General features: G+C 60.5%; 47 protein-coding genes, 1 pseudogene and 1 riboswitch (1 of these 49 running past the window's edge). Of the genes and pseudogenes, 12 read left to right on the top strand and 36 right to left on the bottom strand.

Annotated elements, in window-relative coordinates; all coding sequences use genetic code 11:
* A protein-coding gene (locus tag FFV09_RS14410) for a DUF47 domain-containing protein (RefSeq protein ID WP_141448465.1) crosses the window boundary here: on the bottom strand, nucleotides 1-603 show its 5' portion. It extends 12 nt beyond the left edge of the window; 603 of the gene's 615 nt are visible here — the first part of the coding sequence; the start codon lies at nucleotides 601-603; its stop codon lies off the left edge, out of view.
* Here FFV09_RS14410 and FFV09_RS14405 point away from each other — a divergent pair.
* Nucleotides 571-822 (top strand): hypothetical protein, encoded by a 252-nt coding sequence (locus tag FFV09_RS14405; protein WP_170314878.1) that lies wholly within the window; start codon nucleotides 571-573, stop codon nucleotides 820-822. The genes FFV09_RS14410 and FFV09_RS14405 overlap by 33 nt on opposite strands.
* A gap of 1,488 nt (nucleotides 823-2,310) precedes the next feature.
* Here FFV09_RS14405 and FFV09_RS14400 read toward each other — a convergent pair.
* Nucleotides 2,311-3,126: an alpha/beta hydrolase gene (locus FFV09_RS14400; RefSeq protein ID WP_141448463.1), complete on the bottom strand. Its 816-nt coding sequence runs from the start codon at nucleotides 3,124-3,126 to the stop codon at nucleotides 2,311-2,313.
* A gap of 189 nt (nucleotides 3,127-3,315) precedes the next feature.
* On the opposite strand from FFV09_RS14400, the gene FFV09_RS14395 reads away from it, so the two are divergent.
* A complete protein-coding gene (locus FFV09_RS14395; protein ID WP_141448462.1) occupies nucleotides 3,316-3,969 on the top strand; it encodes a YukJ family protein in 654 nt (217 codons plus the stop codon).
* Between the two features lie 79 nt (nucleotides 3,970-4,048).
* Nucleotides 4,049-4,690, top strand: a complete 642-nt coding sequence (locus tag FFV09_RS14390; protein ID WP_160441708.1) for a DUF1129 family protein — start codon at nucleotides 4,049-4,051, stop codon at nucleotides 4,688-4,690.
* Between the two features lie 87 nt (nucleotides 4,691-4,777).
* Here the strand turns inward: FFV09_RS14390 and FFV09_RS14385 are convergent, their stop codons facing one another.
* Entirely contained in the window at nucleotides 4,778-5,581 is an 804-nt protein-coding gene (locus FFV09_RS14385; protein ID WP_141448460.1) for a DeoR/GlpR family DNA-binding transcription regulator, read from the bottom strand.
* Between the two features lie 316 nt (nucleotides 5,582-5,897).
* On the opposite strand from FFV09_RS14385, the gene FFV09_RS14380 reads away from it, so the two are divergent.
* From FFV09_RS14380 to fucU, 4 genes are all read left to right on the top strand, one after another.
* Nucleotides 5,898-7,676 carry an L-fucose isomerase gene (locus tag FFV09_RS14380; RefSeq protein ID WP_141448459.1) on the top strand — a complete coding sequence of 593 codons (1,779 nt, stop codon included), beginning with the start codon at nucleotides 5,898-5,900 and terminating at the stop codon, nucleotides 7,674-7,676.
* Between the two features lie 33 nt (nucleotides 7,677-7,709).
* On the top strand, nucleotides 7,710-9,641 hold the full coding sequence (locus tag FFV09_RS14375; protein ID WP_246098350.1) for a rhamnulokinase: 1,932 nt from the start codon (nucleotides 7,710-7,712) through the stop codon (nucleotides 9,639-9,641).
* Between the two features lie 319 nt (nucleotides 9,642-9,960).
* Nucleotides 9,961-10,638 (top strand): class II aldolase/adducin family protein, encoded by a 678-nt coding sequence (locus FFV09_RS14370; protein WP_141448458.1) that lies wholly within the window; start codon nucleotides 9,961-9,963, stop codon nucleotides 10,636-10,638.
* 18 nt (nucleotides 10,639-10,656) lie between these two features.
* Nucleotides 10,657-11,079 (top strand): L-fucose mutarotase, encoded by a 423-nt coding sequence (gene fucU, locus FFV09_RS14365; protein WP_141448457.1) that lies wholly within the window; start codon nucleotides 10,657-10,659, stop codon nucleotides 11,077-11,079.
* A gap of 151 nt (nucleotides 11,080-11,230) precedes the next feature.
* Here fucU and FFV09_RS14360 read toward each other — a convergent pair whose 3' ends face one another.
* The 7 genes from FFV09_RS14360 to FFV09_RS14330 form a co-directional block, all read right to left on the bottom strand.
* The gene (locus FFV09_RS14360; protein WP_141448456.1) at nucleotides 11,231-11,881 is read right to left on the bottom strand and encodes a histidine phosphatase family protein; all 651 of its coding nucleotides are present in this window, start codon (nucleotides 11,879-11,881) and stop codon (nucleotides 11,231-11,233) included.
* Nucleotides 11,882-11,949: 68 nt separating this feature from the next.
* Complete coding sequence (locus tag FFV09_RS14355; RefSeq protein ID WP_141448455.1) at nucleotides 11,950-12,240, bottom strand: putative quinol monooxygenase; 291 nt, start codon at nucleotides 12,238-12,240, stop codon at nucleotides 11,950-11,952.
* A 198-nt stretch (nucleotides 12,241-12,438) separates the two neighbouring features.
* Nucleotides 12,439-13,257 (bottom strand): hypothetical protein, encoded by an 819-nt coding sequence (locus FFV09_RS14350; RefSeq protein WP_141448454.1) that lies wholly within the window; start codon nucleotides 13,255-13,257, stop codon nucleotides 12,439-12,441.
* Complete coding sequence (locus FFV09_RS14345; RefSeq protein WP_246098349.1) at nucleotides 13,258-14,289, bottom strand: ABC transporter substrate-binding protein; 1,032 nt, start codon at nucleotides 14,287-14,289, stop codon at nucleotides 13,258-13,260. It lies immediately after the preceding gene.
* A gap of 221 nt (nucleotides 14,290-14,510) precedes the next feature.
* A complete protein-coding gene (locus FFV09_RS14340; RefSeq protein ID WP_141448453.1) occupies nucleotides 14,511-16,127 on the bottom strand; it encodes a helix-turn-helix domain-containing protein in 1,617 nt (538 codons plus the stop codon).
* A gap of 12 nt (nucleotides 16,128-16,139) precedes the next feature.
* Entirely contained in the window at nucleotides 16,140-17,030 is an 891-nt protein-coding gene (locus FFV09_RS14335; RefSeq protein WP_141448452.1) for a hypothetical protein, read from the bottom strand.
* A gap of 232 nt (nucleotides 17,031-17,262) precedes the next feature.
* Complete coding sequence (locus FFV09_RS14330) at nucleotides 17,263-19,329, bottom strand: beta-galactosidase (protein ID WP_141448451.1); 2,067 nt, start codon at nucleotides 19,327-19,329, stop codon at nucleotides 17,263-17,265.
* A 634-nt stretch (nucleotides 19,330-19,963) separates the two neighbouring features.
* On the opposite strand from FFV09_RS14330, the gene ppk1 reads away from it, so the two are divergent.
* Complete coding sequence (gene ppk1 / locus FFV09_RS14325) at nucleotides 19,964-22,066, top strand: polyphosphate kinase 1 (RefSeq protein WP_141448450.1); 2,103 nt, start codon at nucleotides 19,964-19,966, stop codon at nucleotides 22,064-22,066.
* 237 nt (nucleotides 22,067-22,303) lie between these two features.
* Here ppk1 and FFV09_RS14320 read toward each other — a convergent pair whose 3' ends face one another.
* Both FFV09_RS14320 and FFV09_RS14315 read right to left on the bottom strand, forming a co-directional pair.
* A complete protein-coding gene (locus tag FFV09_RS14320; RefSeq protein WP_141448449.1) occupies nucleotides 22,304-23,869 on the bottom strand; it encodes a Ppx/GppA phosphatase family protein in 1,566 nt (521 codons plus the stop codon).
* A gap of 164 nt (nucleotides 23,870-24,033) precedes the next feature.
* Nucleotides 24,034-24,852 carry a glycerophosphodiester phosphodiesterase gene (locus FFV09_RS14315; protein ID WP_141450478.1) on the bottom strand — a complete coding sequence of 273 codons (819 nt, stop codon included), beginning with the start codon at nucleotides 24,850-24,852 and terminating at the stop codon, nucleotides 24,034-24,036.
* 215 nt (nucleotides 24,853-25,067) lie between these two features.
* Between FFV09_RS14315 and FFV09_RS14310 the strand changes: the two genes are divergently transcribed.
* From FFV09_RS14310 to FFV09_RS14300, 3 genes are all read left to right on the top strand, one after another.
* On the top strand, nucleotides 25,068-26,051 hold the full coding sequence (locus FFV09_RS14310) for a carbohydrate ABC transporter permease (protein WP_237401591.1): 984 nt from the start codon (nucleotides 25,068-25,070) through the stop codon (nucleotides 26,049-26,051).
* Nucleotides 26,048-26,872, top strand: a complete 825-nt coding sequence (locus FFV09_RS14305) for a carbohydrate ABC transporter permease (protein WP_425472174.1) — start codon at nucleotides 26,048-26,050, stop codon at nucleotides 26,870-26,872. The genes FFV09_RS14310 and FFV09_RS14305 overlap by 4 nt, the downstream gene beginning before the upstream one ends.
* 482 nt (nucleotides 26,873-27,354) lie before the next feature.
* The gene (locus tag FFV09_RS14300) at nucleotides 27,355-28,731 is read left to right on the top strand and encodes an ABC transporter substrate-binding protein (protein ID WP_425472320.1); all 1,377 of its coding nucleotides are present in this window, start codon (nucleotides 27,355-27,357) and stop codon (nucleotides 28,729-28,731) included.
* A 199-nt stretch (nucleotides 28,732-28,930) separates the two neighbouring features.
* Here the strand turns inward: FFV09_RS14300 and FFV09_RS14295 are convergent, their stop codons facing one another.
* From FFV09_RS14295 to ilvA, 3 genes are all read right to left on the bottom strand, one after another.
* Nucleotides 28,931-29,986 carry a S66 family peptidase gene (locus tag FFV09_RS14295; RefSeq protein ID WP_141448448.1) on the bottom strand — a complete coding sequence of 352 codons (1,056 nt, stop codon included), beginning with the start codon at nucleotides 29,984-29,986 and terminating at the stop codon, nucleotides 28,931-28,933.
* A gap of 79 nt (nucleotides 29,987-30,065) precedes the next feature.
* Nucleotides 30,066-31,379, bottom strand: a complete 1,314-nt coding sequence (locus FFV09_RS14290; protein WP_246098348.1) for an ArnT family glycosyltransferase — start codon at nucleotides 31,377-31,379, stop codon at nucleotides 30,066-30,068.
* A 251-nt stretch (nucleotides 31,380-31,630) separates the two neighbouring features.
* Complete coding sequence (gene ilvA / locus FFV09_RS14285) at nucleotides 31,631-32,920, bottom strand: threonine ammonia-lyase IlvA (protein WP_141448447.1); 1,290 nt, start codon at nucleotides 32,918-32,920, stop codon at nucleotides 31,631-31,633.
* A gap of 290 nt (nucleotides 32,921-33,210) precedes the next feature.
* On the opposite strand from ilvA, the gene FFV09_RS14280 reads away from it, so the two are divergent.
* On the top strand, nucleotides 33,211-34,110 hold the full coding sequence (locus FFV09_RS14280) for an AraC family transcriptional regulator (RefSeq protein ID WP_141448446.1): 900 nt from the start codon (nucleotides 33,211-33,213) through the stop codon (nucleotides 34,108-34,110).
* A 1,040-nt stretch (nucleotides 34,111-35,150) separates the two neighbouring features.
* Here the strand turns inward: FFV09_RS14280 and purD are convergent.
* From purD to FFV09_RS23980, 21 genes and pseudogenes are all read right to left on the bottom strand, one after another.
* On the bottom strand, nucleotides 35,151-36,431 hold the full coding sequence (gene purD / locus FFV09_RS14275) for a phosphoribosylamine--glycine ligase (RefSeq protein WP_141448445.1): 1,281 nt from the start codon (nucleotides 36,429-36,431) through the stop codon (nucleotides 35,151-35,153).
* Nucleotides 36,432-36,566: 135 nt separating this feature from the next.
* Nucleotides 36,567-38,114, bottom strand: a complete 1,548-nt coding sequence (gene purH / locus FFV09_RS14270; protein ID WP_141448444.1) for a bifunctional phosphoribosylaminoimidazolecarboxamide formyltransferase/IMP cyclohydrolase — start codon at nucleotides 38,112-38,114, stop codon at nucleotides 36,567-36,569.
* A 99-nt stretch (nucleotides 38,115-38,213) separates the two neighbouring features.
* Nucleotides 38,214-38,372 carry an NUDIX domain-containing protein gene (locus tag FFV09_RS14265; RefSeq protein WP_141448443.1) on the bottom strand — a complete coding sequence of 53 codons (159 nt, stop codon included), beginning with the start codon at nucleotides 38,370-38,372 and terminating at the stop codon, nucleotides 38,214-38,216.
* A 34-nt stretch (nucleotides 38,373-38,406) separates the two neighbouring features.
* A complete protein-coding gene (gene purN / locus FFV09_RS14260) occupies nucleotides 38,407-39,048 on the bottom strand; it encodes a phosphoribosylglycinamide formyltransferase (RefSeq protein WP_170315153.1) in 642 nt (213 codons plus the stop codon).
* Between the two features lie 383 nt (nucleotides 39,049-39,431).
* Nucleotides 39,432-40,472, bottom strand: a complete 1,041-nt coding sequence (purM, locus tag FFV09_RS14255; protein WP_141448442.1) for a phosphoribosylformylglycinamidine cyclo-ligase — start codon at nucleotides 40,470-40,472, stop codon at nucleotides 39,432-39,434.
* 465 nt (nucleotides 40,473-40,937) lie between these two features.
* The gene (gene purF / locus FFV09_RS14250; RefSeq protein WP_141448441.1) at nucleotides 40,938-42,413 is read right to left on the bottom strand and encodes an amidophosphoribosyltransferase; all 1,476 of its coding nucleotides are present in this window, start codon (nucleotides 42,411-42,413) and stop codon (nucleotides 40,938-40,940) included.
* A complete protein-coding gene (gene purL, locus FFV09_RS14245; protein ID WP_141448440.1) occupies nucleotides 42,398-44,659 on the bottom strand; it encodes a phosphoribosylformylglycinamidine synthase subunit PurL in 2,262 nt (753 codons plus the stop codon). The genes purF and purL overlap by 16 nt, the downstream gene beginning before the upstream one ends.
* Nucleotides 44,637-45,326: a phosphoribosylformylglycinamidine synthase subunit PurQ gene (gene purQ / locus FFV09_RS14240; RefSeq protein WP_141448439.1), complete on the bottom strand. Its 690-nt coding sequence runs from the start codon at nucleotides 45,324-45,326 to the stop codon at nucleotides 44,637-44,639. The genes purL and purQ overlap by 23 nt, the downstream gene beginning before the upstream one ends.
* A 5-nt stretch (nucleotides 45,327-45,331) precedes the next feature.
* Entirely contained in the window at nucleotides 45,332-45,574 is a 243-nt protein-coding gene (gene purS / locus FFV09_RS14235; RefSeq protein ID WP_141448438.1) for a phosphoribosylformylglycinamidine synthase subunit PurS, read from the bottom strand.
* A gap of 211 nt (nucleotides 45,575-45,785) precedes the next feature.
* Nucleotides 45,786-46,691, bottom strand: coding sequence for a phosphoribosylaminoimidazolesuccinocarboxamide synthase (locus FFV09_RS14230; RefSeq protein ID WP_141448437.1), 906 nt, complete (start codon nucleotides 46,689-46,691; stop codon nucleotides 45,786-45,788).
* Between the two features lie 79 nt (nucleotides 46,692-46,770).
* The gene (gene purB / locus FFV09_RS14225) at nucleotides 46,771-48,069 is read right to left on the bottom strand and encodes an adenylosuccinate lyase (protein ID WP_141448436.1); all 1,299 of its coding nucleotides are present in this window, start codon (nucleotides 48,067-48,069) and stop codon (nucleotides 46,771-46,773) included.
* A 173-nt stretch (nucleotides 48,070-48,242) separates the two neighbouring features.
* Entirely contained in the window at nucleotides 48,243-49,493 is a 1,251-nt protein-coding gene (gene purK, locus FFV09_RS14220; RefSeq protein WP_246098347.1) for a 5-(carboxyamino)imidazole ribonucleotide synthase, read from the bottom strand.
* Nucleotides 49,490-49,972, bottom strand: coding sequence for a 5-(carboxyamino)imidazole ribonucleotide mutase (purE, locus tag FFV09_RS14215; RefSeq protein ID WP_141448435.1), 483 nt, complete (start codon nucleotides 49,970-49,972; stop codon nucleotides 49,490-49,492). Before purE ends, purK begins: the two co-directional genes overlap by 4 nt.
* A gap of 273 nt (nucleotides 49,973-50,245) precedes the next feature.
* A riboswitch (purine riboswitch) is annotated at nucleotides 50,246-50,347 on the bottom strand.
* 317 nt (nucleotides 50,348-50,664) lie between these two features.
* Complete coding sequence (locus FFV09_RS14210; protein WP_141448434.1) at nucleotides 50,665-51,099, bottom strand: universal stress protein; 435 nt, start codon at nucleotides 51,097-51,099, stop codon at nucleotides 50,665-50,667.
* Between the two features lie 145 nt (nucleotides 51,100-51,244).
* Nucleotides 51,245-51,541 (bottom strand): DUF1294 domain-containing protein, encoded by a 297-nt coding sequence (locus FFV09_RS14205; RefSeq protein WP_141448433.1) that lies wholly within the window; start codon nucleotides 51,539-51,541, stop codon nucleotides 51,245-51,247.
* Nucleotides 51,542-51,577: 36 nt separating this feature from the next.
* A pseudogene (locus FFV09_RS14200) lies at nucleotides 51,578-51,724 on the bottom strand (response regulator); the annotation flags it as partial.
* 14 nt (nucleotides 51,725-51,738) lie between these two features.
* Nucleotides 51,739-51,948, bottom strand: coding sequence for a hypothetical protein (locus tag FFV09_RS14195; RefSeq protein ID WP_141448432.1), 210 nt, complete (start codon nucleotides 51,946-51,948; stop codon nucleotides 51,739-51,741).
* 400 nt (nucleotides 51,949-52,348) lie between these two features.
* A complete protein-coding gene (locus FFV09_RS14190; protein ID WP_141448431.1) occupies nucleotides 52,349-53,560 on the bottom strand; it encodes a GNAT family N-acetyltransferase in 1,212 nt (403 codons plus the stop codon).
* A gap of 172 nt (nucleotides 53,561-53,732) precedes the next feature.
* Complete coding sequence (locus FFV09_RS14185) at nucleotides 53,733-54,326, bottom strand: ATP-dependent Clp protease proteolytic subunit (protein WP_141448430.1); 594 nt, start codon at nucleotides 54,324-54,326, stop codon at nucleotides 53,733-53,735.
* A 73-nt stretch (nucleotides 54,327-54,399) separates the two neighbouring features.
* Nucleotides 54,400-55,122, bottom strand: coding sequence for an RNA polymerase sigma factor (locus FFV09_RS14180; protein WP_141448429.1), 723 nt, complete (start codon nucleotides 55,120-55,122; stop codon nucleotides 54,400-54,402).
* Nucleotides 55,123-55,416: 294 nt separating this feature from the next.
* Nucleotides 55,417-57,306, bottom strand: a complete 1,890-nt coding sequence (locus FFV09_RS23980; protein WP_246098346.1) for a right-handed parallel beta-helix repeat-containing protein — start codon at nucleotides 57,304-57,306, stop codon at nucleotides 55,417-55,419.
* Nucleotides 57,307-57,671: the final 365 nt, after the last annotated feature.

Here is a 57,671-nt window from a genome sequence, read left to right as displayed (position 1 = left end):
CATAATGATGGTTTCCAGAATATCGGCAACGTCTTCGCAGTTGTCGGTCGTCGTCTCCAGGCGTTCGTAAATCTCTTTGCGCTTGATCAGTTCGATCGGGTCGGTTACGTTCGCGAACAGTTCCGTGATGCAGATCCGCAGCAGTTGGTCGCCCTGGTTCTCCAGATCGTTCAGACGGATCGTGTATTCGCGGATCGCCAGCAGCTTTTTCTGCGACAGCAAATGGATCGCTTTCTGGATCTCGTACGCCGATTCGCGCAAAATCTCTCCGAATTGAATCATATATTGGTCCGGCTGGCCCAGGTTGTACATGTAGAAACGCGAAGCGGTAGCTTCCAGTCCGTCCAACACGTCGTCCAGGGTCGTGGCCAGTTTGAGAATGTCGTCGCGCTCAAGCGGGGTGATGAACGTCTTGTTCAGCTCCGTGATGATCGTGTGCGTAAATCCGTCGCATTTGGTCTCGAAATCTTTCATGTCTTTGACGAAGACGTTGACGTCTTTCAAATCGGCGACATGCTTCGAGAAATAATCCGCGGCCTCCACGATCGTATCCGCCATGTCTTCGAGTGTTTGAAAGAAAATATCCTTCTTTTTTACACGCATTTTAAAACCCCTTTTCAAATGTTCAAGGCCAAAAACGGGCAAGGCTTTGAAGCCGCTTCTGCGACCTCCATCATTTTAGCACAACGATGTAAGGGATTAAAGAAAACTTCTGCCGATTTTCACACTGTTTTTACAGAAAAACCGACCCCTTTTAACAAAAAGCGCCCTTTTTCTGCTTTGCCGTTCTTTTTTGACGCTTATGCCGGCTTGGTGGGTTGAACTCACTTTACGTGGCGTTCGTTAAATGAACCTGAAAAAGGGGCGGGAAAAGGACTGGAAAGGTGGGGAAAGGGATCGAAAAGGTGAAAAAGACCGGCGGTCTGACGGGTGCGAGGTAGTTAGAGCGAGGTGACGAAGCGGTGAGAGAGATCAAGATACTATTTGGATACAGAGCGAGTTATAAGAAGGTTTTGTGGAAGGCTCTTGAGCAAACATTGAAGTTCCTATTAGGGGCAGACCGGTACAGGCCGCGCTGCGGTAACGCGTATTCGTTCCGATCACGTGCGGAAGTGGGAAATACGTCGAAAAGGGCGAAAATCTGCGGCAAGGGCCGGAATTTGCGAAAGTACGTCGAAAAGGGCGGAAGTGCGCGAAAAAGAGCAGAAGCGTACGGAAGCGCGTTGAAGTCGGCGAACCGCGGACGGAAGCTGCGGGCCGCGAGGCAAAGTGCGCCGCGATCGGGCGAAACGCGGAGGTGAACTGCGAGTTGCGAGCTGACGCCGCAATTAACGTCCTGAGAGCACTTATTTCGGCTGAAAGGCCGGCGTAAACGAAATAAGTGCTCAAATCCACTTATTTTGCGGGAAAAAGGTGATTTCGACGGACGCGCGCGGAAATAACTGTCGTCACGCAGTTATTTCGAGAGCAGACATCGCGAATGATGAATTTTATGTAGAAACCCCCGATAAATCGGGAGCAGCAGACTGAATGCCCCTCCCCCGCTTGCAAAAGCGGGAAATCAGGGCCGACCGATACAGACTACGCTGCGCATGCGGTTCGGCCGCAGGCGGAAGCAGGCTGACAAGGGTAGAAATGCGCGCAAGTGCGTTGAATTCGAGTGGGAATGTGCGAAAAAGAGCAGGAATTTGCGGAAGTGCGTTGAAAAGGGCGGAAGCACGTGAAAAAGAGCAAAAGCGTGCGGAAGCGCGTTGAAGTCGGCGAACCGCAGACGTAAGCTGCGGGCCGCGGACGGAAGCTGCGGGCCGCGCGGCAAAGTGCGCCGCGATCGGGCGAAACGCGGAGGCGAACTGCGAGTTGCGAGCTGACGCTGCAAGCTGACGCCGCAATTAACGTCCTGAGAGCACTTATTTCGGCTAAAAGGCCGGCGTAAACGAAATAAGTGCTCAAATCCACTTATTTTGCGGGAAAAAGGTGATTTCGACGGACGCGCGCGGAAATAACTGTCGTCACGCAGCTATTCGGCCTAACTCGAACAAAAAGGCGGAAATAGTTGTCGTTACGCAGTTATTTCGAGAGCAGACATCGCGAATGATGAATTTTATGTAGATACTCCCGATAAATCGGGAGCAGCAGCCTGAATGCCCCTCCCCCGCTTGCAAAAGCGGATAATCAGAGGCCAATGCTGCCAGTAAGCTGCGCTGCGTTGGACAACGTCAGATTGTCCAGTGCTGCCAGTAAGCTGCGCTGCGCCGGACAACGTCAGATTGTCCAGTGCTGCCAGTAAGCTGCGCAGCGTTGGACAAATTTCTAAATTGTCCAGTGCTGCCAGTCGATCTCGTTCTTATGCCGGTCCTGCAGCCAGCGCTTGGTGATGTCGAGCAGTTGGCGGCGGTGGGGGCCGGACGAATAGGTATGGTCGGCCTGGAAGATGATCTCTTTGTCGCAGCGCGAGTCTTCCCGCGTCCAGAACAGCTTCTGGTACAAGAACGCGTAATCGACAGGGATCACGTCGTCGGACGTGCCGTGCACGACGAGCACGTCGCCGTAGAACTTGTTCACTTCCTGGAACGGCTGGAACGCGCCGAGCGATTCAAAGAAGCCGGGCGTGAACGAATAGCCCAAATAATCGGCGCTGCCGGTACGCACGGATTCGTCGTACCGCGCCCGGCCGGTGATCTTGACGATATCGTTGAACGGATAGCCGACGGCGGACCAGAGCGCCAGGCTTTTGATCCGGCGGTCCCGCACGGCGGTCAGCAGCGCGACCGCGCCGCCCAGGCTGTGCCCGATCAGCGTGACCCGGCTCGGGTCGATGTCCGCGCACGTCATCGCGTAATCGAGCACGGTCCGCGTCTGGCGGATCATCGACTCCATCCCTTCCTCGCCGTAGACGCCGCCGCTCTCTCCGCAGCCGGCGTAGTCGAACCGGACGACCAACTGCCCCTCGGCGGCAAGCTCCCGGCCGGTCGTGACGAACAGCCGGTCCACGCCGATCCGGCTGCCCACGAATCCGTGGCAGATGACCGTCAGCGGAAGACGTCCTTCGCAGCCCTGCGAAGTCGGGTAATGAATCGTAGCGGTCAAATCATGCTGTTCGTGGCGGATCAGAATCTGGCGTTCCATGGCGGCAGCCTCCCTGTTTTTAATCCCTAGTTAATTGGTATGAATTACACCCATCTTAACGCCGATCCGTCCCCGTTGTCAATCGGGACATTCAGGTGCCGTCCGCCCCGCCCGGACGAAGCGGCAGGTCGGCGTAGACCGCCAACCCCGATTGCGCTATGCTTAACGGGATAAAAAGCTCGGGAGGGAATGCCAGTGAGCCGCTACCGGTACGGCGTGCTGAAAGCAAAAGCGATACGGTCCATCCACGGATTCGGCAGTCAGCCGCATTTTCACGTTTGCCTGCAAGACGACCGGGGCGTTCAATACCGGGCGTCGATCAATATCCGGTCCAAAGCGTACCCGTCGGAACTGCTCTACCGGATCGGCGCCTGTCTGCCGGATGACGCGGAGCGCCTCAAGCTTCTGCCCGGCGGCTTCACGCCGATCGAACGCGGGCTGCCGGTTCGGGGATTGGACTTCGTGCGCCGTCCGCTGCTGCGCCGGGAAGACATGGTGCCGCTGCCGGCCAGCCTGCCGGGACCGGACAACGATCTGAACGAGAAGATCGTCGCCTGCATCGACGCGGCGGTGATCGCCGGCGCGGATCTGTACGTGTTCGGCGACGCCTGGGGACCCGAGCCGAAAACGCCGGATTATTATTTCGGCTTCCGGCCCGGCCGCGGCGTGCACAATATTCATATGAACCAGGGTAACGAAGGCCCGTGGCAGGGCGACAACGGCGCGTTCCGCGACGGCGCGATTCTCGTGCATTTTGCCGACGGGGACCGCTGGGTCGGACTGTTCCTCGCTTTCCAGTCGCAGTCGTGGAACACCGACGAACGCGGACAGGCTTTGAAGTAATCTCGCCCGCCTCTGTCCCGCTGCAGCTTACCGCCGCGCTTACGTTATTTATTTTCCCATGAGAAGGAGGCTTTCCGGTTTGAGCGTCAGGAAAAAGATTCGCGCGATCAACAAAGTCCGCGACCAACTGAATACCAAAAACGCCGAATATTTCGATGAAGTGATCGTCCACGTGCGGTCGAGCCGCGTAGTCGAGGAAAGCGGCGAAGATTGGCTGCTGGCGCGGGGAAGCGAGCTGATCGCCGCCCAGCAAAAAGGCACGCCGGCGTCCCGGCTGTTCGGGCCCGACCCGATATCTTACGCCGAAGCCGCGCTGACGGATCTGCCCAAACGCCGGCCGGAAGCGACGCTGCGCGCCTATATCCTCGTGCCGTGGACGGCGCTCAGCTGGACGTTTCTGCTGCTGGGACTGACGGCGCTGTTTGCGCCGGAGACGCAGCAGGTCAACACCGGCACGCTGCTCATCGTCATCCTCGGCGCGATCGCCCTGTTCGAAGTGCTGATGCGATTGATCCGGCGCGATCCCGAAGAAGGGGTGCCCGCTCCGCCGAAATTCAACATGCGGGGAATCGGCTCCACGTTGATCGTGCTGATCGCGATCGGCTTTGCCGGCCTGCTGCTGCTTCGCTTCACGCCGGTGATTACGATTCCGTTCCAGATCAGCCTCGTCATCGCGGCGATTGGGTTTATCGGGCAGTTTGCGCTGCTGCGCAGACGGTGAAGAGCACACCGGCAACCTGTACCCTTGTTTGTAAGCTAAAAAAAGGCCCTGCCTGAACGGGACTCTCCCGAGGCAGCGGCCTTTTTCTCATGATTGCTCTTCTTCCTTGCTTCCAAATTCCGCTTCCTCGCTCCGGCACACCAGCGTCACGCCCCGCCCGCGCAGAAATTCGCCCCATTCTTCCGGCGGCTGACGGTCGGTCACGACGAAGTCGATCTGCCCGAAATCGAACAGCCGGATAAAAGCCAGCCGATCGAACTTGGACCGGTCCGCCAGCAGGATCGTTTTGTTCGCCTGCCGGCGCATCAGCAGCTTGAGCTCGCTCTCGGCTTCGTTGGAATCGCAGATGCCGCCGTGCATGGACAGCGCTTTGCAGCCGAGCAGCGCAACGTCCGCGTTATAGCGTTCGATCGTCCGCGCCGCGTCCGGTCCGACGAACGAGCTGGTCGAAGCGCCGAGCGTGCCGCCGGTGCCGATCAGCCGATGCCCCGACTGCTGGAACGCGGACAGCGCGACGAGCGAATTCGTAATGAGCGTCAGATTGCTTTTGCGTTCGGTCAGCAGCCGCAGCGCTTCGAACGCCGTCGAACTGGTATCCGCCATGACGCTGTCGCCGTCGTGCACCAGGCCGAGCACCTGCTCGGCGATGCGGCGCTTCGCTTCGAGGTTGAGATCGTGCCGGCTCGCGTACGAAGGATCGCGGTTGACCGGTGCGCTCAGCACGGCCCCGCCGTAATTTTTCTGGGCGATGCCTTCCTTGTCCAGCTTGTCGAGATCGCGGCGCACCGTTTCTTCCGATACGCCGAACGTCTGCGCGAGCGCCGATACCTGCACTTTTTTGTTCCGATACAATTCGTTGATGATCCATTCCCGCCGCTGCTCCGCTTTCACTGCGTATCCGCTCCCCGTGTCCCGATTGTTTTTTTACCGTAGCATGAAACAGCAGAAACCACAATTCGTTCTCATCATAGCCCTCTTGAAACCAACAAAACCACAAATATAAAAAGAAATTGTGTGGTTTTCGTGTTGACTTTGGCTTTTAACGCTTTTAAGATGAAGAGGAAAACAGAAGCGAACCGCTGCTGCCGCATTTTTTTTGCAAGCGCATACTTTTGAGGGACGCTGTTCGTCGGACAAGCCTTTTATCCTGTTATAAGGAAGACAGACTTCACCGTTCGCCATTTTCCCACACCCAAGGAGGAATCACATGTCAGCCACCGTTACGCAGCAGTATCCGAGAATCGGAATCCGCCCTACCATCGACGGCCGCAGACGCGGCGTACGCGAATCGCTGGAAGAACAGACGATGGGCATGGCGCGGCGCACGGCCGCTTTTTTGCAGGAGCATCTGCGCTACCCGGACGGCTCGCCCGTGCAGTGCGTCATCGCGGACACGACGATCGGCGGCGTGGCGGAAGCGTCCGCGGCGGCGTCCAAGTTCAAGCGCGAAAACGTCGGCGTCTCGATCACCGTTACCCCGTGCTGGTGCTACGGTTCCGAGACGATGGACATGGACGCTTCGATTCCGCACGCGGTCTGGGGCTTTAACGGAACGGAGCGGCCGGGCGCGGTGTATCTGGCGGCGGTGCTGTCGGCTTACGCGCAAAAAGGCATTCCGGCGTTCGGCATCTACGGCGAAGACGTGCAGGAGTCGGGCAGCGAAGAGATTCCGGCCGACGTGCAGACCAAGCTGCTCCGGTTCGCAAGGTCCGCGCTGGCCGCCGCCCTCATCCGGGGCAAAGCGTACCTCTCCATGGGGTCCGTCTCGATGGGCATCGCCGGTTCGATCATCGACGAGAACCTGTTCCAGCATTATCTGGGCATGCGCAACGAATACGTGGACATGTCCGAATTCGTGCGCCGCGTCGAGGAAAATATCTACGACCCGGACGAATACGCCAAAGCGCTGTCCTGGACCCGGGCAAACTGCAAACTCGGCGCCAACAACAATCCCGAACATCTGGTCATCGGCGAGGAAGAACAGAATAGACAATGGGAATTCGTCGTCAAAATGACGCTGATCGCGCGCGACCTCATGGTCGGCAATCCGCGGCTGGCGGAGCTCGGCTTCGAAGAAGAAGCCGGCGGGCATTACGCGATCGCGGGCGGCTTCCAGGGGCAGCGGCATTGGACGGACCATTTCCCGAACGCCGACTTCATGGAGACGATCCTCAATTCCTCGTTCGACTGGAACGGACGGCGCGCGCCGTACATCGTCGCCACCGAAAACGACAGCCTCAACGGCGTCGTCATGCTGTTCAACCATCTGCTGACAGGCACGGCGCAGATCTTCGCGGACGTGCGCACATTCTGGAGTCCGGCGGCGGTGGAACGCGTAACGGGACACCGGCTTGAAGGCGCGGCGCAGGGCGGGCTGCTGCATCTGATCAACTCCGGTTCGGCGGCGCTCGACGGAACGGGCGAGCAGGAGATCGACGGCAAGCCCGCGATCAAGCCTTTCTGGGACGTTACGGACGAAGAAGCGGCCAAATGCCTCGACAAGACGCTGTTCCGGCCGGCTTCGCAGGAATATTTCCGCGGCGGCGGCTTTTCGACCGATTATTTGACCCGCGGCGGCATGCCGGTCACGATGGTTCGCCTCAATCTGGTCAAAGGGCTCGGCCCCGTGCTCCAGCTGGCGGAAGGCTATACGGTCGACCTGCCGGAAGACGTGCACCGCACGCTCGACGAGCGCACCGATCCGACCTGGCCGACGACCTGGTTCGCGCCCAAGCTGACCGGCAAAGGCTCGTTCTCGAACGTCTACGACGTCATGAACAACTGGGGCGCCAACCACGGCGCGATCAGCTACGGCCATATCGGCGCCGACCTGATTACCCTGGCCTCCATCCTGCGCATTCCGGTCAGCATGCACAACGTGGACGAACAAGACGTGTTCCGGCCGCGCGCCTGGTCGCTGTTCGGCACGGAAAACCCGGAAGCGGCCGATTACGCCGCCTGCCGGAACTTCGGCCCGCTGTACTGAGACGCGGGCGCCATTTCATACGGAAAGCGGGGCATGCCCATGAAGCCGCGGGAATTACGTGCGGAAGTTCTGAACGCGACCGGCCGGGGCGCGGACGGCGGTGTAGGTGCGGGTGGCGGCGAAGGTGCAGGACTCGCGGGAATTAGCGTCGCTGCGGAGCCTGTCGGAAGAGACGGAGCTGGCGGGTCCGGCGAGAGTTCGGGAGACTCGGAGCCGAAGGAGAATGCGGGAGCTGTAGAGCGGGGCGAAAGTGCGGAGCCAAACGTAGGTGCGGGAGCCAGCGAAGGTGCAAAAACCAGCGTCGCTGCGGAGCCTGCGCGGCCGCTTGGCGGCGATGATGGCGATAGCGATCCTTCCGTCAAAAGAGTGCTGGCCGTCGATCTCGGCGCCAGCTCGGGCCGGGTCATGCTGGCCTGCTACGACGGCTTCAAGCTGGAGCTGCGCGAGATTCACCGCTTCGACAACGTGCCGATCGAAAGTGTCGGCGGCCTGTATTGGGACGCCGACGGGCTGTTCGCCGAAATCGTCGCGGGCATCCGGCTTGCCGCAGCCGAAGGGCATCCGATCCTCGGCATCGGCGTCGACACCTGGGGCGTCGACTACGGCTGGATCGGACCCGGCGGGGAGCTGCTGCGTCCGCCGCACCATTACCGCGACGCGCGCATGGCGCGGCACGCGGCGAAGCTTGTGCGCCGCCTGCCGCCGCGCGAGCAGTTCGAGCTGACCGGCAATCAGCCGAACGCCATCAATACGGCGTACCAGCTCTTTGCCGATCTGGAGCAGGAACCGCAGCTGCGCGAGCTTGCGGCGCACTTCCTCATGATGCCGGACCTGTTCCATTACCGGCTGTCCGGCGTCATGGCCGCGGAGCGGAGCATTCTCAGCACCGGCGGGCTGCTGGCAGCCGGCGGCAGCGAACCCTCCGCCGAGGTGCTGGCGCGGCTGGGCATTCCGGCCGCCCTGCTCGCGCCGGTCGTGCCGGCCGGCACCGTGCTGGGCGAGCTTCGGCCCGACCTGCAGGCGCAGCTGTGCTGCGGCCCGCTGCGCGTCGTGGCCGGCGCTTCGCACGACACGGCTTCCGCGGTGGCGGCGGTGCCTTACGGCTGCGGGGATGCGGCGGCAGGCGGCGCGGATCGAGGCGCAGCGGGGTTGAGCCCGGCGGCGGGTATGACCGGGACGGCGGAGAACGGCGCGATAGACAGCGCCGCGGGTTTGAGCCCGGCGGCAGGTATGGCCGGATCGCCGCAGAACCCCGCGCCGGACAGCGCCGCGGCGCAAACGCAGCCCGCTTCGCGGGGAGCCGCCGCGTTTATCAGCTGCGGCACCTGGTCTATTGCGGGGATCGAGACCCCGCAGCCGGTGTTGTCCGATGCCGCTTACGAATGCGGCCTGACGAATGAAGCGTGTTACGGCGGAGGCAGCCGCCTGCTCAAGAACATTACGGGCCTGTGGCTGCTTCAGGAATGCCGGCGGCACTGGAACGCCGGCGGCGAAGCGCTCAGCCACGGCGATCTCGCGGCGCTGGCCGAGGCCGCGGGACCGGCGGACTCGCGGATCGATCCCGACGATCCGCGCTTTGCCGCTCCGGGCGATATGCCGGAGCGGGTCCGGCAGTTCTGCCGGGATACCGGGCAGCCGGTTCCCGGCGACCACGGCGAGCTTGCGCGCGTCGTGCTCGAAAGCCTGGCCGATGCCTACGGCCGGGCAATCGACGAGCTGGAGTCGATCTCCGGCCGCCGGATCGCGGCGGTCCATCTCGTCGGAGGCGGCAGCCGCAATCGGCTGCTCTGCCGCCTGACGGCGGAGCGCACCGGCCGCGAAGTCATCGCGGGGCCGGTGGAAGCGAGCGCCGCCGGAAGCGCGCTGATCCAGCTTGCCGCGCTCGGCGAGCTGGACTTCGGCCGCCGGGCGGAGATTCTCGGGCGCTCGTTTGCGCTCGAACGGTATAGGCCGGCTGCTCGTTGAGCTGCGGCCGGCCGTAGACGCTAACGAATCCTGATCACGTTAAAACGGGCAAATCGGTCGATTTTATTTTCTAACGAATCCTAACAACGCTATACCTGCCAAATCGGACAAATACAATGCAAAAAAGCAAAATAGCGTTACCCCGATTCGTTAGCCGCTCCAAATCCCGCTATTTATGAAAATAGCGTTATGACGGTTCGTTAGCACGCCGCAGCCTTTGCGCCGGAACCCGTTCCGGCTTCCTGGCTAGGCCTGACCTCACCCAACCCGCTCCACATCCATAATCCACACCCATGACCCAAAAAGGAGGCCCCTACCCATGACCCAACCCCATTCCATCGCCGATCCGGTCGAACGCGAGCGCCTGCTGCGCCTGCAAATTTGCGATATCGGCCGCAATCTGTTCAACAAGGACTTTATCGCCGCCAACGACGGCAACATTTCCGCCCGCCTCTCCGAGACGGAGATTCTCGCTTCCCCGACCGGCGTCAGCAAAGGCTATCTGGAGCCGCATATGCTCGTCAAAGTCAATCTGGACGGCGAGATCGTCGAAGCGGCGGACGGATACCGGCCGTCCACGGAAGTCAAAATGCATCTGCGCGTCTACCGCGAATGCCCGGACATGAACGGTGTCGTCCACGCCCATCCGCCTTATGCGACCGCGTTCGCGATCAAGGGCGAAGCGCTCGACAAGATGATGATGCCGGAGTCCGTCATCGCGATGGGCGATATCCCGCTTGCGGTCTACGGCACGCCGTCGACCGAAGAGATTCCCGATTCGATCATGCCTTTTCTCGGCAAGAAAACGGCCGTCCTGCTCGAAAGCCACGGCGCGCTGACTTGGGGCAAAAGCGTGATGGACGCCTACATGAACATGGAGCGTCTGGAGTACACGGCCAAGCTGACTTTCCTCACGCGCATGATCGACGGCGAACGCGAACTGCCGCAGCACCGGATCGACGAGCTGGTCGGACTGCGCGCGTTCTACGGCTTCTAGCCAGGGAGGAGATGCCTAATGTTGAAAAAGATTCCCAAAATGCTGTCTCCCGACCTCGTCCATGCCCTGATGCAAATGGGCCACGGCGACGAGATCGTGCTGGCGGACGGCAACTTCCCCGGCCACTCGCTGCACGGGCGCGTCATCCGCTGCGACGGCCTCGGCATTCCTCCGCTGCTCGATGCCATACTGGAGCTGCTGCCGCTCGATCCTTACGCCGGGCATCAGGCGGCGCTGATGAGCGTCGTGCCCGGCGACAAGGTCGTGCCGACGATCTGGGACACGTACCGCGAAGTGATCGCCCGCCACGACGCGTCCGCGCAGATCGCGTTCGAGGAACGTTTCGCTTTTTACGAACGCGCCCGCGGCGCCTACGCGATCGTCGTGACCGGCGAAGAAGCGCTGTACGGCAACATCCTTTTGAAAAAAGGCGTGCTCTAGTTTGCTTCATCGGCAAAAAGCCGGATTCCCCGTCTCTGCACATCGAGGAGGAATCCGGCTTTTCTTCTACTTTTTTCGTCTATTTTTTTATTCGTCGGGCCTGTTACTCGCCTGTCTTGGCTCCGCGCACTCGCTCAACCGCGTACCCGGCTTACTGATCGAACCCGATCCAGTTGAACTTCCCGTCTTCGTGCTCCAGAATCGTCACGCTGGCGTTTTTGATCTCGATCGTGACGTCGACGCCTTCGCACAGCTGGTTGACGATGTTGCGGATCGTATTGCCGTGGGTAACGATCAGGACGTTGGCGTCGCCCGCGTAATCCAGGTCGATGACCGTCTGCAGCCCGCCGCGGATCCGTGTCCACAGTTCCTCGAAGTTTTCCGCGTGATGGTACGGATCGGCTTTTTTGGTCATGTCCGCGAATTCGGCTACCGTCACCGTCTGCATCAATTCCGCAAAGCTTATCCCGGCGTTGTTCTCGGCGATCTGGCCCAAAGCGACCTTCGAGTATTCCCCTTCGAACCCGCCGAAAAACGTTTCGCGAAAAGCTTTGATCCGATGAATGACCGGTACCGGATGCCGGCTCTCGTTCAAGATAAGTTCCGCCGTCTCCAGCGTTCGGCCCGAATCGCTCGTATAGACGTAAGCGAATTCGGTGTCCGCCAACCGCTGCCCGGCGGCAATGGCGACAAGCTTGCCTTCGTCGGTGAGCGGGCTGTCGGACCAACCCTGCATTTTTCCGTAGCGATTTAAGTACGTCTCCCCGTGTCTCACGAGGTGCAACCTGATTTTCGGGCTCATCGGCCGGCCTCCTTTATCGAATGGGCGTTCTTTTTCCACCTGTATAAAATGCGCCGTGTCCGGGCTGCTCAGAGATCCGCCGCGTTAAACTTTTGGGCTTTGAGCGGCATCGCGAAGAAATCCCGGGATACTTTGAAAAAGCCCGTAAAATGCGGCGAAGCGTTATGACGCTCGATCGCGGCTTCGTCGGCCCACACTTCGACCATCGTGAACCGGTCGAGATTGGCGACGTCCTGCGTCAGCGTATAACGGATACAGCCCTCTTCGGCCTGCGAACCGGCGACGAGCGGCTGGACCGTTTGCAGAAAAGCTTCCCGCTTGTCCGGCTTGATCTGCATATCGGCATGAATAACAATCATCGAACATCCTCCTCTATGGATCGTATGCTCCGGGAATCCGATTCGGTTGGATCGATCCCGCTTTCTTGTTCCAGCTTACCACAGACCCCCCCGGACAAATCACGGCCTACGGCATCCTGGCCGGCCGTGCAGCAGCCGGACAGACAAGCTTCCTTGGTTCTTTTAGGTCCGTCAGGTCCTTCAAGTCCATCGGTTCCGTCAGGTCCGTTTGTAGGCTTCGCTTTTCGGACAGCTGTCGCAGTAGCCGTGCGAGCGGCCGGACTGCACGGTACGATAAGCCTGACAGCAGTGCCGGCGAAGCAGAAGCGGCCTCCCTGCGGCATCCGGACCGATCGAACGGAACCGGGCATGGAACCATGGGTTTGCCGGTGCATTCAGTTCCTGCCGGTGCCTGCGCATCGTGTCTGCCCGAGCGGCAAGCGGCGAACCGGCCTGCTGCGATTCCGCTTCCAGGCAGAGGTACAGCGTATGAATCTGATGCAGGACGAGCGTATGCAGCACACTGCCATTCGCTCCCGATGCCCGCTGCACCGCGCGCAGCACGGTTCGAACCTGGGCTTCGACTTTCCCTGCATAAGCGGACAGACTTGGATAGGCGTACGTCAGGCGAGATTCTTCGCATACCCGGTATCCCATCGCGGCTCCTGCACCGATCCGCAGCCGGATATCGCCCGGCTCCGGAGACAGCACAACTCCATAAGCGCTGTAGGCCGCGAACAAACCGGCCGCAAGAACCGAGTATCGCTTGGCGAACAGGGTCCCGGTTACGTCCGGTGCGGCTCCTCCCAACAGCACGGATTGGCGGAGCAGCAGGAGGCGCAGGACGTCCGGGTCCAGCAGATCCTGAACGGAGTAAGGGAAGTTCTGTACGTCTTCCTCCTCGAACTCCGCATCCTTGCCCGGCCGCTTCCTTACCATCGCAAACCGTTCTCTCAGAAAAGCTTCCAGGGGTTCCGACTGCCGCTCTTCAGGCGGCTCCGGCAGTTTCAGTTTCTCCGGCTGCTCCGACTTATCCATCTATTCGACCTGCTTTCGCACATCTTCCAGAATCTCGGTCCGGCCTATGACCCCCCAGCTTTTGAACAACCAGAAAGAATCCGTTTCGTATACGCGCGCCTGCTGTACAGCCGGAACGTTTTTCCAGACCGAACTTTTTTGCGCCGCAGCCAGGAAGTCCGCGCCATTGGGGTCGACTTCCAGAATCAGCCGATTGGCATCCAGATCGGCCACCCCTTCCAACGACAAATCTTCGCGTTGATCGATCGGCGTCAGGGAAGACGGTTCGAAGCCCAGATCGTGATACAGCAGTCCGTTCGTCGGATGCCCGTTCTGCGCATAGATTTGCAGCAGTTTGTCCCGCACCCGGATATACGCCAGTTTACGATGTTCCGACTGTTCGACCTGCACCCGAACCTCCGCCGTTTTCTTGTCGAGTTCGGCAATTTTCTCCTGTGCCAACCCGGTCTTGCCGTACATCTCCGCAATTTTCAACAAGTCTTCCGTCCAAAAGTCGGGATCTTCGTCGTAGTCTTTCCATTCGTTGCCCAAGACGACAGTCGGTGCAATCTTGTTCAACTGCTCGTAGGTCGTCTCGCCTGTCCGGCTTTCGACCAGAATCACATCCGGGTCCAGCAGCAGAATCGCTTCCAGATTCGGCGCTTCGGCCGATCCGACCGTAGCCACGCCTTCAAGCTCGTCCGCCAGATAAGGCAGGTAATCGCCGCCGTAGCGATCTTCCGTATTGACGCCCACCGGCTTCTCGCCGATCGTCAGCATATGGTCGATATACGCGGCGGACAAAGAGACGACCCGTTTCGGCGAAGCCGGAATTTCCGCCGTTCCTTTCAGATGCGTAATCGCCATCGTGGCTGACTTTCCGCTGTCGGCGGAAGAAGAAGTTTCCGCTTCCGAAGTCGCGGCTTCGCCGGAAGACGCTTTTGTCTCCGAAGCGGCTTCTGTTTGTGCCGCCGCTTCGGTCTTCCCTGTCTGTGAATTCGGCATGGCCGATCCGCAGGCGGAGAGCATCAGTACCGCCGCAATCAGCAGCATCCAGCCCGCAGCGAACGATACGCGTGTAGCGCCGAAACCAGTCTTACCGCTCCCGCTTTCTCTATTTTCTCTGCTGGGCCTGTTCTTTTTTCCCGTATTCGATCCGTTTCTTGTATGCTGCACGGTTCATCCCCCTATAAGTGATAATCATTATCACTCTATACTAGGGAAGAAGCGCCTTCGGTTCAATGGACATTATCGCCGATTTTGTATGGACAAATTCACCCGGTTTCTTCGGTCATTCGGTCAAACAGTTCGTGCATCGCCTCGAGACGGCCCGCCGGGCCAAGCGCTTTTAACAAAAGTCCCTGCGCATCGCAGACCCGCCCTTCCCTGACCGCCCGAAGCGACTGCCACTCTTCGGAAGCTTCGATCGCGCGCATGCGTCCCGCCGCTTCCGGCGTCGGTTCCACCGCCATAAACAGCCAGTCCGCATCGAAAAGGGGAAGCTGCCCGGGACCGATATTCAACGCCCATTCGCCTGCCGGAAAATGGTCGGGAAGCTGCAAACCGAGATCGTCGTACAGCAGCGCTCCTGTCTGATTCAGCGCTCCGTATACGCGGCACAATGTCGCACCGACCCGAATATAATAAGCCGTCATCCTGCGCCCCGCTTGGGCTGTCAGCTGTACGCGCATGCTTTTCCGCTTCGCTTCGTACCGGCCTATCCAGTCTTCCGCTTCATTCTGCCGACCGAAGATGCCGCCCATCTGCCTAAGCTGCCGCACCAGGTCATTGGAGTAGGCGAGAGTGACGGTCGGAGCCATCCGCTCCAACTGCGCGTCGGCGTCCAGGCGGCTGCTGGTCAGGATCAGATCCGGCGCGGCTCGTCCCAGCTTGGCATAACTGAACGCCGAACTGTCGAGCCGGACGGATGCTCCCGATTCATCAGACTTCGCCGGGGCCGATTCGCCGATTCGCGGAAGCCTCCGCTCGTAAGACAATACCGCGACAGGCGAAATGCCGAGCGTCGTCAGATAGTCGTCAAGCCCGTAGTAGACGGTTGCAATCCGCAGATCGCTTCGCTTCATATATTGGCCGGGGGCAATGCCTTCCGACTTTTTGAACGCCCGGCTGAAATAATGCTCGTCCTTGTAGCCGACGCTTCGCGCAATCGTCTTGATCTTGTCGCTTGAGAACAGCAGCTGCTTCGCCCGGGTCATTCGCAGATGCAGCAGATACTGGGCCGGAGTCCGTCCGGTTCGGGCCTTGAACGTCCGAATAAAATGATTGACGCTCATTCCGGATCGAACGGCCATCTCCTCGATACTCACTTCCCGCGCATAATGCCCGGACATGTACGCCAAAGCGAGATCGATCCCGGACCGCCCGGCTTCTTCCTCCGTGCTTTTCAAAAGTCCGTTCTGCCTATCACCTGCCGCCGATTCCGCCCGGCGTACGTTCATCCAGCGGTGCAGCGCATGCTTGAGTTCCAGCCGGTCGCGAGGCGGCGCTTCCCCCGCCATTCCCGGCAGGCGCTCCGGAAGCCCGGCCGACCGTTCCAATCTTCCCGAAGCGGGAAGTTCGGCTTCCGCCGCCAACCACTGCCCGGCGTATTTCTGCATGCGGCAGCAGGAGAACAGCAGCAGCGTGACGCGAAATCCCGCTTCCCAGCGTCCGCCGAGCGCGGTTCCGGGGACCAGCCAGAACCGGTCGCCCGCTTCCGCCGTATGGGTACGCCCGTCGATCGACAAAGCCGCCCGGCCGCTTTCGACCGCAAGCAGACCGCATTTGTCCAGCTCTCTGGGACGAAGAACGCCCTCGCCCCGGAACTCCGCCCGGCAGAGACGAACCGAAGGAAAGAAGAGCCGGTCCGGTTTGCTTTTGGCCGCGTTCATGATCCCCACTCCTTATGCGAAAAAGTCGTACGTCCGCGTCCACTCGCGCGTCTCGCCCGGCGCAAGATTCAGCTCGATAAACACTTCGGGCGCGACCACATGCCCCGAACCCCATACGGCGAACTTGGACGCGTCGAAGTCGCCGCGCTCGCGCACGCCCGCTCCGCTCGGTACGTGCAGCAGCTCCCAATAGGGCGCTTCGCCCGCCGCGAAGCCGCCGAACAGCGCGTAATATTCGCCGCCCGCTTCGGCGTTCCACGCCATCCGCCCGGCCGACAATTCCAGCTTGTCTTCCACGCCCCCGTCGCCCAGCAGCCTAAGCTTCGGTTCGTACGGCAGGTTCAGCACGTAATCCGGCCCGACCGGATGCCCGCCGATGCCCATGAAGTTATGTACGTATTCGCTGGTCGAAAAACTTTTCGTGCCCGTATTGGTCAGTTTGTACCGGATATGCAGGCTGCGTCCGTCGATTTCGATCGTCTTGACGAGCGCCGCGCCATAGCCGTTATGCTCCGGTGCTTCCGACACGAAGGTCATCCGCGCCGCTTCGGTCTCCGTCCGGACTTCGTACGCTTCGACCGGATACGTGCGCGCAAAATTGTAACTCTCGTCGTCGATCCGCGTCAGCGCGCCGATGCCGAGTTTGACGAACGTTTCGCCCGGCCGGGCTTCTTCGTAGCCGATCGCCCGTTCGATGCCGAACTCGCCGGACAACCCTTCGCCGCCCGTTCCCTGCCCCGCAACGAGACTCTCCGGCACGCAAAAGTCGATGCCCGCGCTCTCCAGTCTTACCTGCGTAATCCAGCCCGTGCGGTCGAACCGCGTTCCCGTACACGTCTCCGGCGCCTTGATCGTCACCGTCAGTTCTTCGCCGGTCAGGATATACTCATGCGTCTCCATCATCAAAAGTTCCTCCTTCGTCTTCGTCTGCGCACGCCTCGGCGTGTCGTTTTTCCATCATAGCGCGCTTGGATGTAAAAAGGTACTTTAGGCTTGCCTGACGGGCCCTCCGCGCCACGCCAAAAAGACGGGCCTCCGCCCGTCTTCTCCGCCTCCGTGCCCGACGAACGCCCACCCTCTAAAATCCTTCAATCTTTTAACCTTTCAATCCTTTAACCTTTCGATCCGCCGATCTTCAATCCTTGGCCACGCCGTCTTCCATCGCCGCCGAGCAGGCCGCGCTTTCGCGGTCTTCGACGATCGCGAAGCCCCAGGCCGGCAGGTTCAGCATCTGGCCGTGCCTGACGTCTTCGCCCGACACCAGTTCCCTGCCGTCGCGGTAGCCGTATCGCAATCCCGCCGGCTCGCCGGAATAGTTGAGGAAATAGCGCACGCGGCAGCCTGCCGCGTTCACGCCCGATTTGACGACCAGCGGGAACTTGAGCTTCTGGTCTTCGCCCCACAGCCCCGCTTCGCGCAGCACCCGCTCGAACAGGCGCAGCAGCAGCCCTTCGGTCGGCAGGAAGCCGACGTAAGTCGCCGTGCCTTCGCCGAAGCGGTTTGTCGTGATCGCCGCGTACCCGTCCCACTCGGGATGGTCGTACCGGGCCAGCACTTCCGCCGTCGTCGGCGTCAGCAGCTCCATCCACGTCCCGACTTCCTTCTCCGCTGCGCCCAGATCCTCGAACCCGCCGCCGGCAAAACGGACGCTCGCCTTGTTCGGTTCGGCGAACAGCTGGTAGTTCACGCCGCAGGATCGCTCGATCAGACCCGGCTGCGCGCCGGTACGTACCTGTACGTCGGCGTTCGCGAACCCGCTTTTGAACGTGTAGATCACATGCCCGCCTTTTTCCGCAAAATCGTTCAGCTTCTCCAGCAGCCGGTCCGGCGCGCTGTACAGCGCGGGCACGACGAGCAGGTCGTATTCCGCCAACACTTTCGCTTCGGTGTCCGGATGGACGAAATCGCAGCCGACGTTCAGCTTGTAGAGCGCGTCGTAACAGCGCCGCACGACGTCGTTGTAGAGCACGCCGCCCGGCAGCGGGAACCAGTCGAGGGCGCTGAGCGCTTCGCTGCTGACCAGCATCGCGACGCGGTTGATTTTGCGCAGGCCGGCAAGTGAGCCGCCGAGGCGCGCAAAATCGGCTCCGATCGTCCGCGCTTCCTCGTATACGGGATTCGGCTGCAGGTCGTGGCTGAGCAGTCCTTTCCAGTATGTCTCGAACGAATTGTGGATCGAATGCCAGTGCCAATATGCGACCAGGCTCGCGCCCGAAGCCAGATGGCTGAACGCCAGCAGCCGCAGCTGCCCCGGATACGGCGTCCAATGCGGGAAAGCCTGCGCCTGCGTCTCCAGCACAAGGTAGCCGCCCTGCTTGAGCGAACGCGCCATGTCGCCGCCGAACGAGATTTCCGCGCCGGTCAGCTCGCTCTGCGACGGATGGTAGATGTCCACGCCCGCGATATCGAACGGCCGGGATGCTTTGAAATGGTCCACGTCCCGCTGCACGCCGTACGAATGGCCGCGCCAGTCGAAGTCGAAATTGTGCGTCGTGAACTGGCCGGGACGCTTGTATTCGTTGACGAGTCCGACCTGCCAGGCGAGAAAATCGGTCACGAGCTGCCGCTGGAACCGGGCGAATTCCGCGCCCAGGCTGCCGTTGATCGTGCCGAGCACGGACGGAAAGTCTTCCCAGGCGTCGATCCGGTTGCTCCAGTACGCCAGCCCGAAGCGGCGGTTCAGCTCGCCGAGATCGCCGCCGAACTTGTCGCGCATCGCCTTGACGAAGCGCAGCTGCACGTTCGGGCCGGCGGTGCCGTAATGCTTGGTCTCGTTGTCGATCTGGTAACCGATGACCGCCGGATGGCCGCAGACGCGGCCGATCAGCTTGCGGATGATCCGCTCGGCATAGAACAGGTAAGCCGGGCTCGTAATGTCCATGATCTGCCGAGCCCCGTATTTGCCGGGTCCGGTGCGGGTCTCGGCCAGCACTTCCGGATGCTCGCGCACCATCCAGGCCGGCACGGCATACGTCGGTGTGCCGACGATGACGGAGATGCCCGCCGCGTGCATGGCATCCAATACGCGGTCCACCGAGGCGAAGTCGAACACCCCGTTTTGCGGTTCGTGCGTGCTCCAGGTCGATTCCGCGATGCGTACGACGGTAATCCCCGCCGCCTGCATCATCTCGATATCAGTCGCCAGTCGATCGTAAGGCATGTACTCGTCGTAATAAGCGACTCCGTAATGCAAACGTTCCATGTCGATTCCCCTTCCTGTGTCCCTGCCGGACTGTAGACGCGGACGCGGCTGGCCGGATGGCCGACCGCTGCGCGGCGCGCTGCCGCTTCGCTCCCCGGACAGGCCGAACGCGGCCCGGGCTTCGCGTCTGTCCCTACCTTTTCGCGCCGGCCGCCGCCATATCCTGCAAACGCTTCGCTTTTATCGGTTTACGACCCCGCTTACGATGAAACTTTCTTCATGATTCGAGAGATTTTTTTAACTTGCATTTGACGATTTTGTCGTTTTTTTATATGCAGACGCCTTGGGAAAAAAGAAAAAACAGGATGATAACGCTTTAACCTGAATCGAAAACGTTTCAATGTAAGTAAACTGGAAAAAGGACTTTTTTACATTCGCTTAACAAAAGCAGGTTATACTAATAAAAGAGCTTCCCGGAGAATAGTCCCGCTTGGCCGCACCGATTTTGCGCGCTGCCCGGCGGGTAAAAGAAAAGTGCGAACGCCGCGCAACCTGCGTTCGCCCTCATGCGCACACGATTCCATGTCTGACGGAAGGCTCGACCGCCCATGCGGAAAAGAAACGGATTCGCACGAATACTCGGCGTCTGCGGCTCGACTTGCGTCCTGCCCGCACGCTCTACTATGGAGGAACTATGGACAACCATTCCGCTCAACGGGGATCGTCCCCTTACTACATCAATCGCGACCTGAGTTGGATCGAATTCAATTACCGCGTGCTCGAAGAAGCGCAGGACCCGGATACGCCGCTGCTCGAACGCGCCAAATTCCTCGGCATCGTCTCGCGCAACCTGGACGAGTTCATGAGCGTTCGCGTAGCGGGCATCCGCAACCAGCTCAAGGCCGGCCTCGCGAAGAAGGACTTCTCCGGCTACACGCCGCCCGTCCTGTACAAACGCCTGTCCAAGCGCATCGAGAAGATGGTGGCGGCCGAATACCGGACGTACCGCGAACTGGTACGCCTCATGGCCAAGGAGAGCCTCGTGCTCAACCGCTACGAAGATCTGAGCGCGACCCAGCAAAAAGCGGCGGACGATTACTTCCATGACGTCATCTTCCCCGTCCTGACGCCGATGGCGGTCGATCTCAGCCGTCCGTTTCCGCTCGTGCACAGCCAGAACGTCTATCTGGCCGCGCTGCTCGAACGCGACAACACGCCGGAAGACCTGCCCGACGAAGAACGGTTCTTTTTCGCCATCGTCCAGGTTCCGTCGATCCTGCCGCGGCTCGTGTCGGTAACCCAGCGCAGCCACAGCAAACGGCAGACCTACGTCCTGATCGACGAACTGATCTGCCACCATATCCAGACGCTGTTCAGCGGCTATACGGCCAAGACGGTGCACGCTTTCCGCCTCAGCCGCGACGCGGATCTTGAGATCAACGAAGAAGAAGCGGACGATCTGCTCGAAGAGATCGAGAAGAAGCTGCGCAAGCGCCGCCGCGGCGCGCCGGTGCGGCTCGAAGTGCAAAAAGGCTTCCATCCGTACGCGCTGCAGCTGCTGCAGGAAGAATTCGAGATCGAAGACGCCGTGTACGAAATCGACGGCCCGATCGACCTCGGCTTCCTGACGTCGTTCGCCGGCTCCGTCAAGAACCGCGACGCGCTGCGTTATCCGTCCCGGCTGTCGATCTACCCGCCCGAATTCGGGGACGGCGGAGACACCGACTACTTCAGCGTGCTGAAAGAACGCGACGTGCTGATGCACCATCCGTTCGAGACGTTCGATGCCGTCAGCGATTTCGTCGAACAGGCCGCCGAAGACCCGAACGTTATGGCGATCAAGATGACGCTGTACCGGGTCAGCAGCAAATCGGCCATCATCCGCTCGCTCGCCGCGGCCGCCGAAGCGGGCAAGCAGGTGACGGTCGTCGTCGAACTCAAGGCGAGATTCGACGAAGAACGCAATATCAGCTGGGCGCGGACGCTGGAGCAGTCCGGCTGCCACGTTGTGTACGGACTGGTCGGACTCAAGACGCACGCCAAAGCGATTCTGGTCGTCCGGCGTGAAGAAGACGGTCTGCGCCGCTACGTGCACGTCGGCACGGGCAACTACAACGACGCGACGGCCAAGCTCTATACGGACGTCGGCCTGATGACTTCGAACGCTTCGATCGGCGAAGACGCTTCGGAACTGTTCAACCATATTACCGGCTATTCCAGCCATCCGAACTGGCAGGAAATCTCGGTCGCGCCGGATACGATGATGGGCACGTTCGTCACGAATATCCGCCGCGAAGCCGATCACGCCAAAGCCGGCCGGCCGGCGCGCATCATCGCCAAGTTCAACTCGCTGTCCAACCAGCAGATCATCGACGAACTGTACGAAGCGTCCAAAGCCGGCGTCAAAGTCGACCTGATCGTGCGCGGCGTCTGCTGTCTGCGTCCGGGCGTCAAAGACCTGAGCGAGAACATTACGGTGCGCAGCATCGTCGACCGCTATCTGGAACACTCCCGGATCTACTATTTCGAAAATGGCGGCAAGTCGGAGATCTTCCTCTCCAGCGCCGACTGGATGACCCGCAACCTGACGCGCCGCGTCGAGTTGATGTGCCCGATTCTCGATCCGGGCTGCCAGGACACGCTGCTGAACATTCTGAAGCTGTATCTCAAAGACAACGTCAAAGCGCGCATGCTGACTTCGAGCGGCGGCTACGAATCGTTCGAGAACGGCGAAGAACCGTTCCGCAGCCAGTTCCGTGCGGAAGATATCCGCGCCTGGAAATCGACGCTGGCCTGATCGGATCAAGGCCGGGTCCCGCTGCGGACCGGATGCTGCCTTGATCCCGGCCGCATCGGGGCTTGGCTCCGAGCCTCCGAGCCTCCGATCTTCAGATCCGAACGGCCTTTGAGTTGAGGCCGAACCGAAAAAGCCCGCTTCTCCGGATGATCCGGGGAAGCGGGCTTTTTGTCGTCTTGTTAATTCGTCCGATCCCGATCCGCGATTTCGCGGTCCGGCGTTCAGCCGTTCAGCCGGTCAGCCGACCTGGATCTTCAGCTCGATCTTGACGTTCCATTCTTTCTCGAAGTCTTTGGCCGCCGCTTTGAGGTCGCGAATCTCCATGAACGCTTCCGTCCGGCACGTCAGCTCAAGTTCGAAGCGTTCGCCGCTGCGTCTGGCCGCAAGCGCCGTAACGGCCTGCGTCTCGCTGGCGTCCAGCGCGGCCGCCATTTGGAGCACGGCGCCGAGACGGCGCGTACGCTCCTCGTCCTTCGCCAGCAGGATGTCTTTGTACGTCTGCGCCGTGGTGCTTTTGCGCCATTTGACCTTGCCGGCAATGCCGGCGATCAGCGCGGTCAGGATGATCTCGCGGTGCGTCAGTCCCGCAAGCGGACGCTTGGTGAGCAAATACTGGGTATGCTCCTCGTAATCGATATAGCCGATCTCGGTGCCGGTCTGGTACGTCCAGGCGGCGATGCGCAGCAGCTTGGCGTTCCAGCGGCTCTCTCCTTCTTCGCCCAGCGCTTCGTACAAAATGCGGGCGAACTGCTCCGTGTGACGCAGATGCCGCTGACGCTGCTTCGGCATTTTCGACAGCAGCGCGCGCAGTTCGAATTCCAGCACGTTCTCGTGCACGGCCTGTTCGGGATGCAGCAGCTCGAAGAACAGCCCTTCGCGCAGGCCGGTGCCGCTGACGACGTAGCGCGCCGCCTTCATATGAAGGAACAGAGTCCGCAGGATGATCAGGCCCGGCACGATGATGTCGGTCCGGCTCTTGGACAAGCCCGGCACCTGCTTGCGGCCGTTGTTGTCCATGCCCGGCAGCGTGGCGTAGAAATGGTCCACGTCTTCGCCCTGCATGACATAGTTGTGCGTGTACGACAACGAATAATTGCGCCGCCGCTGATCCATTTTGCCGAGTCCGCGTATCGTGCCGCCCAGGCCGACCAGATCGAGGCCCGGATAATCGGAGATCCATGCCTGCTTGCGCGCTTCGGCGAGCACGAATTGTTCCAGTTCGCCCACGCGCTCGTGCGTCCAACTGCCGCTTCCGCCGAAACGCACGTTCATGTTGACCGCGCCGAACGGGAACGAATAGCTCGATACCCGGCGGCGGTCCTGGAACAGCGTCACTTCCGTGCTGCCTCCGCCGATATCGATAATGAAGCCTTCGGCGATGTCGATTTTGTTGACGACGCCGATAAATCCGTAATGGCCTTCCATTTCGCCGGGCAGCAGTTCGATCTTAAGACCGGTCTCCCGGTTCAAAATTTCGATGATCTGGCCGGAGTTCGACGCGTTGCGAATCGCCGCCGTCGCAACGGCGCGGATCTGCGTCGCTCCGTACGCTTCGCAGACTTCCGTAAACTGCTTCAGCACCGGGACGACGGAATAGATGGCCGGCGAAGGCATGATGCCTTCGGGCGTGACGAGCGCGCTGAGCCGTGCCGCTTCGCGCGATTCGGTCAGCACGCGGTATGAGCCGCCGCTGTCGCTTTCATAGACGACGAGCCGAATCGAGTTCGAACCAATATCGATAATGCCCGCTCTGAGGCTCGTCTGCGCCGCCTCGGGGCGGCTGATTTCGGGTGTGGTGGTCATATGGAATGGACAGCTCCTTGTCTCCGGCGCCCGGTATCCGGCCGGGCCGTAATCGCAAACCGGTTTCTTTATCTCATTAGCCTTAACCTTAGCAAACCAAACAGGACGGCGCAATGAGCACCGCCCTGTTTTTTTACACGGATTTTACTTTTCGGACGAGAAGATCAATGAATCTGCTTCGCATTCGGCCGGCGCTGCGAGAGCAGCCGCACGACGCGGTCGGGATGGTCGGTAATGATGCCCGCTGTCCCCATCTCGATCAGCTCGCGCAATCGGCCTTCGTCGTTGACCGTGAACGGATGGTAATCGACGCCCGCCGCGCGCGCGCCCTGCACCCATTCCGCCCGCACGGCCGGATCGTACGCGTGCAGCGCGTCGGCGCCGATCGTTTTCGCGTATTCCCACGGCCGGTACAATCCTTCCATATACAGGATGCCCGTGCGGATGTCCGGAGCCAGCTGTTTGCACAGCGCCAGCGAATAATGATTGAAGCTTGAGATCAGCGTCTGCCGCTCGACGCCGTGCCTGCGCACCGCTTCGATGACGGTCGCTTCCAGCCCTTCGTACGCACGGACCGTGTTCTTGAGTTCCAGGTTGACGATCAGTCCCGTCTGCCGGACAAGCTCCAACAGTTCGTCCAGATGCGGAATGCGCTCGCCCATGAACTCGGGATGGTACCAGCCGCCCGCGTCCAGGCTTTGCAGCTCCGCCCAGGTCTTGTCCCCGACCCAGCCGGACGCCCCGGCCGTGCGGGACAGCGTCTCGTCGTGGATCAGCACCGGCTGGCCGTCCGCGCTTAACTGCACGTCGGTCTCGATGCCCGTCGCCCCGAGTTCCACCGCCCGGCGGAATGCCACCATCGTGTTTTCGGGCCGTGTGCCCGAAGCTCCCCGGTGCGCGAAAATAATCGGAGCGGCCGCTTGGCCGTCCGCCGTGCGTAATTCCGTATCGATCGTATGCGTGCCGCGAATAGGTTCGTTCATCATGATCGCCTCTTCTCCGGTGCGGCCGCCTGGCCGCCCTTGTATGTTCGGGGTCCGTCTTCGTCCAGTATAACGAGCTTGCGTAAAGGCCATGTTAAACGCAAACGTTTACCGTAAAATGGAACTTTTACACAGCAGGGGGATTTTATTTAACAATACGCTGGTAGTCTGAATGCAGGCATTACCCCGACGTACATAAGGAGGAACAGCACCGCATGGAAAACATGAAGAACTCCCCTCCGCTTCCGCTCGAACAGAAAAGGCCGACCGGCCGGGGAACGCGTGCAGCCGGCATCAGCGGCGAACCATCGAAGGCAGCAAGCCTCGGCCGATGGCGCGAAGGAGCGCTGGCGGTAGCGTTTATCGCACCGGCCCTGCTGCTGTTCGGCATCTTTCTTTTTTATCCGCTTGCGCAATCGGTGTATCTGAGCCTGCATTCGACGAATCCGCGCGGCCAGGTCGCGAACTTCGTCGGTCTCGCGAATTTCCGCAACCTGTTCCAGTCGCCGGGATTCCCGAACAGCCTGATGGTCACGCTCAAGTTCATTCTGCTGACGGTTCCGGCAAGCCTTGCGTTTGCGCTCGTCTTCGCCGCCGTATGCCGCAGCCGAATCCGGGGCATGAGACTGTTCCGGTTCGTCTTCGCCCTTCCGATCGCGGTATCCGTCAGCACGGGCTCGATCATGTGGATGGTGTTGTTCCATCCGACGCTTGGCACGCTGAACTATCTGCTCGGCAAAATCGGCCTGACCCCGGTGCAGTGGCTGACCGACCCGAATATGGCGCTGCTGTCGATCTCGCTCATGACGGTCTGGATGAACGTGGGCTTCCTGTTCATCCTGCTGCTCGGCGGCATGCAGGGCGTTCCGGAAGAAATCTACGAGAGCGCCAAAATCGACGGTTCCGGCCCGGTGCGCACGTTCTGGCGCCTGACGCTTCCGCTCGTGTCGCCGACGCTGTTCTTCGCTTCCGTCACTTCGGTCATCGGCGCATTTCAGGCGTTCGGACAGATTAATATCCTGACCAAGGGCGGTCCCGTCAACAGCACCAACGTGCTCGTGTTCAAGCTGTACGAAGACGCGTTCGTGAACTTCCGCTTCGGCGTCGGCAGCGCGCAGGCGCTCGTCCTGTTCGCGATTGTGCTGCTCATTACGGTGCTCCAGTTCGTGTTCGCCGAAAGGAAGGTGCATTACCAGTGAGACCGATCTCCCTGCCGCGTCTTCTCGCTTACACGTTCTCGGCGGTCGCGGCGCTGTTCATCCTGTTTCCGTTCTGGATCACCGTCTCGAACGCGTTCATGACCGAAGCCGAATCGGCGGCGTATCCGCCGAAGCTGTGGCCGACCGGGCTGCACCCGGACAATTTCGCCCAGGTGCTGGCTACGATTCCGATCCTTCGCTTCATTACGAACAGCTTCGTCGTCAGCGGCGCCATTACGGTCGGCTGCCTGATCACGTCGTGCATGGCGGCTTACGCGTTCGCGTTCCTGCGTTTTCCCGGCAAAAAAGCGATCTTCGCGCTGTTCCTGTCCACGATGATGATTCCGTGGGAAGTCGCGATCATCCCGAACTACCTGACGATCCGCAGCTGGGGCTGGCTCGACAGCTACGCCGGCTTGACGGTCCCGTTCCTCGCGACGGCGTTCGGCGTGTTCCTGATGCGCCAGTTTTTCCTCCAGCTGCCCAAAGAGCTGATGGAAGCGGCGCGGATCGACGGATGCGGGCATGTCCGCATCTTCCTGCGGCTGGCCGTGCCGCTGTCCATGCCGGGTCTTGCGACGCTCGCCGTCTATTCGTTCCTGAACCATTGGAACATGTATCTGTGGCCGCTGCTCGTGACGAGCAGCGAGAATATGCGCACCGTCCAGATCGGCGTCAGCATGCTCCAATTTTCGGAGATGACGGCCTGGAACCTCGTCATGGCCGGACTCGTGCTCGTGCTGCTGCCGTCTCTGGTCATGCTGGCGCTCGGACTCGGCCGGCTCGTCGGCGGGCTGACCGCCGGCGCGCTAAAAGGCTGATCGTCCGGCTTGGCGGCTTCTTCCGCCCGCTGCCGGTCCGGGAGAGCGAACTTCTCCCGGACCGGCAGTAAGCGGCAGAGCCGCCGTCCCCGCTGAGACGACGAACGACACGTTCGCCGCCTGAGCGGAGACGGCGCAAATCCGTCCGGCTTCCGGCCCGGCCCCCGCCGGGTCACCCTTGATTCACGTGCTGCCGATCTCTTCGGCAATCCGCGGAAGGTACATCTCCTTCCGCATCGATTCGAAACGGTCTGCGTCTTCGCCCTGCGCGAAGCGCGGTTCTCGTGGAATCCGGTCTGCGTCCCGACATCCCCCTACCTTGACGGGACGCCCGGATCTCCGGATAACCCGGACGGACACGCGGAGGCATCTGCGGCTCCGCCTTCCTCCGGGTCTTTTTTGCGGCTTCAACGCTTCAACCCATACACATACTATATTCAGAAGAAGGAGTGGGAAGTTTGTTGCAAAGTAGCAAGAAGTGGATGTTCGCCTGCCTGTGCCTGATGATGGTCATCCTGACCGCCTGCGGAGGAGGAGCCGGAAGTTCGACAGCCGGCGGAGCGACGGCGGAAGCCGCAGCGGCCACCGGGGAAAGTGCCAAGACGACAGACGGCGCGGCTCCGGTGAAAGTCGTCTGGTGGCACGCCATGAGCGGCGAGCTCGGCGGAGTCGTGGACGAGCTGGTCAAGCGGTTCAACGAATCGCAGGATGACGTGGAAGTCGAAGCCGTGTTCCAGGGCACTTACGACGAGAGCCTGAACAAGCTCAAAACGGCGATGGGCTCCGGCACGGGACCGACGATGATCCAGACGTACGAGATCGGCAGCCGTTTTATGATCGATTCCGGCGCCATCACGCCGATGCAGCAGTTTATCGACGGCGAGAGCTATGACGTGTCCAAGCTGGAGCCGAACATTCTCGGCTACTACACGTTCGACGATCGTCTCTACTCGATGCCTTTCAACACTTCGAACCCGATTCTGTACTATAACAAAGACGCTTTCAAAGCGGCCGGACTCGATCCCGAGAACCCGCCGAAGACGTACGAGGAAGTGGAAAAAGCGGCCAAGACGCTGACCAAGGACGGTATGACCGGCGGATCGTTCGCGATCTACGGCTGGTTCATGGAGCAGCTGCTCGCCAATCAGGGCGCGGAACTGCTCAACAACAGCAACGGCCGTGCGGGCATGGCCGATCAGGCGCAGCTCGGCGCGCCGGCTGCCGTGCGCACGCTCGAATGGTGGAAAAAGATGGTTGACGCCGGCACGATGCTGAACCTCGGCCGCAAAACCGACGACACCAAAAAAGCGTTCGCGGCCGGACAAATCGCCATGACGCTCGACAGCACCGCTTCCCTGCGCGGCATCGTGCAGGCAGCCGAAGGCAAGTTCGAAGTCGGCACGGCACCGCTGCCGAAGCCGACCGCGGCCGATGCCGACAAAGGCGGCGTTGTCGTCGGCGGAGCCAGCCTGTGGATCATGAACGACCGCCCGGAAGCCGAACAGCAGGCGGCCTGGAGCTTTATCAAGTTCCTGGCCGAACCGGCTACCCAGGCTTACTGGCACGTGAACACGGGCTACTTCCCGATCACGAAGCAGGCCTACGACGAAGACCTCGTCAAGGAAAACCTCAAGAAGTATCCGCAGTTCCAGACTGCGGTCGACCAACTGCACGGCACGGAGCCGACTCCGGCTACCCAGGGCGCCGTCATGGGCGTCTTCCCGGAAGCGCGCCAGCTGACGGAGACGGCGATCGAAGAAGCGCTCACCGGCGCCGCGACGCCGCAGGACGCGCTGGATCGCGCTTCGGCCGAGATCACGCAGAAGATCCAGGAGTACAACAGCACGGTCGCGCAGTAAGCGACCGGTCGACTCCGGTAAGCGCGAGCGGAGCCGGACAAGCATCCCGCAGCGCGCAGGTTTGCGCCATACAAAAAAGACCGGCTGAACTTCAGCCGGTCTTTTTTGCTTTTTTCCGTAACGTTCCTTCTCATTATTCCCCGTTATTTCCCGTTACATCGGGCTGTATCCCAATGCCGCGTCCTTTTCCGCTGCGCCCTCATTTGTAAATCTGCCGCACGCTCGCCGTCCCTTTCTCTTCCGAGAACTCCACCTGCGCCATCGCGCCGTTGATGAGCGTAAGCTGCGGCGGCATATGGCCGCAGTCGATATCGTACAGCACGGGCACGCCGAGTTCTTCGGCCATATCGCGGTAGACGTCCACCGCCGTATACCCGTCGACCGCCCCGTTGGCCGGGCTGCGGCCGAACATCAGGCCGGCACAGTTGTCGAACCAGCCGGCCAGCTTCATCTGCACCAACGAGCGGCGCAGATCCGCCGTATTCATCTCGCAGTTCTCCAGCACCCACAGCACCGGTTCGCCGGGCAGATGCGTGTCCCGGAAAGTGCGCACGTCGCCGTACGGCGTCCCGACCAGATGCCGGATCACGTCGATACAGCCGACGAGCAGCCGGCCGTTGAATCCGACGTCGCCGCCGGAGACGCTTTTCCAGACGGTCGGTTCCGTCAGGTTGAACACGGAATCGTCCGCCGCTTCCGCTTCTGCCGGATTCGCTTCTTCGGCTTCCGGACGGCTTTTCCACTCGACCTGGTACAGATCGGAAGAGTGCTGCCCGAACGAACCGCCGGCCGGCGTCGTCAGCGCGTCCCGCCACTTGGCCGTCGTGCTGTCCGTGACGCGGCCGCGCAGATCGAGCAGGTTGGTGCCGTGCGCCGTCGCCAAGCCCGTTCTGAGCGTCACGGCGAGCAGCAGCAGGCTGATGTCGGAATACCCGAGCAGCCACTTGTCGCCGATCCGGTCGAAATCGAGATGCTCCAGCACTTCGATCAGCAGCTCGCCGCCCCAGGGCGGCAGCACGAGCCCGATCCGGTCGTCCTGCAGCATCCGGTTCAACTCTTCCGCGCGCAGGCGGGCCGGCGCGGACTTCGCTTTGTGCTGCGTCCAGACGGTATCGCCGGTCGATACCGCGAATCCGGCTTCTTCCATGCGGCCGATCGCCTGCTTCAGCAGGTCGTGCATGTCCGGCGCGACGCCGTAAGAAGGAGCCGTAACTCCGATCGTCGTGCCTTCTCTCAAAAATGGATAACGGATCATGGTCGGTGCTCCTCTCCCGCGGCCGGTCCCGCTTTTTGCGATCGAACCGGCCTGTCAGGCGCTGATTTGGGTGCTTTTCTCACTTAAACGTATAACCTTCGCCCGCGCTGCCCGATACCGTATGCCGGCGGCGAAGCAGATCCCACACTTTGCACAATGCGTAAGCCGTAAACGGCAGCATGAACACGATCGTCGGATAGCCGTAACGCCCGAACGCCACGAACGGAATATAGAGCGCGGTAAAATAAGCGAACGTCAGCAGCAGCGGCAGCAGGCGGCCGAAGCGTTCCCGGACCAGCGCCGACACGAGCCCGACCAGCGTCACGCACACCAGCACCTTCTGCATCGCATCCATGAACGGACGCTGGATCGGCCAGATCGGACGCCAGTAATACGACTCGATGTACAGCCCTTCCAGCTTGCCGAGCGTGTACCAATGCAGATACGTCCAGAAATGATGCGAGAAGCCGTAACGCAAAATGTCCAGCCCTTTGTCGATCGCGCTGCTGTCCCAGCCTTTGAAAATAGTAGCCGGGTCATACTGCGGATAAGCGTCGAAGAATCCGGCCGGCGGCAGTCCGTATTTGATCCGGGTACCGAGCAGGAACGGACTGCCGGCCGAACGGGTGAACAGGATGAATTCGCCGAACGTGTTCCAGTTGCGGATCCACCACGGACACAGCAGCAGGACATACGTGCCGAGCACCGCTCCCGCATAGCGCAGCATTTCCTTGAAGCTGTATCCGTCGCGCAGCCACAGAAACAGCAGCACGGCCGGGAACAGCGAAGCCTGGGGCTTGAAATAGGCGGCCGCGGCCGTCAGAATGCCCACGATTATGTAACCGGACAGCTTGCGCCGCTCGACGGCTACCATCATGGCAAGCACGAGCAGCATGCAGAGCAGGCGAAACGTCGATTCCGTCAAGATGACGCCCGAAGAGAAATAATCCGGGGGATACAACGCCGCCAGCACGCAGGCCACCAAAGCGATCCGGCGGTTGAATACGCGGCGGGCGATCAGGAACAGCAGATAGACGCACGCGACCTGCTCCAGACATTGGAACAACCGGAAAGCAGTGATCCCGCCTTCCTGCCCGAGCGGCCCGATAAAAGCGGCCAGCAGCAGCGGCATGCCCGGCATAATAAACGCGCTCGGCTCTGTCCCGCTGTCCAGGTTGATGTACGTGAGCGGCCCTCCTTCGAGCAGCGTCTCGGCGCTTCTCACGTATTTGACGTCGTCGTTATTCGGTTCGTTCAGATCGCCGAGCAAAAAGTAATTGTTGTGCGACAGCACGACGAACACCGATACCGCGAGCACAAAAGCCATGATCGAGATCAGCCAGATCCGGTCACGCCGGCTCGTCGTTTCGTTCTCTTTTACAGAAAACAGCAAAATCTTTCCTCCTTCTTGCGAAATACATCCCGCTATCGTTCCTATCTTATGCAAATTCGCCTACGATTACAAAAGAATTTACGCCGGATACTGCCAGGTAGGTATCTCGCCTTATAAACGCTTATCCCGCGCAAAAAGTTCCCGCCAAAAAGCCTGTCCGCGAGCGGGCATTTCCCCGGCTGCGGACAGGCTGTTCGGTTGGGAATCGGATCGGATTGAGGCTGCGCTGCCGCCCTGCGCCGAAGCCCCGCTCAGATCAACAGGCTGAACAGGCTCGGATCGCGGTTAAGCTCGGTGTAGTTGATGCCCTGTTCGTCCATGCGGGCGATCAGCGGTTCGTAATCTTCCCGGGACGTCAATTCGATGCCGACGAGTGCCGGACCGTTCTCCTTGTCGCTCTTCTTCGTATATTCGAAGCGCGCGATATCGTCGTTCGGACCGAGCGCTTTCTCGAGAAACTCGCGCAGCGCGCCGGCTCTCTGAGGGAAGTTGATCAGGAAATAATGCTTCAGTCCTTCGAAAATAAGCGACCGTTCCTTGATCTCCTGCATCCGGTCGATATCGTTGTTGCCGCCGCTGATGACGCAGACGACCGTTTTGCCTTTGATCTCGCCTTGGTACAGATCGAGCGCGGCGACCGGAATGGCGCCGGCCGGTTCGGCCACGATCGCGTTCTCGTTATACAGGTCGAGAATGGTCGTGCACACTTTGCCTTCCGGCACTTTGACGACTTCGTCGAGACGCTGCCGGCAGATGTCGAACGTCAGCTGCCCGACCCGCTTGACCGCCGCGCCGTCGATAAACTTGTCGATCGTATCGAGCGTCACGACATGCCCGCGCGCCATCGCTTCGCTCATCGAAGCGGCGCCGAGCGGCTCCACGCCGATCATGCGCGTGGACGGGCTCATCGTCTTGATATACTGCGATACGCCGGCCGCCAATCCGCCGCCGCCGATTGTCACGAACACATAGTCCGCCGGCCGATCCAGACTCTCCATAATCTCCATGCCGACCGTGCCGTTGCCCGCGATGATCATCGGATCGTCGAACGGATGGATAAACGTCAGCGCCTGCTCGGTGCAGACTTTCATCGCTTCTTCGTAGGCGTCGTCGAACGTGTCCCCGGTCAGAATGACCTCGACGTTGCGGCCGCCGAATTTGCGCACCATTTTGACTTTCTGGTTCGGCGTCGTGCTCGGCATGTAGATTTTGCCGTGAATGCCGAGCGCCTGACACGAAAAAGCGACGCCCTGCGCATGGTTGCCCGCGCTCGCGCAGACGATGCCGCGTTCATGCTGCTCCTGCGTCAGGCTGCGGATTTTGTTATAGGAGCCGCGAATCTTGAACGAACGCACCACCTGCTGGTCTTCCCGCTTCAGGTACACGTCGCACTCGTACTTCGCCGACAGGGTCGCATCGCGGTGCAGCGGCGTGCGCACGATCGCTTCGCGCAGCCGGTGATGCGCCCGTACGATATCTTCCATCGTCACCGTATCGCCGTTCTTGTTATCGTCCAATTCCGCAGTAGGTTCGGTTTTCATCTCGTTCTCCTCGTTCCTGATTTTGTTTCTCTGTATGCTATCCCGACAGTGCCAGCCATTAAATTTAAAGGTAACGCGATTGAGCGGAAAATTCAAGCTTCGGGCGCAAAAGGAACCGGCCGGACAGCGGATTTTCCGCAGATTCCCGGCTGATCGGACAGCGTCGGCGCGACGGGACGGCAGGCGGTTCGCCTTGATTCGGCCTTCTTTTCCAAAAGCGCAAAAACGGACAAGCGTCCGCCCCTTCCCTTCTGCTACACTGAAATCACCGATCGGGAGGGAACGCACACATGGACTATACCGCATGTCTCCAGCGCACGCTGGACCATATCGAAGATCATCTCAAAGAACCGCTGACGGCCGAACAATTGGCGGATCTGGCCGGGTTCTCGCTGTATCACTTCTATAAAGTGTTTCACTCGCGGACCGGCCTGCCCGTTATGGATTACGTCCGCCGGCGCAGGCTCGCCCACGCCGCGGCCGATATGGCCGGCAGCCGAACGCTGCTTGCGATCGCGCTGGACTACGGGTTCGAGACGCATGCGGGCTTCACCAAAGCTTTTCGCAAAACGTACGGTTTGACCCCCGAACAGTATCGCATCCACGCCACCGGCCGCGTTCCCGAACGGGTGGACCTTGCGAAGCTGGCCGACTACCATATGACCGGAGGAATAATGATGCGACCTACCCTTGTAACCAAACCCGAAATCAAGCTGGCGGGCTATGCCCTGGAGACCACAATGAACGGCGAGAACCTGACCGAAATTCCCGCTTTTTGGAACCGCTATATTGAAGAAAACCGGGGCCGGGATCTGCAAGAGACGCTGGCTCCCGTCAGCCCTGCCGAATACGGCGCGTGCATTATGCTGCCCGGCAAGCCGGAGCATTTCCTGTACCTGATCGGCGTGGAAGTCGCCGACTTCGACAGCGTGCCGGAGCGGATGCAGACCGCCGTCCTTCCGGCGTCCACGTACGCCGTGTTCACGACGCCCGCCGCAGACCGCGCAAACGGCGCCTTCTCCGACGCCATTCAGGGTATGACCACCTACGTCTACAACGAATGGTTCCCGAATTCCGGCTACACTTTCGCGTCCGGCGGCGTCGAATTCGAACTGTACGACGCCCGCAGCGACGGCGACTCGAACCTGCAAATGGATCTGTACGTGCCGGTGGAGAAGCAGGCGGAGTGAAGGGGGTGCGGGTGTGGGAGCGCGCAGGCGTGCGCGCGTAAAAACCTATGCGCGGAGATCGGCGTAGGCAAATCCTTCCCAGTAAAAGAATAAGCCCGGACCTATAAAGGTCCGGGCTTTGCTGTGAGGACTTTGCTGTGAGGACTTAGCTGTGAGCGCTTAGCTAGCCTTGCAGCGCATCGCGGCGGTTGAGATGCGCGGCGGATTCAGGGTGCATCCGGCGTCGTTCCTCCCGCCTGGCCGATCCGGGGCGGCGATAACGTGCCGGCCGAGGCTTTTCGCTGCTTGCCGCTTATCGCTATTCGCTGATCGCCGGCTAGTCGCTCACTACTGATTGCGGGTCGCAGCATTCTAACGAATCCTCATACCGCTAATCCGTCGATTAGGCTTGTTTTGCGATTCTACCGAATCGCTGTAACGCTATTTCCCGATTCCCGGCCTAAACCGGCCCAAAATTGCCGAATAGCGTTCCTACGATTCGTTAGATCGGGAAAACCGGCCAAAACGGCCCAATAAGGCCTCTACGATTCGTTAGCGCCGCCGGGCCGGGCAGATAGGACGCCGGCCGGACGAGGCCATCGGCGCCTCTGATCGCGGGTCGCGGGTCGCAGCATTCTAACGAATCCTCATACCGCTAATCCGTCGATTAGGCTTATTTTGCGATTCTAACGAATCGCTGTAACGCTATTTCCCGATTCCCGGCCTAAACCGGCGCAAAATCGTCGAATAGCGTTCCTACGATTCGTTAGATCGGGAAAACCGGCCGAAACGGCCCAATAAGGCGTCTACGATTCGTTAGCGCCGCCGGGCCGGGCAGATAGGACGCCGGCCGGACGAGGCCATCGGCGCCTCATGCCGTCGCCGGCTCGCTTAGCTGCAGCCCTAGGCAATCCTGCGCCTTACGCTGCTCAGTCCCGCAGCCCCACGCAACCCCGCGACCGCCGCACATGTGCGCTCACGCAGCCGCCAGCCCCCGGCCCCAGGCAACCCCGCGACCGCCGCACCTGTGCGCTCACGCGGCCGCCAGCTCCCGGCCCGCGTCACCCCCGCGGCAGCGCCTTCGCCGCGATGTCGCCGCGCATATGCGCGCCGTCGAACGCGATGCGCTGCGCCGCCGCGTAAGCGGCGTCGCGCGCTTCGGCGAGGCCGGCGCCGCGGCCGACGACGCCGAGCACGCGGCCGCCGGCGGTCACAAGCTCGCCGGCTTCGTTACGCGCGGTGCCTGCGTGGAACACGAGCGAACGTTCGTCGCTCTCGGCATCTTCGATGCCGGTAATGACCCGCCCTTTCGGGTACGAAGCCGGATAGCCTTCGGAAGCCAGCACGACGCAGACCGCCGCTTCGTCGCTCCAGCGGATGTCCGCGTCCGCAAGCGTGCCGTTTACGGCGGCGAGGAAGATCTCCAGCAGGTCGCTCTCCAGACGCGGCAGCACGACCTGGGTCTCCGGGTCGCCGAAGCGCGCGTTGAACTCGATCGTGCGCGGCGTGCCGTCGGCTTCGATCATCAGGCCGGCGAACAGGACGCCGGTAAATGGACGGCCTTCGCTGACCATCGCGAGGGCGGTCGGCTTGACGATCTCTTCGATCGCGCGTTCGACGATCGCCGGATCGATATGCGGCAGCGGCGAATACGTGCCCATGCCGCCGGTGTTCGGGCCGAGGTCGCCGTCGTAGACCGGCTTGTGGTCCTGCGCCGCCGGCATCGCACGAACGGTCTCGCCGTCGACGAACGCCAGGATCGACATCTCTTCGCCCGTCATGCATTCTTCGATGACGACTGTACTGCCCGCCGTGCCGAAAGTGCCGCCGACCATGGCGTCGTGCAGCGCTTTTTCCGCTTCTTCGAGCGTCTGCGCGACCGTTACGCCTTTGCCCGCGGCCAGGCCGTCGGTCTTGATTACGATCGGAGCGCCCTGTGTGCGCACATAAGCCAAAGCCGTATCATAATCGTCGAACGTTTCGTACGCAGCCGTCGGAATGTTGTATTTTTTGAGCAGATTTTTCATGAAGGCTTTGCTGCCTTCGATCTCCGCCGCGTTCGCCCGCGGGCCGAATACCGGAATGCCTTTGGCTTCGAACGCGTCCACGATGCCGCCCGCCAGCGGATCGTCCGGGCCGATCACGGCCAGGCCGATGTTTTTCTCCAGCGCAAAAGCCGTCAGCGCGTCAAAATCGAACACGCCGATATCGACGCATTCCGCCGTCCGGGCGATGCCGGCGTTGCCCGGCGCGCAGTAGATCTTCCCGGCTCGCTGCGACTGCGACAGCGATACGCAGATCGCATGCTCGCGGCCGCCGCCTCCCACAACCAAAATATCCATTCGAACATCCCTCCCGCTTCCTTGTGTGTTCCTTTTCCCGATAAAAAAACGCACGGCGCCCCGGCAAACGGTCCGCCTATCCGCGGAAATCCGTCGTTCCGGCGCGCCGCGCGTCGATATTCGCCTAACCCGATCCTAGTGCTTGAAGTGGCGCACGCCCGTGAAGATCATCGCGATACCGGCTTCGTCGGCCGCCCGGATCGATTCTTCGTCCTTGATCGAGCCGCCCGGCTGAATAATCGCTTGGATGCCGTGCTTGGCCGCAAGTTCAACCGTGTCGCCCATCGGGAAGAAAGCGTCGGAAGCGAGAATCGCGCCCTGCGCTTTGTCTCCGGCCTGCTCCAGCGCGATTTTGGCCGAACCGACCCGGTTCATCTGGCCTGCGCCGACGCCGACCGTCATGTCGCCTGCCGCCAGCACGATCGCGTTCGATTTCACGTGCTTGACGACTTTCCACCCGAACAGCATCTGCTTCAGCTCGTCTTCCGTCGGCTGGCGCTTCGTCACGACTTTGAGGTCGCTTTCGCCGAGGGAATGCACGTCGCTCTCCTGCACGACCATGCCGCCTTCGATCGACGTTACGACGTGCGCCGCGGCGCGGCCTTCCGCCGAAGTCAGTTCGCCCATTTTGAGCAGACGGATATTTTTCTTCTTCGTGAGGATGTCGAGCGCTTCCGGCGTAAAGTCGGGAGCCAGTACGATTTCGAGGAAAATCTCGCTGAGCGGCTGCGCCGTCTCCGCGTCGATCGTGCGGTTGGCCGCCACGATGCCGCCGAAAATGGACACCGGATCGGCGCTGTACGCTTTGCCGTACGCTTCCGCGATCGTCGTGCCTACGCCTACGCCGCAAGGATTCATATGCTTGACGGCCACGACGGCCGGCTCGCTGAATTCCTTGACGATCTGGAGCGCCGCGTTGGCGTCGTTGATATTGTTGTAGGACAGCTCTTTGCCGTGCAGCTGCTCGGCGGTCGTCAGCGTGCCGGCCGGCGCCAATGGCGCGCGGTAGAAAGCGGCCGCCTGATGCGGATTTTCCCCGTAGCGAAGATCCTGGATTTTCTCGTAAGTGACCGTGTAGCGCTCCGGCAGCGGGTCGCCCGTCTGCTTGGCCAGGTAATCGGCGATCAGCGCATCGTAGGCAGCCGTGTGGCGGAACACTTTGGCGGCGAGCTTTTTGCGGGTATCAAGCGTCGTGTCGGCGCTTTCGCGCACTTCCTCGATCACTTTGCCGTAATCCGAACTGTCCACGACCACGCTGACGAACGCATGGTTTTTGGCCGCGGAACGCAGCATGGTCGGCCCGCCGATATCGATATTCTCGATCGCGTCTTCGTAAGCGACGTCCGGCTTGGCGATCGTCTCCTGGAACGGATACAGGTTCACGACGACGAGATCGATATAGTCCAGGCCCAGTTCTTGCATCTGGCGCGTATGCTCTTCGTTGTCTCGCACGGCGAGCAGTCCGCTATGTACGGCGGGATGCAGCGTTTTGACGCGGCCGTCCATGATTTCGGGGAAACCCGTCACGTCGGAAATGCCGATGACCGGAACGCCTTCCTGCGCCAGCAGGTTTTTGGTGCCTCCGGTGGAGATGATCTCGACGCCGAGCTGCGACAGCTCGCGGCAGAATTCGACGATACCCGTTTTGTCCGATACGCTGACCAGCGCTCTTTTGATACTCACGATGAAAAGTCCTCCTTGGGGGTGTGGGATAGATGTACTTCGATCAATCTCAAGGCTTCCCGGGAAAAAACGGCGATCTCTTCGGTCGGCGGAAGGGCATCAAGCGCGAACCAGCGAACGTTCCAGCGTCTCAAAAGGATCGACTTTCCCTCCGGGAATACTCCATTTGTGCCTCTCGGGATCTTTTTTGCGAAGCACCAATAATACCCGGCCTTCTTCGTTCACAATGACCGCTCCGGTTCCGACTACGATCGGCATGCCTTTTCACTTCTTTTCTCTGTTAAAAATAACGCTAAAACAACAGCACCCGGCGCCCTTCCAGCTTCACGCGGCCGGCCGCAAACCACGAGACGACTTCCGGATACAGCAGGCGTTCCTGTTCCTGAATACGCAGCTGCAGTTCGATCGCCGTGTCGTCAGCCGTCACTTCGACGGCGCGCTGGGCGATAATCGGCCCCGTGTCCATGCCGCCGTCGACGAAATGCACCGTCGCGCCGCTCAGGCGCACGCCGTGCTCGACCGCTTGGCCCGCCGCGTCCTTGCCCGGAAAAGACGGCAGCAGCGACGGATGAATATTGATCATCCGCCCCGCGTAAGGCTCGACGAGCACGTCCGTAATCAGCCGCATATAGCCGGCCAGCACGATCAGGTCGATTTTCGCCTGCTGCAGCTCGCCGAGAATCTCGCGCTCGTAAGCTTCGCGCGATTCGTAGTCTTTCGGCGCAAACACAAACACCGGCACGCCGGCTGCCCGGGCACGCTCGACGGCTTTGGCCTGCGGCTTGTCGGAGACGAGCAGCGCGATTTGAGCGCCCAGACGTCCCGATTGCGCCGAGTCCAGCAGCGCCTGGAAGTTGCTGCCCGATCCGGACGCGAATACCGCGATCCGGTACGGCCGCTCCGGCCCTTCGCCCTGCGGGAGCGCTTGTTCCAGCTCCAGCAGCTGCGCGGCCGGATCGCTGTCCGCGCCGGGAGCTTCGCCGGCATCGCCCGGTTCCGCGACGGCCGGAAGTCCCGGCAGCGTCAGCGGATCGACCGAAGGATCGGCGCCCGGAGCGGGAATGCCGCCCGGCGTGACCGGCTGCGGAGCGTCCGGTACAGGGACGCCATCCGGTGTGACCGGCCCGGGAATGCCCGGCTCGGGCTGCGGAGCGGGCGTCGGCGGCGCAGGTTCCGGCCGGGAAATCGTCGGCACCGCCGGCTCATCGGGCAGGCCCGGCATCGGGCCCGGCCGCTGCGGCACCTCTTCTTCGGAAGCATTCGGCGACGTGACGTCGGCGCCCGTCAGAATCTCTTGGTCCTCTGGGTCGACGCGACTCATTGCGCGTTCCCCGAGAACGTCACGACTTTGTCGCCTTCCGTCACGCGGCCGATCAGGTAGGCGGATTCGCCCGCTTCCTGCAGTTGGCGCAGCGCTTCTTCCTTGTCGGCTTCGGCAACGACGATGACGAGGCCGATGCCCATGTTGAACGTCGTGTACATGTCGCTGTCCGAGATGCTTCCCTTGGCCTGCATCAGATCGAAGATCGGCAGTACCGGCCAGGTGCCATGCTGAATCTCGACGTTCACGCCTTCCGGCAGCATCCGCGGGATGTTCTCGATAAAGCCGCCGCCCGTAATATGCGCCATGCCTTTGACTTCGATCGACTTCAGCAGCTGAAGCACCGGCTTGACATAGATCTTCGTCGGCTCAAGCAGCGTTGCGCCGAGCGTGCCGCCGAGTTCCGCCACTTCGTCGGTCAGTTGGTAGCCGTGCTGCTCCAGCAGCAGCTTGCGCACGAGCGAAAAGCCGTTGCTGTGCACGCCGCTCGAAGCCAGCCCGATCACCGCGTCGCCCGCCGAAATCGACTGGCCGTTAATGATTTTCTTCTTGTCGACGATGCCGACCGTAAAGCCCGCGATATCGTACTCGCCTTCGCTGTACATGTCCGGCATCTCCGCCGTCTCGCCGCCGATCAGCGCGCAGCCCGACTGCAGGCAGCCGTCCGCGATGCCCGCGACGATGTCTTCGATCTTCTCCGGCACCACTTTGCCGGTCGCCAGATAATCGAGGAAGAACAGCGGTTCCGCGCCCTGCACGATAATGTCGTTCACGCACATGGCCACCGCGTCGATGCCGATCGTGTCGTGCTTGTCCATCGCAAACGCGATTTTGAGCTTCGTGCCGACGCCGTCCGTTCCGGAGACGAGCACCGGCTCTTCGTAAGCGTCTTTGTTCAGACCGAACAGCGCGCCGAACCCGCCCAGATCCGTCATGACTTCCGGACGGAACGTTTTCTTGACGTGCTTTTTCATTCGCTCGACCGCTTCGTTGCCCGCCGCGATATCGACTCCGGCATTTTTGTAGGCTTCAGACACAACCGACACATCCTTTATGATTGAATTAAAATTCTGTTTGTTGGGAGAAGCCGGGCGCTTCTTCCCACTTTGTTTTAATTTCAAAACTACGAATCGCGCCACCGCCCGCTCCTTACGGCTTTGGCAAAGCCAAACCCAAGCCCTTCGCCCTGGCCTGCCCTCCCCGCTTTTTCCAAAAGAAGAAAAAGCAAACCTTGCCCTTCTCCCCCACCCCAAAACCGGGTGCGGGGCAATTGAAGATGCGCCAAGGTAAGCGGAGGGTGGAGGGAGCCGTAGAAACTAAAAGCTTTCCATAGGAAAGCTGCATCGGAAGCATACGCCGTAGTTCGCCTTTGAAATCCGATTTCTACCTCTAAATGTGTTACCTAATGAAGAAATCGGATTGAAACGAGCGATCGAAGGCCCCTCCACCCGGAGCGCCTCTGGAGCACCTCCAGAGCGCCCACGAACCGCCATACTCAACTCCTAGCACCCGCACCCAATTTTCTCATCCCCGCCAAAGTCCACCTGCGTCGGATAATCGTTGTCGAAGCAGGCCATGCACAGTCCGCCTTTGTACGAAGCCCGGTCGTCGCCGTCGACGGCTTCGATCAGTCCTTCGTAGCTGAGGAACGCCAGCGAATCCGCGCCGATCTCCTCGCGGATCTCTTCGACGGTACGCATCGAAGCGATCAGCTCGCGGCTGTCCGGCGTGTCGATGCCGTAGAAGCACGGGTTCTTGAACGGAGGCGACGTGATGCACACATGCACTTCCGTGGCGCCCGCTTCCTTGAGCAGCGAGACGATGCGGCGCGAAGTCGTGCCGCGCACGATCGAATCGTCGATCATGACGACGCGTTTGCCGTCGACGACGCGGCGCACCGCGCTGAGCTTCATCTTGACGCCCTGCTCGCGCAGTTCCTGGCTCGGCTGGATAAACGTCCGGCCGGTGTATTTGTTCTTGATCAGGCCGAGTTCGTACGGGATGCCGGTCTGCTCGGCGTAGCCGATCGCGGCCGAGATGCTGGAATCCGGCACGCCGGTGACGATATCGGCGTCGACGAACCGCTCGCGCGCCAGCACGCTGCCCATGCGTTTGCGGGCGGAGTGCAGGTTCGAGCCGTTCATGTCGCTGTCGGGACGGGCGAAGTAGATGTATTCCATCGCGCAGAGCGCTTTGCGCTGCATCGGGGTAAACCGGTCTTCGTGCAGCCCGTCCTGATCGAGAATAAGCATCTCGCCCGGACGGACGTCGCGCACGATCTCCGCGCCGATCACTTCCAGCGCGCACGTCTCCGACGTGAAGATATACGCGTCGCCGAGGCGGCCCATCGTCAGCGGACGCAGGCCGTTCGGGTCGCAGGCGACCAGCAGCTTGTCGTGCGTCAGCAGCATGAACGCGTAGCCGCCGACCATGCGGTTCATGGCGTCTTTCGCCGCTTCGACGAAGTCTTTCGGCGAGCGGGCGATCAGATGCGCCACGACTTCCGTGTCGCTCGTCGTCTGGAAGATCGAACCGCTTTCTTCCAGCTCGCGCCGGATCTCCGGCGCGTTGACGATATTGCCGTTGGTGGCGACGGCGATGTCGCCGCCTTTGTATTTGAACACGAGCGGCTGGGCATTGGTCAGGCCGCCGCCTCCGCTCGTCGAGTAACGAACGTGTCCGATCGAGTTATTCCCCTGAAGGCCGGCGAGCGTATCCTTGTCGAAGACTTCTTTGACAAGGCCCAATCCGCGGTGATAGTTGAAGTGATCGTGCTGACTGACGCAAATTCCCGCGCTTTCCTCTCCCCGGTGCTGAAGTGCATGCAGGCCGTAGTAGGACAGGGAAGCGGCGTCCGGGTGTCCGTAGACCCCGAACACGCCGCATTCTTCGCGCAGAGTATCGAACGGATCGATCTGAACCGCTCCCTCGTTGTAGTAGTCCCCTGTCCACAACGGCTGCTTTACTTCATCAGACATGGAATCGCATCCTCCCAGACGTGTTTGAGTGTATGAATCTCTTCGCTGAGCACTTCTTTGCCGTCTACCGTAATATGCAGCTGCAGGCCCGAGACGCGTCCGATCTTCGCCGCCGGAACGCCGTGCGCCCCGAGGCCGCTCAGCAGCGCTTCCGCGTTCTCCGGCGTCGCCGAGAGCAGGATGCGCGACTGGCTCTCGCTGAACAGCGCGAAGTCCGCACGCAGTCCCGCTTCGCCGATCTCTTCCGTATGCAGGCTCACCTGCGCGCCGAGTCCGCCGCCGATACAGCTCTCCGCCAGCGCGACCGCAAGGCCGCCGTCCGACAGGTCGTGCGCCGAACGGACGAGGCCGCTTTGGATCGCTTCGAGCACGCCGCCGAGCAGCTTTTTCTCAACCGCGAGATCCAGCTGCGGGGGACGTCCTTCCGTCACGCCGTGGATCACCTGCTGGAACTCGGTGCCGCCGAGCTCGGCGCGCGTGAGTCCCGTCAGGATCAGCACGTCGCCTTCGCCTTTGAAATGCTGCGTCGTGATATGGTCCACATCGTGCACGAGGCCGACCATGCCGACGACCGGCGTCGGATAGATCGAGCCTTTGGCGTTTTCGTTGTACAGGCTGACGTTACCGCCGATGACCGGCGTATCGAGTTCGCGGCACGCTTCCGCCATGCCGTCGACCGCTTTTTCCATCTGCCAGAAGATTTCAGGCTTCTCCGGGCTGCCGAAGTTCAGGTTGTCCGTGATCGCAAGCGGCTCCGCGCCGGAGCAGACGATATTGCGCGCCGCTTCGCTGACCGCGATGCGTCCGCCGACTTCCGGGTCGAGGTAGACGAAGCGTCCGCTGCAGTCCGTCGTCATCGCAAGCGCTTTGCGCGTGCCGTCGATCGTCACGACCGCCGCATCCGAACCCGGACGCACGGCCGTGTTCGTCCGCACCATGTAATCGTACTGCTCGTATACCCACGCTTTGCTCGCCACGCTCGGGGAACCCAGCACTTTTTTGAGAGCACCGCCAAGATCCGTCACTTCGTTGTAAGCCGTCGTGTCGACGGTCGCGTTCTTCGCGTAGTAAGCCGGTTCGCTCGAAGGCTTGTCGTAGATCGGGCACTCGTCGACCAGCGCGTTCACCGGCATGTCGCCGACGACTTCGCCGCGGTGCAGCAGCTTCAGGCGGCCGTCGTCCGTCACTTTGCCGACTTTCGCGCAGATGACGCCCCAGCGCTCGAAGATTTCCATCGCCTGCGCTTCGTCTTTGGGCTCGACGACGAACAGCATGCGCTCCTGCGATTCCGACAGCATCATTTCGTACGCCGTCATGCCTTCTTCGCGCTGCGGCACCTGATCGAGGTACAGCTCAAGGCCGTTGCCCGCTTTGCTCGCCATTTCGGAGCTGGAGCAGGTCAGGCCCGCCGCGCCCATGTCCTGAATGCCGACGACGATACCGCTGTCGATCAGCTCAAGGCACGATTCCATGACCAGTTTTTCCATAAACGGATCGCCGACCTGAACCGCCGTTTTGCGTTCCTGCGACTCTTCCGTCAGTTCTTCCGACGCGAACGTCGCGCCGTGGATGCCGTCGCGTCCCGTCGGAGGGCCGACGTAGAACACCGGGTTGCCGATGCCTTTGGCCACGCCGCGCTGAATCTTGTCGTGGTCGATCAGGCCGACACACATGGCATTGACGAGCGGGTTGCCTTCGTAGCTCTCGTCGAACACCACTTCGCCGCCGACCGTCGGGATGCCGATACAGTTGCCGTAGCCGGCGATGCCGCTGACCACGTGCTCGAACAGGTATTTGACGCGGTCGCTCTCAAGCTTGCCGAAGCGCAGCGAGTTCAGCGACGCGATCGGGCGGGCGCCCATCGAGAAGATATCGCGGATGATGCCGCCGACGCCTGTCGCCGCGCCCTGGAAAGGCTCGACCGCCGAAGGGTGGTTGTGGCTTTCGATCTTGAACACGACGGCCTGGTTGTCGCCGATATCGACGATGCCCGCGCCTTCGCCCGGTCCCATCAGGACGCGCGGTCCGGTGACCGGGAATTTGCGCAGCAGCGGCTTCGAGTTCTTGTACGCACAGTGCTCCGACCACATGACGCTGAAAACGCCGATTTCCGTGTAGTTCGGTTTACGGCCGAGAAAACCGCAGATGAGCTCGAACTCGCTGTCCGATACACCCATCTGTTTGTAAATTTGCTGATCCGCGATTTGCTCCGCCGTCGGTTCCTTAACGGACATTTGCTGCGTCATGTTGTTCCCTCCAAGCGTTAATGATCGATGTGAACATCTTTTTGCCGTCCGTCGTGCCCAAAATCTCGTTCACGGCGCGTTCCGGGTGCGGCATCATGCCGAGTACGTTGCCTTGTTTGTTCGTCACGCCGGCGATATCGTCGACCGAACCGTTCGGGTTGCTCTTGTAGCGGAACGCGATCTGGTTGTTGCTGCGCAGTTCCTCAAGCGTGGCTTCGTCGCAGTAATAGTTGCCTTCGCCGTGCGCGATCGGAATCACGATTTCTTCGCCGGCTTCGTAGTCGCGGGTGAACGGCGTGGCGTTGTTCTCCACCTTCAGCACCGTGTCGCGGCAGGCGAACTTCATGGACATGTTGCGGCGCAGCGCGCCCGGGAGCAGCCCGGCTTCGGTCAGAATCTGGAAACCGTTGCAGATGCCGAGCACGAACTTGCCTTCTTCGGCCGCTTTCGCCACTTCGTTCATGACCGGAGCGAACCGCGAGATCGCGCCGCAGCGCAGGTAGTCGCCGTACGAGAAACCGCCCGGCACGATGATGCAGTCGTAGGGAGTCAGGTCGGTCGCGGTGTGCCAGACGTAATCGACGGATTCGCCGAGCACGTTCTCCACCGCTTTGTAACAGTCGATGTCGCAGTTGGAACCGGGAAACACGAGGACTGCAAATTTCATCGTTATCAACCCTCCAGTTCGTAGCGGTAGTCTTCGACGACCGTGTTGGCCAGCAGCTTCTCGCACATCGATTTCACGCGTCCTTCGGCTTCTTCCTTGGTAACGTCGCCGAGTTCGATCTCCATATACTTGCCGATGCGCAGGCTTTCCACTTCGTTGAAGCCGAGCGAGTGCAGCGCGCCCTGAACGGCAACGCCCTGCGGGTCGAGCACGCTTTGCTTGATGGTAACGTAGACTTTGGCTTTCATGGATATCCTCCTGGAATAAGCCCTTCCCGAATCTGTTGGCTTGTCGAAAACGTCGGCGGGATCGGGAAGTCGGCTGTGTAATGGTGGGGATTGGCGCGGCGAGCCGCTTTCGTCCCTGACGGGACACGCTTGGACGACGGAGCCCCATAATCCGGCAGACGCCGCCTGATCCAAGCGAATGGGATCATTTTGAACACTTTGAAGCTCTAAGTTACAGCCCTGTCAGCGATTTGCCGGTCAGGCGCTCGTAGATGCCGAGGTAGCGCTTCGTCGTCTCTTCGACGACGGACGCCGGAAGCGGGTCGGGCGCGCTGTTCTTGTCCCAATCGGTGCTCGACAGGTAAGCGCGTACCGGCTCTTTGTCCATGCTGTCGATCTCGACGTCGAGCTTGTACTTGTCTTCCGCCCAGAAGCGGGAAGAATCCGGCGTGAAGATCTCGTCGATCAGGATCACCTGGCCGTCGACCAGGCCGAACTCGAACTTGCAGTCGGCGAGGATGATGCCTTTTTCCGTGCAGCGTTTGCGGGCGAAATCGTACAGCGCGAGACTTTTCTCCCGCAGTTCGGCGGCGAGCTCGGCTCCGACGAGTTTTTCCATTTCGTGAAAAGGAATGTCTTCGTCGTGCCCGACGTCGTTTTTGGCGGCCGGCGTGAAGATCGGTTCCGGCAGCCGGTCGTTTTTGCGCAGGCCTTCCGGCAGTTGGATGCCGTTGATACGGCCGTCCGCCTGATACTGGCGCCAGCCGCCGCCGGTAATGTACCCGCGCACGACGCATTCGATATCGATACGCTCCGCTTTGCGGGTCACCATGATGCGGCTTTTCAGCGCCAGCGGATCTTTGGCGACCGCGCCGAGCTTCAGCACGTCCGTATGGACGACATGGTTCGGAAGCAGGTCGGCCGTCTGGCGAAACCAGTAGGCGCTCAGGCTGTTCAGCACGTCGCCTTTGAACGGGATAGCCGGATCGAGCACGTAGTCGAACGCGGAGATCCGGTCGGTCACGACGATCAGGTAATGTTCGCCGAGATCGTACAGTTCGCGTACTTTTCCTTTATAGAGCAGCGGCGCGTCCACCAGATGTTCCGCGGTGGACAGAGCCTGCGAAGATACGAACATGATTGCTTTTCCCCCTTAACAAACGGATGGGTACGCCGGGCCCGGCTCTGTTCGCCCGGTTCCGGCGATCCTTCTACACCTACTCGTTCAGACCGAGCTTGGCGAAAATCGTATCGACATGCTTCAGATGCCAGGCCGGGTTGAACGCGTCTTCGATCTCGTCTACGCTCAGCACGTCCGTAATTGCGGGACTTGCCTGCACGATCTCCTTGAAGCTGCGCTGTTCTTCCCACGCCTGCATCGCTCTCGGCTGGACCGTGTCGTACGCCTGCTCGCGGCTCATGCCGGAGTCGATCAGCTTGGTCAGGATGCGGCCGGAGAACGGCACGCCGTACGTGCGCTCCATATTGCGCTTCATGTTGTCCGGGAATACGGTCAGGTTCTTGATGATATTGCCGAACCGGTTCAGCATGTAGTTGAGCAGCATCGTCGCGTCCGGCAGGATGACGCGTTCCGCGGACGAGTGCGAAATGTCGCGTTCGTGCCACAGGCCCACGTTCTCGTACGCCGTCAGCATATGGCCGCGAATGACGCGGGACAAGCCGGAGATGTTCTCGCTGCCGATCGGGTTGCGTTTGTGCGGCATCGCCGACGAGCCTTTTTGGCCTTTGGCGAACGCTTCTTCGACTTCGCGGAATTCGCTTTTCTGAAGCGCGCGCACTTCCGTCGCGAACTTGTCGAGCGACGTCGCGATCAGGGCGAGCGAAGCCATGTACTCGGCGTGGCGGTCGCGCTGAAGCGTCTGGGTCGAGATCGGGGCCGCTTTGGTGCCGAGCTTGGCGCAGACGATCTCTTCCACGCGCGGGTCGATGTTGGCGTACGTGCCGACCGCGCCGGACATTTTGCCGTACTGCACGCCGTCGGCGGCATGGCGGAAACGTTCCAGGTTGCGCTTCATTTCTTCGTGCCACAGCGCCATTTTGAGACCGAACGTGGTCGGTTCCGCATGCACGCCGTGCGTGCGGCCCATCATCGGCGTGCTCTTGTAGGCGATCGCCTTATCTTTCAAAATTTCGATAAAATTCAGGATATCGCGTTCAAGGATCTGGTTGGCCTGCAGCAGCAGGTAGCCGAGCGCCGTATCGACGACGTCCGTCGAAGTGAGGCCGTAATGCACCCATTTGCGCTCGTCGCCGAGGCTTTCCGAGACGGCGCGGGTAAACGCGATCACGTCGTGGCGCGTCTCCTGCTCGATCTCGTAGATGCGGTCGATATCGAAAGTGGCGTTCTCGCGGATCAACTTGACGTCTTCCTGCGGAATGACGCCGAGTTCGACCCAGGCTTCGCAGGCGCAAATTTCGACTTCCAGCCAGGCTTTGAATTTGTTCTCTTCGCTCCAGATGCTGCGCATTTCCGGTCTGCTGTAACGTTCGATCATAAGGGGTATATCCTCCAAAGGGGTAAGTTTGAGTTCCGCCGCGTTTCTCCGATCCGGCCGCCTGTCCCAAGCACGGCCGCTGCCGCGCGCGGATCTTCTTCCATTATATAGGGCGAATCCGCAAGGATGCGCAGAGTCGATGTTCGTTTGCGTTAAAAAAAGTCCGAAGAGCATTATCCGGCCGGCCAGATGCCGGCTTCGTCGATCCACGATAATCCGTCGGCCGTGTCGCCGCAGAGCAGGTTGATATGTCCCATTTTGCGGCCGGTCTTCGCTTCGGCCTTGCCGTAGAGATGGAACTTCGGCCGCACCTTCTCCGTGCCGACGCTGCCCGGCGACAGCATCAGCTTCGTCACGCCGTCCAGATGTTCGCCGAGGACGTTGACCATGACGACCGGCGTCCGCAGCTCGGGACTTCCGAGCGGCAGCCCGCAGATCGCGCGCACATGCTGCTCGAACTGCGACGTCGTGCAGGCTTCCATCGTGTAATGGCCGGAATTGTGCGGCCGCGGCGCGACTTCGTTCACGTACAGCCGGCCGTCTTCGCCGTAGAACATCTCGACCGCGAGCAGCCCGACCGCGCCGAGCGATTCGGCGATGCGGGCGGCGAGCCGCTCCGCTTCGGCGAGCACGTCCGCCGGCACCCGGGCCGGCACGATCGAAGCGTGCAGGATGCCGCCGCGGTGAATGTTTTCCGCCGGCGGGAACGTGCTCGTCTCGCCGAGCGAACTGCGCGCCGCGATGACCGAGATCTCGCACCGGAACGCGATGAACTGTTCCAGCACCAGCTCCGCGCCGGCGACAGCCAGTTCCGCGTAGGCCGATGTCACTTCGCCGCGGCCGCGGATCACGTACTGCCCTTTGCCGTCGTAGCCTCCGGTTGCGGTCTTGAGCACGCACGGCGTGCCGAGACGCTGCACCGCCGCGTCCAGATCCGCTTCGCTCTTGATCTCCGCGTAAGGCGCAACCGTCGCCCCCGCCGCTTCCAGCGCCGCCTTCTCGCGCAGGCGGTGCTGGGTCGTGTACAGCAGCCGGCTGCCCTGCGGCACATACGACCGCTCTTCGAGCAGAGCGGCTACTTCCGCGTCCACGTTCTCGAACTCGTACGTGATCACGTCTGTCCGCCGCGCGAGCTCCGCCGCCGCTTCCTGATCGGAATAAGCGGCGACGATCTGCGCCGCCACCTGGCCGCTGGGGCCGTCCGGCGCCGGGTCCAGCGCTATGAAGCGGTACCCGAGCGGCGCTCCGGCCAGCGCCATCATGCGGCCGAGCTGGCCGCCGCCCAGCACGCCGATCGTCGCGCCCGGCGCGATCACGCGCGCGCGGCCGCTTGCGCCGCGCTCCGCAGCCGCGCCCACCGGGCCGGCCTCCCGCCCGGCTTCCGCCGCTCCGCCGTGTCCCATGCCGTTCGTTCCTTCCGTCATGGCAGCTCCGCTTCCAGCACTTCGCGCTCGATTCTCGCGCGGCGGGCCGAGACGCGGTCCATGACCGCGTCGTCGAAAGCGCCGACGATCTGCGCCGCCAGCAGGCCGGCGTTGATCGCGCCGGCCTTGCCGATCGCGACCGTCGCCACCGGAATGCCGCCCGGCATCTGCACGATCGAGAGCAACGAATCCATGCCTTTCAGCGCGGCCGACTGGACCGGCACGCCGATGACCGGCAGCGGCGTCTTGGCCGCGACCATGCCCGGCAGATGCGCCGCGCCGCCCGCGCCGGCGATAATGACCTTCAGGCCGCGCCCGCGCGCCTGCTGCGCGTATTCGAACATCAGGTCCGGCGTGCGATGAGCCGAGACGACTTTTTTCTCATACGGAATTTGAAGTTCCTCAAGGATCTGGCAAGTGTGCTGCATCGTTTCCCAATCGGACGTGCTTCCCATGATGACCGCTATCTGCAAAGACATAATTCACGCTCCATATCGATCAGTTTAAAAAAGAAAAAGTCCGGCACTTCCGCAAAATCGCTAGGATCTCTCGGGAAACCGGACTCGGAAAAAACGGGACTGCCCGGCTTATCCCGCCCATTCGGACGAGCAAAGACGAAAATGCACGTTTCGCGGCCGGCGGAAGCAGGCGGCAAACGGATTCTCGGCCGGGAAAAGCGTGAGCGGCGGCCGGCGGCCGATCGGCGGCGCCGGAACCCGACAGAGGCACCGGGCTTGTCGCCGGGCCGCCGCAAGGACAGTCGTTTGATCCGTAGTCCGGGGATTTACGGTTCCCGGGTAGATACTGCCGGGCCTTATCCCCGGCTTTATACGGTGTGGTTCAATTGCTTTCAACAGACGCGGTTGCACGCGCCTCGCTTCCGTTCCAGTTTAACAATTTCGTACATCCCGTGTCAAATAAAAGCCGAACATTTTAAAAACGTAAAATCCGAATGTTCGCTTTTTCACTTCTACCCAGCAAATTATCGGCAAAAATGTCTTCTTTCGTTCTTATCGCGCCGAATTCATGAATTCGAACCCGGTATCGGTCTTCCAACGTTCGTCCTCCGCAGCGCAAAAAGGCCCGGAAAACGCGGCGCGTTTCCCGAACCTTTTCTGCACGTTCTTATCCCGAAGGCACGAAGAGCGATCTTCGCGACAGATTCGCGGCTTTACTTGACGACCAGCACCGGAACCTGGGCCTGCTGCACGACGTTATGGCTGACGCTTCCGAGCACGAACTCGCGAATCGCACCGAGCCCGCGGCTGCCGATCACGATCAGATCCGCGTTCAGCTCTTTGGCGTATTCGAGAACCAGGACGGCCGGCGCTCCCTGACGCATCTCGATACGCGCGTCCACGCCCGCTTCCGCGAGGCGGCGGCGAGCTTCTTCCACGGTCTGCTCCGCCAGATCGAAAAACTCCTTGTTGACGCTGCCCGGTACCGGCGCGATTCCGTCTCCGACGAAAAAGCGCGGATAATCGTAAATATGCAGCACTTCCAGCACGGCGTCCGGCGAAGCTTTCACGAGCGCGGCCGCGCGATCGAGCGCCTTGTTGGACGCTTTGGAACCGTCATAGGCCACGAGAACTTTGGAGAACAGCATAATGAAGCACCTCTTTCTTCCTTTCGGATTCGGACTTCGTCCGGCCAGCCGATGACCGGCGGCCGAATGTCCGTTCACACTCTTTATTACCCTTTTAAAAAGGAAGCTCAAACGTCCTTGCTTGCTTTTTCTGCCGCGCGGGTCATTACCGGTGCAGCAGATAGAACGCGCCTCCGTAGAGAAGCACGTTCAACAGCAGCAGCGCCGGGATGCCGAAGCGGAACGACGCATGCTGCGTTTTGTGCCGTTTTTGCGCCATCGCCAGCCAGATCCCGAGCGCTCCCCCGACGGCCGCCCATACAAACAGCGTCCGTTCCGGAATGCGCCGCGCGCGTTTTTTGGCTCGGCGCTTATCCGACGCCATGACCGCGTAAGCGACCAGATTGAGCACGAGCAGCCACGCCGCAAGCGCAAGATCCGCCGCGGGTATCGTTACGTTCATGTTTGATTTCCCCGTTTCCTGTTAAATCCAGCCTTTCTCTTCCCGCAGGCTGTCGATCAGCCGCAGCGCTTCTTCACCGTCGCCGGCTTCCCCGACCCCTTCGATATCGGGTTCGAGCCCCAGCAGCGAAGCTATCGCGCCGCGCAGAAGACGCTGGTCCCCGGCTATTATAATACGGATCATATCGCTGTGCCTCTTTATTGTTCGCGCACGACGAGCGGAATCCGGACGCTGAGCGACGTGCCGCGGCCCGGACGCGGCGCAAGTTCGAGCGTGCCTTCGAGCAGCGCAGTAACGGTGCCCGCTTGGATCGTAAAATCGACGCCGTCGACCGCCTTTTTGCTTTTGAACGTTTTGACGACGCCCTTCACTTCGATCGCCGCCTTCTTCACTATGGGATGTGTCATCTTGTCCGCCTCCGTTTATATGCGGGCCACCTGTCTGTTTTGTCCGCTTGTTCTGGATGTCTTAATCTTATCCGGAAAAGTAAACCCCGATCAGTATGGACTGTCATCCGTTCAAGGTGACAGTTGTCACGAACACACACTCGAACCCCCCCCCGAAGAGAACGGCGGATTTCCGAACCGAAGCGATTTTGGATTTCCTCCCCTTCCTCTAAATCTTTTATACGATACAAGGGGAGGAAACCAAGCGGAGCGCAGGTCGGAAATCCGCCGTTCTCCCCCACTAACCCAACACAAAAAACCGCAGCACACCCGCTGCGGTCCTAAAGTTATACACATGTGGACAACGTTTCAAAAAAAAGCTTCTTTACACAAAGTTATTCGAGTACTGTGGGTAACCTGTTCAGAAGTAGTCGGCGAGGTAAGGCGTGCGGACAGGAATCAGCGCGTCCAATGCGGCAGCGGCCGCTTCCGTCGTCCGCAGAAGGCCGAAGCGCTGCAGGTCCGAAGGACGGCGGTATCCGAGCAAGATCGAAGTGAGCACGCCGATCGTCACGGTAACGGACGGAACGGCTGCGAGAGCCGGATCAGCCGGGAATTCCGGATCGCCGGAAGCGCGGAAAGGTTCGAGTTTGCCGCTTCCGTCAGGCGACACACTCCAGATCCACCGGCCGTCGTTCCACGGCGCGTCGCGGTCTTCGATTTGCAGCGCAAATACGGACCCGTGCGCCGCATCGGCCGAAGGCGCGAACGGATACGCTTCGATAAACGCCGCCGCTTCGACGATCCGGGCCATGAAGTACGGCTCGATCTCCTGTTTGACCATCGGATCGGGCAGCAGCATCGACAGCGGGTCGTCCACGGGCAGCTTGAGCTGCACTTCTTTTAACTTGGAATCGTGATTGACAATAAAGTCCCACAGTCCCTGCCGGGCCGTCTCGTTCAGCCAGAAAATTTCTTCGGTGATCCATTTGCGGTCTTCGATCGCGTACAGCACGTAAGCTTCCGGTTCGTCCGCTTCGTTATAGTAGACGGCCGTGTACGGAATACCGTTCATGACCCGCTGCTCCCACCAGTCGCGGCTGCGCGTCATCGGGCCGTTGTAGCGCCGGATCGCTTGATCGTACACGGACCGCAGCGTCTCGATATCGCGCACTTCGCGTACGACGCGGCCGGGTACGTTTTGGCGGGCAGGCAGCTTATCCACAGGGATTGTGTAGTTTTTATTGTCGGTAAACAGCTCCCACCCGTATTTGCGGTAAAAAGCGATCGAGAACGGATGCAGGTAAGACAGCAGCTGTCCTTCCGCTTTCATCTCTTCGAGCGCGCGGCGCAGCAGTCCGGACACCATCCCGCGGCGGCGTTTCTCGGGCCAGGTGGCGACTCCGCCGATCCCGCCCATTTTGATTTTGACCCCGTGCACGTACACTTCAAGCGGCATCAACGCAAGCTTGGCGCACAGCGCCCCTTCCTCGAACACGCCCCAAACCGTTTCTTCCCCGAACCGGCTGCGGCGCTCCTCCTTCTGCTGCTCGCTTATCGTATACAAAAAAGCATACTGCGTCAGTTCGATATTGGCGTCAAATTCGCGTTCGGTCAATTTTCTGATCTCCATCCGTGCATCCGCTCCTTTCAAGTGTAGGCAAGCCGGGCTTTATCTCTTTTCTCCATCCGCGCGCGAAGTCCTGCGCCTCGCCGTCGATCGTTGGACTTCTTCCTTTTTCCGTATGCAAAAAAAGGCCGCTCCGATATGCGGAGGGCCTGATCGTTTCTGAAGTTCACCTGATTCAGGGACGTCTCGGAGAATCGATAATCCGGTCGATGATGCCGTACTCCAGCGCTTCCTCAGAGGACATGAAGTAATCCCGGTCCATATCGCGGGCGATCCGGTCGAGCGGCTGGCCCGTATGCTCGGCGGCGATCGCGTTCAATCTTTCGCGCGTCCGGACGATACGTTTGGCGCTGATCGCGATATCGCTTGCCTGCCCCTGCGCTCCGCCGTGCGGCTGATGGATCATAACCTCGCTGTTGGGCAGCGCGCAGCGTTTGCCCGGCGTGCCCGCCAACAGCAGAATCGCCGCAAAAGAACCCGCCATGCCCGTACAGATCGTATGCACGTCGGGCTTGATGTGACGCATCGCGTCATAGATCGCAAAGCCCGACGTCGTCACGCCCCCGGGACTGTTGATATACAAATAGATGTCTTTGTCCGGGTCTTCCGCTTCGAGCAGCAGCAGCTGCGCCGTGATACTGTTGGCCACCGCGTCGTCGATAGCGGACCCGAGAAACACAATCCGGTCTTTGAGCAGCCTGGAATAAATATCGTAGGATCGTTCGCCCTGGCTCGTCTGCTCCACCACATAAGGGATAAAAGTGCTCATTGGCCTGTTCCTCCTCGTAAAAGCGCCTGCGCGCCCTGCGTCTATCGGTATGGAATCCGCGGCCGCCCAATCGTCAGGCCGCCCTGCTGCGTGCCAGGGAAGAGACCGGAGCCGCCGGAACTCGGCGTTCGGCGTCCGCGGCAGAACGCCCCGCTCCGCCGTTTCCGGCGCAGCGCACAGCGATTGCGGCGTCTTCCGCGCTTCCGCCGTTTCGCAGAACGAGCAGCGCCCGCACGTCCTGCAGCCGAATCGCTTCCAGATAGGCGAACACAGTCGACTCTTCGGGTTGTACGCGCTCTTCGCCGTGAAGTCCGGAACACTCTTCGATTCGTTCTCTGTGCTGCGCGCCCAGTTTTTTGCGTGCGCGATGCAGGGAAGCTTTGACCCCGCCTTCCGTCGTCCGCAGCAGGGCAGCCGTCTCGGATGCGGTAAACCGCATATACTCCATCAGCAGGTAGACCGTGCGCTGCTCGGGCGTCAGCAGGCGAACGATCCGTTCGGCTGCTGCCCATAGACGCAGCGGATCATCTTCTTCGGACGTCGTCGCTTCCTCGTCCGCCTCGTACCCGCTCTCTTCACGGACTTTGCGCACCCGGTCGATCCAGGCATGATACGCGATGCTGCGCAGATAAGCGCGATTCCACGTGCGTTCTTTTGCGCCGTAAGCCGTCCAGGCTTTCAGCCAGGTCTCCTGCAGCAGGTCTTCGCTTTCGCTTTTGCACCCCGTCAGGAAACGGCAGTACGCGGATAGCGCTGCGCCGTGCTCCCGGATCAGTGCCGCAAACGTCTTCTCCATCTGCCTCTCCTCCTTTCCGCCGGATTCATAAGCTTAAACGAATAACCGTGTCCAAACGATACTCTCCGCTCCTTTTTTAAATATTATACTTTTTTTACAATCGATGTTTCACCTTTTTTAAATGCGGTTATACATCTTATAGAGCTTTTGAAACAAACGGAATTCAAGATCCAGATTACGCCCAACGGCGCTGCTTCCAACTTTGAATGTAGGAATATCGGCATAACAAAACGGGAACCAGTTCCAGCTGGTCCCCGCGAAATCGAATCTTTGTGAGAGAAGATTGGATAAGAATCAGAAGCCGATGTTGTTCACGAGAGTGATATTTCCTTTTTCAAAAGTGGTAGCTGCGCCGTTTTTGTTGATCAACGTGTTGCGCTCGAACTTCACTTTTTTGATCGTGCCGCCGCCCCATACGCCGATGCCGCGATGCGCGCCGTCCGTAATGGTGTTGCCGTAGAACTCGACGTTGTCGATCGTGCCCTGGGAAGCATACACGAGCACGTTCGGATGATTTTGCGGTTCTTGAATGCCGGTATGGCGAATCGTGTTGTTGACCACTTTGACGTTGTTCACGTTCAGCGTGTTGTAAGATCCTTCGACCGAAATGTAGAGGCCGGCCATCATGGTATCGGCTATTTTGTTGTTTTCGATCAACACGTCGACCCCGCCTACGACCGAGATACCGCGCGCTTTGGAAAAGTTCCCGATATTGTTGCCGCGTACGACGATGTTGTTGACCGGTACGGGGCTCGTGCCGTAGCTGACCATCGCGATGCCGTCATCGCCTACGCCCATGACCGTATTGTTCTCGACCGTAATATGGTGGCTTTCCGTCGTCATGTGGATACCGTCCGCACCCGTGTTCTCGACCGTATTATTGGATACGATCCCGTTGTTCGAGCCGTAAGCCATCATGATGCCCGCCGTGCTCGATTTGCTGACATACACGTTATCGATCACGAAGTTGCTCGCGCCGCGTACCGTGATGCTGTTTTTGTCGTGCGCGCCGTTTCCTCTGCCGATCGTCGTCTGATAAGCATGCTTGAGGCTGCGCAGCTGCACGCCGTCGCCTTTGAGGTCGATCGAACCGCCGTCCGGATTCGTGGAGACGAGAACGGTCGCTTCTTTGCCCGCGCCTTCCACACGAATGCTGTCGAGGGTAAGGATACGGCTCAGCGTGAATTCGCCTGCCGGAACGTACAGAGTCTTTTTCTGATCTTTGGCTGCTTTGGCCGCTGCGGCAAACGCGTTGTAATCGTCTTTGCCGTCATTCGCGACCGCTCCGAAATCGGTAACCGACAGACGATTGGCTGCGGGAGCCGGCGTCGGCGTTGTTGGTGCTGGCGTCGTTGGCGCCGGTGTTGTTGGCGCTGGCGTTGTTGGCGCCGGTGTTGTTGGCGCCGGTGTTGTTGGCGCCGGCGTTGTTGGCGCTGGTGTTGTTGGGGCCGGCGTTGTTGGGGCCGGCGTTGTTGGTACCGGCGTTGTTGGCGCCGGCGTTGTTGGGGCTGGTGTTGTTGGGGCTGGCGTTGTTGGCTGCACCGGAGCCGGTTGTTCCGTTACCGGCGTTGTCGGTGCGGGATCGGTAGGTGCCGGCGTTGTCGGTACCGTCGGCGCCGAAGCTCCCGGTGTAAAGGAGAGGCTCGGATTCCACAGCGTCTCGTCGTCTTCGGTCGTTCCGTTTTTGTTAACGACCATATAGAGGGCCGTTCCCGCTTCGACCGGAATGGCGTCTACGTTTTGCGGCTTCTCGCCCGTTCTCGTTTTGATCACAGCGCTCCAGAGCACCGTATCATTCTTTTTGATGCTGGCTACGATTCCGTCGCCTTTATTGCCGCTCTTTTTGACAATGCCCGTAATTTCGACCGTTCCCGGTCCTGGCGCGATCCATGTACGTACCGCATCCGCGGTCTCGCCCGGATACTGCGAGCTCGACGCGATCCACGGGAAGCCCGAAGCGTCGCTCCATACTTTTTTGTTTGCGTCGTAAGCCAGTTCCGAATAAGGACCCGCTGCTCCTTGTTGATACGACCAGCTTCTCTGTCCTTGCGCCGTCGAGCTGAAATCTTTGGAAGCTTTATACGTGTCAGAAGCTGCGGCGTTGGCTTGACCCAACGAACCCATGCCGCTTCCCAAACCCAAAGACAGTACCACAATCGCCGTGATGATCTTGTTTCTTTTCAAGATGTATCCCTCCAAATGTTGTTTAAGAACCGAAAAGTGAACGCGATCTGTTATCGATAATCCGGTTTCTCCTCCGCCCCTGGGCTCAAAACCGGTGTCCTGCTTGAAGATTGCTCTTGGAGCAATCCGGGAGTCGTGTGGTAAATAGCTTACGCCGCGTGATCCGATTGAATATGCATGAATATTCAGTGTCGGATTCAACTTTCGTCCTGAGGCGGCGCGTTTATAATCTTTATATCGACGACTCTTGTCCAGAAGTTACAGCAGCGGCATTTATCGAATCAAAAGACCCATACTTTTGGAAAAAACCCCTACTCAGTACATGCTAAAAGCCCAGGTTCTATTTTCCCAAATTATGTTTTTAT

Origin of the sequence: Saccharibacillus brassicae (genome assembly GCF_006542275.1) — a bacterium.
Taxonomy (GTDB): domain Bacteria; phylum Bacillota; class Bacilli; order Paenibacillales; family Paenibacillaceae; genus Saccharibacillus; species Saccharibacillus brassicae.
This window is presented reverse-complemented; position numbering and strand designations above follow the sequence as displayed.

What these genes read in the sequence shown, in the direction of transcription:
- FFV09_RS14280 (WP_141448446.1), top strand. Translation starts at nt 33,211, where the DNA reads ATGGACTATACCGCATGTCTCCAGCGCACGCTGGACCATATCGAAGAT.
- FFV09_RS14185 (WP_141448430.1), bottom strand. Translation starts at nt 54,326, where the DNA reads ATGAGCACTTTTATCCCTTATGTGGTGGAGCAGACGAGCCAGGGCGAA.
- purL (WP_141448440.1), bottom strand. Translation starts at nt 44,659, where the DNA reads ATGACGCAGCAAATGTCCGTTAAGGAACCGACGGCGGAGCAAATCGCG.
- ppk1 (WP_141448450.1), top strand. Translation starts at nt 19,964, where the DNA reads ATGGACAACCATTCCGCTCAACGGGGATCGTCCCCTTACTACATCAAT.
- FFV09_RS14315 (WP_141450478.1), bottom strand. Translation starts at nt 24,852, where the DNA reads ATGAACGAACCTATTCGCGGCACGCATACGATCGATACGGAATTACGC.
- FFV09_RS14335 (WP_141448452.1), bottom strand. Translation starts at nt 17,030, where the DNA reads ATGATGGAGACGCATGAGTATATCCTGACCGGCGAAGAACTGACGGTG.
- FFV09_RS14195 (WP_141448432.1), bottom strand. Translation starts at nt 51,948, where the DNA reads ATGACACATCCCATAGTGAAGAAGGCGGCGATCGAAGTGAAGGGCGTC.
- ilvA (WP_141448447.1), bottom strand. Translation starts at nt 32,920, where the DNA reads ATGAAAACCGAACCTACTGCGGAATTGGACGATAACAAGAACGGCGAT.
- FFV09_RS14295 (WP_141448448.1), bottom strand. Translation starts at nt 29,986, where the DNA reads ATGATCCGTTATCCATTTTTGAGAGAAGGCACGACGATCGGAGTTACG.
- FFV09_RS14230 (WP_141448437.1), bottom strand. Translation starts at nt 46,691, where the DNA reads ATGTTCGTATCTTCGCAGGCTCTGTCCACCGCGGAACATCTGGTGGAC.
- purF (WP_141448441.1), bottom strand. Translation starts at nt 42,413, where the DNA reads ATGTCTGATGAAGTAAAGCAGCCGTTGTGGACAGGGGACTACTACAAC.
- FFV09_RS14375 (WP_246098350.1), top strand. Translation starts at nt 7,710, where the DNA reads ATGCCCATGAAGCCGCGGGAATTACGTGCGGAAGTTCTGAACGCGACC.
- FFV09_RS14310 (WP_237401591.1), top strand. Translation starts at nt 25,068, where the DNA reads ATGGAAAACATGAAGAACTCCCCTCCGCTTCCGCTCGAACAGAAAAGG.
- FFV09_RS14360 (WP_141448456.1), bottom strand. Translation starts at nt 11,881, where the DNA reads ATGAGCCCGAAAATCAGGTTGCACCTCGTGAGACACGGGGAGACGTAC.
- FFV09_RS14395 (WP_141448462.1), top strand. Translation starts at nt 3,316, where the DNA reads ATGCCAGTGAGCCGCTACCGGTACGGCGTGCTGAAAGCAAAAGCGATA.
- FFV09_RS14350 (WP_141448454.1), bottom strand. Translation starts at nt 13,257, where the DNA reads ATGGATAAGTCGGAGCAGCCGGAGAAACTGAAACTGCCGGAGCCGCCT.
- FFV09_RS14180 (WP_141448429.1), bottom strand. Translation starts at nt 55,122, where the DNA reads ATGGAGAAGACGTTTGCGGCACTGATCCGGGAGCACGGCGCAGCGCTA.
- purB (WP_141448436.1), bottom strand. Translation starts at nt 48,069, where the DNA reads ATGATCGAACGTTACAGCAGACCGGAAATGCGCAGCATCTGGAGCGAA.
- fucU (WP_141448457.1), top strand. Translation starts at nt 10,657, where the DNA reads ATGTTGAAAAAGATTCCCAAAATGCTGTCTCCCGACCTCGTCCATGCC.
- FFV09_RS14355 (WP_141448455.1), bottom strand. Translation starts at nt 12,240, where the DNA reads ATGATTGTTATTCATGCCGATATGCAGATCAAGCCGGACAAGCGGGAA.
- FFV09_RS14300 (WP_425472320.1), top strand. Translation starts at nt 27,355, where the DNA reads ATGTTCGCCTGCCTGTGCCTGATGATGGTCATCCTGACCGCCTGCGGA.
- purD (WP_141448445.1), bottom strand. Translation starts at nt 36,431, where the DNA reads ATGGATATTTTGGTTGTGGGAGGCGGCGGCCGCGAGCATGCGATCTGC.
- purK (WP_246098347.1), bottom strand. Translation starts at nt 49,493, where the DNA reads ATGACGGAAGGAACGAACGGCATGGGACACGGCGGAGCGGCGGAAGCC.
- FFV09_RS14320 (WP_141448449.1), bottom strand. Translation starts at nt 23,869, where the DNA reads ATGACCACCACACCCGAAATCAGCCGCCCCGAGGCGGCGCAGACGAGC.
- FFV09_RS14345 (WP_246098349.1), bottom strand. Translation starts at nt 14,289, where the DNA reads ATGCTGCTGATTGCGGCGGTACTGATGCTCTCCGCCTGCGGATCGGCC.
- purQ (WP_141448439.1), bottom strand. Translation starts at nt 45,326, where the DNA reads ATGAAATTTGCAGTCCTCGTGTTTCCCGGTTCCAACTGCGACATCGAC.
- FFV09_RS14400 (WP_141448463.1), bottom strand. Translation starts at nt 3,126, where the DNA reads ATGGAACGCCAGATTCTGATCCGCCACGAACAGCATGATTTGACCGCT.
- FFV09_RS14340 (WP_141448453.1), bottom strand. Translation starts at nt 16,127, where the DNA reads ATGAACGCGGCCAAAAGCAAACCGGACCGGCTCTTCTTTCCTTCGGTT.
- purS (WP_141448438.1), bottom strand. Translation starts at nt 45,574, where the DNA reads ATGAAAGCCAAAGTCTACGTTACCATCAAGCAAAGCGTGCTCGACCCG.
- FFV09_RS14205 (WP_141448433.1), bottom strand. Translation starts at nt 51,541, where the DNA reads ATGAACGTAACGATACCCGCGGCGGATCTTGCGCTTGCGGCGTGGCTG.
- FFV09_RS14380 (WP_141448459.1), top strand. Translation starts at nt 5,898, where the DNA reads ATGTCAGCCACCGTTACGCAGCAGTATCCGAGAATCGGAATCCGCCCT.
- purE (WP_141448435.1), bottom strand. Translation starts at nt 49,972, where the DNA reads ATGTCTTTGCAGATAGCGGTCATCATGGGAAGCACGTCCGATTGGGAA.
- FFV09_RS14330 (WP_141448451.1), bottom strand. Translation starts at nt 19,329, where the DNA reads ATGGAACGTTTGCATTACGGAGTCGCTTATTACGACGAGTACATGCCT.
- FFV09_RS14370 (WP_141448458.1), top strand. Translation starts at nt 9,961, where the DNA reads ATGACCCAACCCCATTCCATCGCCGATCCGGTCGAACGCGAGCGCCTG.
- FFV09_RS14190 (WP_141448431.1), bottom strand. Translation starts at nt 53,560, where the DNA reads ATGGAGATCAGAAAATTGACCGAACGCGAATTTGACGCCAATATCGAA.
- FFV09_RS14265 (WP_141448443.1), bottom strand. Translation starts at nt 38,372, where the DNA reads ATGCCGATCGTAGTCGGAACCGGAGCGGTCATTGTGAACGAAGAAGGC.
- FFV09_RS14210 (WP_141448434.1), bottom strand. Translation starts at nt 51,099, where the DNA reads ATGCTGTTCTCCAAAGTTCTCGTGGCCTATGACGGTTCCAAAGCGTCC.